General features: G+C 71.0%; 46 protein-coding genes and 1 pseudogene (1 of these 47 cut by a window edge). 24 read left to right on the forward strand and 23 right to left on the reverse strand.

Translation table 11 applies throughout. The features are described from left to right. The 5 genes in view from ABD297_RS17160 to ABD297_RS17180 are tightly spaced (at most 55 nt apart) and all read left to right on the forward strand, a layout consistent with a single transcriptional unit that may run on beyond the window. Positions 1 to 263, forward strand: the 3' portion of a protein-coding gene (locus ABD297_RS17160; RefSeq protein WP_344256273.1) for a DegT/DnrJ/EryC1/StrS family aminotransferase. Its footprint begins 823 nt before the window's first position; 263 of the gene's 1086 nt are visible here — the last part of the coding sequence; its start codon lies beyond the left edge, outside the window; the stop codon is at positions 261 to 263. Beyond that, complete coding sequence (locus tag ABD297_RS17165; RefSeq protein WP_344256274.1) at positions 263 to 1267, forward strand: Gfo/Idh/MocA family protein; 1005 nt, start codon at positions 263 to 265, stop codon at positions 1265 to 1267. Before ABD297_RS17160 ends, ABD297_RS17165 begins: the two co-directional genes overlap by 1 nt. 55 nt (positions 1268 to 1322) lie before the next feature. After that, the gene (locus ABD297_RS17170; RefSeq protein ID WP_344256275.1) at positions 1323 to 2438 is read left to right on the forward strand and encodes a glycosyltransferase; all 1116 of its coding nucleotides are present in this window, start codon (positions 1323 to 1325) and stop codon (positions 2436 to 2438) included. 6 nt (positions 2439 to 2444) lie between these two features. Continuing rightward, the gene (locus ABD297_RS17175) at positions 2445 to 3776 is read left to right on the forward strand and encodes a hypothetical protein (RefSeq protein WP_344256276.1); all 1332 of its coding nucleotides are present in this window, start codon (positions 2445 to 2447) and stop codon (positions 3774 to 3776) included. 42 nt (positions 3777 to 3818) lie between these two features. Further along, positions 3819 to 5867 (forward strand): glycosyltransferase family 4 protein, encoded by a 2049-nt coding sequence (locus tag ABD297_RS17180; RefSeq protein WP_344256277.1) that lies wholly within the window; start codon positions 3819 to 3821, stop codon positions 5865 to 5867. Positions 5868 to 5871: 4 nt separating this feature from the next. Here the strand turns inward: ABD297_RS17180 and ABD297_RS17185 are convergent, their stop codons facing one another. From ABD297_RS17185 to ABD297_RS17200, 4 genes are read right to left on the reverse strand one after another with little or no spacing between them, the layout of a single operon-like run. Then, positions 5872 to 7287 carry a lipopolysaccharide biosynthesis protein gene (locus ABD297_RS17185; protein WP_344256278.1) on the reverse strand — a complete coding sequence of 472 codons (1416 nt, stop codon included), beginning with the start codon at positions 7285 to 7287 and terminating at the stop codon, positions 5872 to 5874. 49 nt (positions 7288 to 7336) lie between these two features. After that, positions 7337 to 7960: a sugar transferase gene (locus ABD297_RS17190; RefSeq protein WP_344256319.1), complete on the reverse strand. Its 624-nt coding sequence runs from the start codon at positions 7958 to 7960 to the stop codon at positions 7337 to 7339. A 2-nt stretch (positions 7961 to 7962) separates the two neighbouring features. Then, positions 7963 to 9096 carry a DegT/DnrJ/EryC1/StrS family aminotransferase gene (locus tag ABD297_RS17195; RefSeq protein ID WP_344256279.1) on the reverse strand — a complete coding sequence of 378 codons (1134 nt, stop codon included), beginning with the start codon at positions 9094 to 9096 and terminating at the stop codon, positions 7963 to 7965. After that, positions 9093 to 10853: a polysaccharide biosynthesis protein gene (locus ABD297_RS17200; RefSeq protein ID WP_425581190.1), complete on the reverse strand. Its 1761-nt coding sequence runs from the start codon at positions 10851 to 10853 to the stop codon at positions 9093 to 9095. The genes ABD297_RS17195 and ABD297_RS17200 overlap by 4 nt, the downstream gene beginning before the upstream one ends. A gap of 364 nt (positions 10854 to 11217) precedes the next feature. Between ABD297_RS17200 and aqpZ the strand changes: the two genes are divergently transcribed. After that, complete coding sequence (aqpZ, locus tag ABD297_RS17205; RefSeq protein WP_344256280.1) at positions 11218 to 12042, forward strand: aquaporin Z; 825 nt, start codon at positions 11218 to 11220, stop codon at positions 12040 to 12042. Positions 12043 to 12049: 7 nt separating this feature from the next. On the opposite strand, the gene ABD297_RS17210 is transcribed toward aqpZ, so the two are convergent. Both ABD297_RS17210 and ABD297_RS17215 read right to left on the reverse strand, forming a co-directional pair. Further along, positions 12050 to 13378 carry a DUF1501 domain-containing protein gene (locus tag ABD297_RS17210; RefSeq protein WP_344256281.1) on the reverse strand — a complete coding sequence of 443 codons (1329 nt, stop codon included), beginning with the start codon at positions 13376 to 13378 and terminating at the stop codon, positions 12050 to 12052. An 8-nt stretch (positions 13379 to 13386) separates the two neighbouring features. Next, the gene (locus ABD297_RS17215) at positions 13387 to 15006 is read right to left on the reverse strand and encodes a DUF1800 domain-containing protein (RefSeq protein ID WP_344256283.1); all 1620 of its coding nucleotides are present in this window, start codon (positions 15004 to 15006) and stop codon (positions 13387 to 13389) included. 136 nt (positions 15007 to 15142) lie between these two features. Here ABD297_RS17215 and ABD297_RS17220 point away from each other — a divergent pair, with 136 nt between their 5' ends. The 3 genes from ABD297_RS17220 to ABD297_RS17230 all read left to right on the forward strand — a co-directional run bounded on the left by ABD297_RS17220 (position 15143) and on the right by ABD297_RS17230 (position 17793). Next, positions 15143 to 15793, forward strand: a complete 651-nt coding sequence (locus ABD297_RS17220; RefSeq protein WP_344256284.1) for a SatD family protein — start codon at positions 15143 to 15145, stop codon at positions 15791 to 15793. After that, entirely contained in the window at positions 15790 to 16635 is an 846-nt protein-coding gene (locus ABD297_RS17225) for a hypothetical protein (RefSeq protein ID WP_344256285.1), read from the forward strand. The genes ABD297_RS17220 and ABD297_RS17225 overlap by 4 nt, the downstream gene beginning before the upstream one ends. Positions 16636 to 16803: 168 nt before the next feature. Further along, positions 16804 to 17793 carry a malate dehydrogenase gene (locus ABD297_RS17230; RefSeq protein WP_344256286.1) on the forward strand — a complete coding sequence of 330 codons (990 nt, stop codon included), beginning with the start codon at positions 16804 to 16806 and terminating at the stop codon, positions 17791 to 17793. Positions 17794 to 17871: 78 nt separating this feature from the next. Here ABD297_RS17230 and ABD297_RS17235 read toward each other — a convergent pair whose 3' ends face one another. The 3 genes from ABD297_RS17235 to ABD297_RS17245 are packed head-to-tail and all read right to left on the reverse strand — an operon-like array spanning position 17872 to position 20029. After that, positions 17872 to 18825, reverse strand: coding sequence for a glycosyltransferase (locus tag ABD297_RS17235; protein WP_344256287.1), 954 nt, complete (start codon positions 18823 to 18825; stop codon positions 17872 to 17874). 10 nt (positions 18826 to 18835) lie between these two features. Continuing rightward, positions 18836 to 19156 (reverse strand): DUF3017 domain-containing protein, encoded by a 321-nt coding sequence (locus tag ABD297_RS17240; RefSeq protein WP_330476563.1) that lies wholly within the window; start codon positions 19154 to 19156, stop codon positions 18836 to 18838. A 9-nt stretch (positions 19157 to 19165) separates the two neighbouring features. Next, positions 19166 to 20029 carry a bifunctional methylenetetrahydrofolate dehydrogenase/methenyltetrahydrofolate cyclohydrolase gene (locus ABD297_RS17245; RefSeq protein WP_344256288.1) on the reverse strand — a complete coding sequence of 288 codons (864 nt, stop codon included), beginning with the start codon at positions 20027 to 20029 and terminating at the stop codon, positions 19166 to 19168. Between the two features lie 107 nt (positions 20030 to 20136). Between ABD297_RS17245 and ABD297_RS17250 the strand changes: the two genes are divergently transcribed. Next, a complete protein-coding gene (locus tag ABD297_RS17250; protein WP_344256289.1) occupies positions 20137 to 20919 on the forward strand; it encodes an FkbM family methyltransferase in 783 nt (260 codons plus the stop codon). Between the two features lie 60 nt (positions 20920 to 20979). On the opposite strand, the gene ABD297_RS17255 is transcribed toward ABD297_RS17250, so the two are convergent. The 6 genes from ABD297_RS17255 to ABD297_RS17280 form a co-directional block, all read right to left on the reverse strand. Then, a complete protein-coding gene (locus tag ABD297_RS17255) occupies positions 20980 to 22239 on the reverse strand; it encodes an NAD(P)/FAD-dependent oxidoreductase (protein ID WP_344256290.1) in 1260 nt (419 codons plus the stop codon). A 97-nt stretch (positions 22240 to 22336) separates the two neighbouring features. Next, positions 22337 to 24364: an ABC transporter ATP-binding protein gene (locus ABD297_RS17260; protein ID WP_344256291.1), complete on the reverse strand. Its 2028-nt coding sequence runs from the start codon at positions 24362 to 24364 to the stop codon at positions 22337 to 22339. Further along, positions 24361 to 26259, reverse strand: a complete 1899-nt coding sequence (locus tag ABD297_RS17265) for an ABC transporter transmembrane domain-containing protein (protein ID WP_344256292.1) — start codon at positions 26257 to 26259, stop codon at positions 24361 to 24363. The genes ABD297_RS17260 and ABD297_RS17265 overlap by 4 nt, the downstream gene beginning before the upstream one ends. Before the next feature lie 104 nt (positions 26260 to 26363). Beyond that, positions 26364 to 27995 carry a N,N-dimethylformamidase beta subunit family domain-containing protein gene (locus tag ABD297_RS17270; protein WP_344256293.1) on the reverse strand — a complete coding sequence of 544 codons (1632 nt, stop codon included), beginning with the start codon at positions 27993 to 27995 and terminating at the stop codon, positions 26364 to 26366. Positions 27996 to 28047: 52 nt separating this feature from the next. Then, on the reverse strand, positions 28048 to 31080 hold the full coding sequence (locus tag ABD297_RS17275) for a bifunctional FdrA/YlbE family protein (protein WP_344256295.1): 3033 nt from the start codon (positions 31078 to 31080) through the stop codon (positions 28048 to 28050). Further along, entirely contained in the window at positions 31073 to 32056 is a 984-nt protein-coding gene (locus ABD297_RS17280) for an oxamate carbamoyltransferase subunit AllH family protein (RefSeq protein ID WP_344256296.1), read from the reverse strand. The genes ABD297_RS17275 and ABD297_RS17280 overlap by 8 nt, the downstream gene beginning before the upstream one ends. A gap of 86 nt (positions 32057 to 32142) precedes the next feature. On the opposite strand from ABD297_RS17280, the gene ABD297_RS17285 reads away from it, so the two are divergent. From ABD297_RS17285 to ABD297_RS17325, 9 genes are all read left to right on the forward strand, one after another. Next, positions 32143 to 33870 (forward strand): helix-turn-helix domain-containing protein, encoded by a 1728-nt coding sequence (locus tag ABD297_RS17285; protein ID WP_344256297.1) that lies wholly within the window; start codon positions 32143 to 32145, stop codon positions 33868 to 33870. A 141-nt stretch (positions 33871 to 34011) separates the two neighbouring features. Then, a complete protein-coding gene (locus tag ABD297_RS17290; RefSeq protein ID WP_344256298.1) occupies positions 34012 to 34809 on the forward strand; it encodes a type IV toxin-antitoxin system AbiEi family antitoxin domain-containing protein in 798 nt (265 codons plus the stop codon). After that, complete coding sequence (locus ABD297_RS17295) at positions 34806 to 34970, forward strand: hypothetical protein (RefSeq protein WP_344256300.1); 165 nt, start codon at positions 34806 to 34808, stop codon at positions 34968 to 34970. The genes ABD297_RS17290 and ABD297_RS17295 overlap by 4 nt, the downstream gene beginning before the upstream one ends. 199 nt (positions 34971 to 35169) lie before the next feature. Continuing rightward, positions 35170 to 36666, forward strand: a complete 1497-nt coding sequence (locus ABD297_RS17300) for a uracil-xanthine permease family protein (protein ID WP_344256301.1) — start codon at positions 35170 to 35172, stop codon at positions 36664 to 36666. 148 nt (positions 36667 to 36814) lie between these two features. Then, positions 36815 to 37708 carry an FAD binding domain-containing protein gene (locus tag ABD297_RS17305; protein WP_344256302.1) on the forward strand — a complete coding sequence of 298 codons (894 nt, stop codon included), beginning with the start codon at positions 36815 to 36817 and terminating at the stop codon, positions 37706 to 37708. Then, positions 37701 to 38252 carry a (2Fe-2S)-binding protein gene (locus ABD297_RS17310; RefSeq protein ID WP_344256303.1) on the forward strand — a complete coding sequence of 184 codons (552 nt, stop codon included), beginning with the start codon at positions 37701 to 37703 and terminating at the stop codon, positions 38250 to 38252. The genes ABD297_RS17305 and ABD297_RS17310 overlap by 8 nt, the downstream gene beginning before the upstream one ends. After that, entirely contained in the window at positions 38249 to 40681 is a 2433-nt protein-coding gene (gene cutA, locus ABD297_RS17315) for an aerobic carbon-monoxide dehydrogenase large subunit (protein ID WP_344256304.1), read from the forward strand. Before ABD297_RS17310 ends, cutA begins: the two co-directional genes overlap by 4 nt. Continuing rightward, positions 40678 to 41337, forward strand: coding sequence for an SRPBCC family protein (locus ABD297_RS17320; protein ID WP_344256306.1), 660 nt, complete (start codon positions 40678 to 40680; stop codon positions 41335 to 41337). The genes cutA and ABD297_RS17320 overlap by 4 nt, the downstream gene beginning before the upstream one ends. 2 nt (positions 41338 to 41339) lie before the next feature. Further along, positions 41340 to 42263: a carbon-nitrogen hydrolase family protein gene (locus ABD297_RS17325; protein ID WP_344256307.1), complete on the forward strand. Its 924-nt coding sequence runs from the start codon at positions 41340 to 41342 to the stop codon at positions 42261 to 42263. Between the two features lie 58 nt (positions 42264 to 42321). Here ABD297_RS17325 and ABD297_RS17330 read toward each other — a convergent pair whose 3' ends face one another. From ABD297_RS17330 to ABD297_RS17355, 6 genes are all read right to left on the reverse strand, one after another. Beyond that, entirely contained in the window at positions 42322 to 42705 is a 384-nt protein-coding gene (locus ABD297_RS17330; RefSeq protein ID WP_344256308.1) for a winged helix-turn-helix domain-containing protein, read from the reverse strand. After that, on the reverse strand, positions 42702 to 43454 hold the full coding sequence (locus ABD297_RS17335; RefSeq protein WP_344256309.1) for a hypothetical protein: 753 nt from the start codon (positions 43452 to 43454) through the stop codon (positions 42702 to 42704). The genes ABD297_RS17330 and ABD297_RS17335 overlap by 4 nt, the downstream gene beginning before the upstream one ends. A gap of 106 nt (positions 43455 to 43560) precedes the next feature. After that, the gene (locus ABD297_RS17340) at positions 43561 to 44115 is read right to left on the reverse strand and encodes an RDD family protein (protein WP_344256310.1); all 555 of its coding nucleotides are present in this window, start codon (positions 44113 to 44115) and stop codon (positions 43561 to 43563) included. Positions 44116 to 44128: 13 nt separating this feature from the next. After that, positions 44129 to 45115 (reverse strand): hypothetical protein, encoded by a 987-nt coding sequence (locus ABD297_RS17345; protein WP_344256311.1) that lies wholly within the window; start codon positions 45113 to 45115, stop codon positions 44129 to 44131. Between the two features lie 155 nt (positions 45116 to 45270). Continuing rightward, positions 45271 to 46518, reverse strand: a complete 1248-nt coding sequence (locus ABD297_RS17350) for an RNA polymerase sigma factor (RefSeq protein WP_344256321.1) — start codon at positions 46516 to 46518, stop codon at positions 45271 to 45273. Then, positions 46515 to 46955, reverse strand: a complete 441-nt coding sequence (locus ABD297_RS17355) for a YciI family protein (RefSeq protein WP_344256312.1) — start codon at positions 46953 to 46955, stop codon at positions 46515 to 46517. The genes ABD297_RS17350 and ABD297_RS17355 overlap by 4 nt, the downstream gene beginning before the upstream one ends. A 184-nt stretch (positions 46956 to 47139) precedes the next feature. Between ABD297_RS17355 and ABD297_RS17360 the strand changes: the two genes are divergently transcribed. The 3 genes from ABD297_RS17360 to ABD297_RS17370 are packed head-to-tail and all read left to right on the forward strand — an operon-like array spanning position 47140 to position 52170. Then, entirely contained in the window at positions 47140 to 49299 is a 2160-nt protein-coding gene (locus tag ABD297_RS17360; RefSeq protein ID WP_344256313.1) for a hydantoinase/oxoprolinase family protein, read from the forward strand. Between the two features lies 1 nt (position 49300). Then, positions 49301 to 51331 (forward strand): hydantoinase B/oxoprolinase family protein, encoded by a 2031-nt coding sequence (locus ABD297_RS17365; RefSeq protein WP_344256314.1) that lies wholly within the window; start codon positions 49301 to 49303, stop codon positions 51329 to 51331. A 2-nt stretch (positions 51332 to 51333) separates the two neighbouring features. Next, the gene (locus ABD297_RS17370; protein WP_344256315.1) at positions 51334 to 52170 is read left to right on the forward strand and encodes an SDR family oxidoreductase; all 837 of its coding nucleotides are present in this window, start codon (positions 51334 to 51336) and stop codon (positions 52168 to 52170) included. Positions 52171 to 52229: 59 nt separating this feature from the next. On the opposite strand, the gene ABD297_RS17375 is transcribed toward ABD297_RS17370, so the two are convergent. Continuing rightward, positions 52230 to 52475, reverse strand: coding sequence for a hypothetical protein (locus tag ABD297_RS17375; RefSeq protein ID WP_344256316.1), 246 nt, complete (start codon positions 52473 to 52475; stop codon positions 52230 to 52232). A 224-nt stretch (positions 52476 to 52699) separates the two neighbouring features. Here ABD297_RS17375 and arcC point away from each other — a divergent pair, with 224 nt between their 5' ends. Together arcC and bar are read left to right on the forward strand one after the other, a co-directional pair. Continuing rightward, the gene (gene arcC, locus ABD297_RS17380) at positions 52700 to 53647 is read left to right on the forward strand and encodes a carbamate kinase (RefSeq protein ID WP_344256317.1); all 948 of its coding nucleotides are present in this window, start codon (positions 52700 to 52702) and stop codon (positions 53645 to 53647) included. 5 nt (positions 53648 to 53652) lie between these two features. Then, the gene (gene bar / locus ABD297_RS17385) at positions 53653 to 54789 is read left to right on the forward strand and encodes a barbiturase (RefSeq protein ID WP_344256318.1); all 1137 of its coding nucleotides are present in this window, start codon (positions 53653 to 53655) and stop codon (positions 54787 to 54789) included. Positions 54790 to 54845: 56 nt separating this feature from the next. Here bar and ABD297_RS23740 read toward each other — a convergent pair. Beyond that, a pseudogene (locus tag ABD297_RS23740) lies at positions 54846 to 54963 on the reverse strand (IS30 family transposase); the annotation flags it as partial.

Consider the following 54963-nt stretch of genomic DNA (forward strand, 5'->3'; position numbering starts at 1 on the left):
TCTTCCACCAGTACACGGTGCGTGTCCAGGACGACCGTGATGGCATGTCGCAGGCTCTGCGCGATGAGCACAACGTCGGCTCTGGCATGTTCTACCCGGTGCCGAACCACCGGCTCGCGCCGTTCAGTGTTGACGTGGACCTCCCGGAGACCGAGAAGGCTGCCGCCGAGTGCCTGTCGCTGCCCGTGCACCCGTCCCTCTCATCCGAGGACCTGGAGCGGATCGTGACCGGCGTCAACGCACTGGTGAAGGCGGGCGTCTGATGGCGAACCTCAGAGCAGGGCTCATCGGTCTCGGGATGATGGGACGCCACCACGCTCGTGTGCTCTCGTCACTCGAGGGGGTTGATCTCGTCGCGGTCGCAGACCCCGGTGGCGACCCTCACGGTGCGGCCGCAGGCCGGACCGTGCTCAACGGCGTCGAGGACCTCGTCCGAGCCGGCATCGACTACTGCGTCGTGGCCGTGCCGACCGTCTATCACCAGGAAGTCGGTCTGGCGCTCGCTGCGGCCGGCGTCCACGCCCTCATCGAGAAGCCCCTGGCGCCCGACGTCGCCTCCGCCCAGCTCCTCGCAGACGCCTTCGAGGCCGCTGGGCTGGTGGGCGCCGTCGGCCACATCGAGCGCTACAACCCTGCTCTCCAGAGTGCCCGTGCGCGCATCGAAGCGGGCGAGCTCGGACGCGTCTACCAGGTGACGACGAGGCGCCAGGGCCCGTTCCCGGCACGCATTGCAGACGTCGGCGTGGTCAAGGACCTCGCAACGCATGACATCGACCTCACCGCGTGGGTCACGCAGAAGCGCTACACGCGGATCAGCGCCAACACTGCCTTCCGTAGCGGACGCGAGCACGAGGACCTCGTGGCAGCGACGGGTCTGCTGGAGGACGGCACCGTGACCAACCACCTGGTCAACTGGCTCTCCCCCCTCAAGGAGCGGGTCACGACCATCACCGGCGAGCGAGGCGCCTTCGTGGCCGACACGCTCACGGCAGACCTCACCTTCTTTGCCAATGGGTCCGTCAAGGTCGTGCGTGATGACATCGCGCAGTTCCGCGGAGTCTCCGAAGGCGACATGATCCGATACGCCATCGCCAAGCCCGAACCGCTGCGGGTCGAGCATGAGCAGTTCCGGGACGCCGTCCTCGGCAACGACGGGGACATCGTCACCATGCGTCAAGGCCTGGAGACCGTCCGCGTTGCCGAAGCGTGCATTGCGTCAGCCCTCGGCGGTTCGATGGTCGCGCTGTCCCTCGATTCCGTTCTCTGACCGCATGCGACTCGGTAGGAGGCCTCGACGGGCGCTGATAGCCACGACGATCCCGTTGTCCGCCGACAAGTTCTTTCGTGAGCTGATCAGGCAGCTGCAGTCGGATGGATTCGATGTGTGCGTTGTGTCGTCTCCCGGCCAGGGCCTGGCGAACCTCAGTCACGACACAGGCGTTCGCACTCGCGAGCTGCGCATGGCGCGAGAGATCTCGCCCCTGGCCGACATCCGCGCGCTCGTCCAGTGGGTTCTTGTTTGCCTTCAGGAACGACCGCAGCTCGTCATCACAGCCACCCCGAAGGCAAGCCTTCTTGGCATGGTCGCGGCCAAGGCAACTCGGGTCCCCCGCCGCCTGTACTTTGCGGTCGGCCTCCGCTTGGAGGGCGCCCAAGGCAACCGGCGCCGGATCCTTGCGGCCGTTGAACGAGTCGCCACGGCAGCCTCGACCGAGGTGGTGGCCAACTCTCCTTCACTCGCTGCCCTGTATCGCGACTTGAATCTGGCGGCTGCCGCCAAGGTGAGGCAGACCGTTCCCGCGAGCAGTCATGGGGTTGACTGCGACTACTTTCAGCCATCCTCACGCGACGTGGACCTGGCAGCACGTTTGGGTCTCGAGCTGTCGACACCCGTCGTCGGCTTTGTGGGCCGGCTCACTCATGACAAGGGAATCGACACCCTGTTGAGCGCCATGCGAGAGCTTGCCGAGTCAGGACTGGTGGTCCAACTGCTCGTCGTAGGGCCACAGGACGAGCCTGACTCACACCGCTACCTCGAGAGGCTGAAGACAACTGGTGGACCCGTGGTGGTCGTGGGCGCGGTAGATGACGTGCGTCCCTACTTCTCGCTCATGGACGTACATGTCCTCCCCACGCTGCGGGAGGGATTTCCCAATGTGGTCCTTGAAGCCAGCGCCATGAGCATTCCGACCGTCACCACCGATGCTACGGGATCGGTTGACAGTGTCAGGCCGGGCAAGACAGGACTGATTGTGCAACGTGAGCAGCCAGCAGCGCTGGCGGCCGCCATGAAGAGTCTTCTTGATGATCCGTCGACGACAGTCCGCCTTGGGGAGGAAGCGCGGCTCTGGGTTGCGGACGCCTTCCGTCCTGCCGCAGTTGTGCGATCTCTTCTTGAGAGCCGGCCCTCTACGAGCTCTATCCCGGGAGAGGCCTGAGTAGTCATGCGTCTGATCCTGACTCGCGTCACCGCGGCCGCGTTCGCTCTTTACCTGTTGTTCGGACAACGGTTCACGGTGGACGCGGCAACGGGTGGTCGTGGAGCCGTGAGTCTGCCCGAGATGTTGTTCTTGGCCGCCTCATTGCTCCTCTGGTTCGGTCTGAAGGTCCGCATCGAGGGGCCGCATGCCAAAGGCCTCTTCGTCTCCACGGTTGGGCCTCTATTCACGCTCTTGATGGTGCTGCCTCTCATCGGGGTGCTCATCGGCGACTACGAACCCCGGGCTCTGTACAGCTTCGTCGTAGTTCTCGTGCCCATGGCCATCCTGACCCTCGGCGCAGCGGCGGCCCGATTCGATGTCGACCTCCGCACACCCGTCTTCGTCGCTGTTGTGGGACAGGGGCTATACGGTTTGGGCCAGCTCCTTGCACGCGTGGGGCTCATGCCCACTGGGCTCTGGAGCTGGGCCGTCAACTGGGACGCGCAGACTCAAGCCTCCTACAGCGAGTCCTACGTGATCTCGTCGAGAAGCACGGGTCTGTTCGTGAATCCGAACGAGTTCGGGCTGTGGAGCGTCCTGACCGTCATCTTCGGGGCCCTCTATCTGCGCGGCCGGCGTCGGGGTGTTGCTCTATTTCTCGGCATTCTCGGTGTCTTCGCCTCTCAGTCCAGGACCGCATGGCTCGCCTTGGCTCTTCTTCTCGCGGCACTGATGATCAGGAACCTGCTCAGGCCACAAACGGCAAAATCGAGCTTCGTCGCTGTCGCTTTGACCGCGGTGACCCTCGGACTGGTTGCCCTGTTCGGCGGCTTCTCTCGGTTTATCGAGGCAGGAGCCGTGAGTCGCTTCAACACCGGCCTGGGCGTCTTCACGGGCGGTGGAGCCAGCCAGGACGCGAACCTTCAAGGACGCTACGTCGGCTGGGAGCGAGCGAACGAGTTTGTCCAGGACTATGCATTTGGAACACTCGGCCCCCCTCAACTGAAGTTTGGCGGGTCGATCGACAACCAATTCGTCAGCTACTACTTGCAGGGTGGCGTGCTACTCGTATGCGTATACCTCTTGGCGCTGGCAGCACCGTTCATCGTGCTGCGTCGTCGTGTCCACCAGTCATGGAAGCTGATGGTCGTTGCCACCGTATTTGCGATCTTCTCGTACACCGCCAGTCCGATGGACAGTCCTGCAGCAAGCGCGCTCGCATGGGTCTGCGTCACCCTGAGCGTGCAAGCCTCCCTCAGGCCTGGCGTGTCACGCGTCGATCCCGCCGACACCACGGATGATCCCGAGCCGGCATTCGAGCCAGCACCCCGAGTTTCCAACGGAAGGCCGATGTAGAGCATGGCGCAGAAGTGCGTACTGATAGGGCAGGGCGGATGGGTGCAAAAGCTCGCTGCCGGCCTGAACGACGTAGGTTTCGAGGTCGATGGCGTGGCGATCGACTCGGCGCGTGCAGCTCTGAACCCGACGACTTGGACACGCGTGCGCTCGGCAGATCTGCTGGTGCGCGTCGGTTTCCGGCCGGGCGCTCGAACGTGGCGCGGTCGAGCCTTTGATGTCGCACTCGCCTTGTTCGGCAGCCGGGCGACAAAGGCCTGTTATTGGATCGGCACAGACGTCCTACATCTCACCGAGGACTTCGTTGAGGGGGCGCCAGTTGCCGCATGGCGGACTCCCGCCCTCGGCATCGACCACCACCTCGCCGGCTCAGAGCCCCTCCAGCTCGAACTTGCCCGGAACGGGGTTGCCTCCTCCCTTGTGGGGTTTCCCTGGCGGACGGTCCAGGCACCTGACCGTCTGCCCCCACTGCCTGAGCAGTTCACTGTGCTTACCTACATTCCTGATTCGCGTGCTGACTTCTACGGAGGCGCCAGTGTCCTCGCCGTAGCCCGCCAGCTACCTCATGTTCGTTTCGAGGTCATGGGAGGTGAAGGGACCTGGGCGAACAACCCTCCTCCGAACCTTCATTTCCTCGGTTGGGTCGATGATCCGGGCAACGCCTATTCCAGGGCCACCTGCGTCCTTCGCCTCGTTCGACACGATTCGATCGGCGGCACGGCTGTCGAGGGGTTGCTCTTTGGCCGGACAGTCCTGTATTCGCAGCATCTCGAACACACAATCCACGTGTCACCTGATCCCGACTCTGTGATGCAAGCACTCGCCCCACTGGTCGAAGCGTCGGAAGCGGGACAACTTGAGTTGAACGGGGACGGGGCCCAGTGGGCTCGAATCACGTTCGATCCGGTCAAGCGCTTTGAGCACCTGGCCGAGCATCTGACTCAGTTGGCGGACCAGCGCCCGGGTCTGCGGATCAGCTACCTGACTCTTCAGGCGACGACCGAGGGGCAGGCCGCGCACGCGCACGTCCACGAGATAGTGCGTGGGCTTGCCGATGGCGGAACGTCAGTGCGGGTCCTCAAACCCAGATATGCCGGGCAGACCCCATCTGTCGCAGCGCGGTTGGCGCAGTTCGGCCAGATTCAGGGTCGAGCGGTGACTGGACTGCGTCGCAGTGATGCCTTCTACATCCGTTCCCACTTCGCCGCCCTACCTGCGGCCCTCGGGGCGCGGCTGATGCGGACACCAGTTGTGCAAGAAGTGAACGGGCCTCACGACGACGCCTTGGTCGCGTGGCCCGCCCTGCAGAAGGTCCGATCGTTGGTCCTGAAGGCTGACAGGGTGCAGATGCGTCTCGCGGATGCAGTCATCACCGTCACACCACAGCTGGTGAAATGGTTGAAACTCGACGCTGGGGTGGACGAAGGACACCTCGTCTCCAACGGAGCGGACGTCGACCTCTTCTCTCCGCACGCTGAGCGCCCTCAAGGACTTCCGGAACGATACGTCGTCTTCTTCGGCGCCCTCGCGCCGTGGCAGGGCATCGAGATAGCACTGAAAGCGACCTCATCCCCCCACTGGCCCATGGATGTTGCACTGGTAGTTGTAGGCGACGGCCAGATGCGGGAGTCCGTTGAACGTCGGTCCGACGGACAAAGCGTCATCTACCTGGGCCGACGTCCGTACGCAGATATCCCCGGAATCGTCGCTGGGTCGATCGCGTCACTCATGCCCATGGCCGAATCCGCACAGGACAGCGGGCAGAAGAGCACGCGTGATCACACCGTCAGCGGGCTCGCGCCTTTGAAGATGTTCGAGTCCATGGCCTGCGGAGTGCCAGTGATCGCCTCCGACCTGCCAGGTATGGCTGAGACCATCAGGCGCGCTGACTGTGGACTCCTCGTCGAGGCTGGAAGCGTGACAGCGCTTGCCGAAGCTGTTCGAACGATTGCAGGCGACCCCGCTCTCGCGGCCACGATGGGTGCCAATGGTCGGAACAGCGCCGTCATGGAACACTCTTGGCGCAGCCGGGCAGAAGACACTGCTGACGTGCTCAGATCAGTGGTTGCCCGCCGACGTCGGCGAGGGTGAGGCGTTAGCTCGCGACCATTCCGGGGCTCCGAAGGCGCCGCAGGGCGCCCCACTGGTCTCGAAAGACGTACACGATGAGTGGCATCATCGCCGCCCATCCGACCGCGTACCACCGACCGGTCTCCGGCCCCCACACGACTGTCATCAGTGCGCCGGCGACAGACAACGCGGTGACCGCATACAGACGGCCGCGCGGGGATGGCCGCCAAGTGCGTACCGACGCCTCGGTGCGCCCTACGAAGAAGACGAAGTACGCGATGGTCGTCGCGATGACTGCACCCTTCGCGCCCAGATGCGGCACGAGGGCAACATTGAGCGCCCCACTTACGGCCAGCGCGCCAAGGGTGCACCAGACTGACCACACCGTGCGGCGTGTGATGTTGATTCCGATTCCTGTTGCTTCAGACAACGTGTACAGGAGCGGCTGCAGGATGCTCCCCACCACCAGGTACTTGACGTCGCTGTAGGCGGGCGGCAGCAGGATGTCGGTAACCCACGAGAACGAGCCGACCAGGACCAAGACGACAGTGACGACTGCAAGCACCTGTTGGGTGACAGTGTCCACTCGTGCGAGGTCGGACCGCTCAGCGACCCAGCGATAGACCACCGGTGCCCATACGACGGAGAAGATGGTCTGCACCACGACTGCTGCGCCCGCGAACGTCAGGGCAACTGAGTAGACACCCAGCTCGCTGAGGCTGGACAGGTATCTCAGGGCCATGGCGCTGGTCGCGGTCAGAGCCCAGTAGGCAAGCCCGGCGAAGATCAACGGTGCGCTGTACCGGATCAGGACGCGGACCAGGCCTCGATCTGTCCGAACCCGTAAAGCCCGTTGCCAATGCGCCCGGGTACTCCACCCCGTGATGACCGCAACGGCGACCCACGACGAGAGCAAGGCGTACGAGAGGCTGAGAAAGTCGCGGTCCACGGCCAGCAGCACCAGCAGGCCGATGGCCACCAGGAAGACTGCTTTGGGGATGAGCTGACTGGCCGAGAACGCGAGCGCGCGTTCCTCCATCCTCAGGATCAAGGACAGGAACCGCGAAACGATCGCGGCGGCGCAGCAAGCCAACGCCACGGGAAAGACCCGTGCGTCCGCCGTCCCGAAGAAGAGATTCGCAAGTGGTTCGGACACGATCATCGACGGCAGTGCCACTGCGATGAAGAGCAGGGCACTCGGGATGACGCAACTGCGCAGTAGGACCGCCCGGTCTGGCGCCTCATGGAAATGACGCACATACCCCTGGTCCAGTCCCAGAGTGGCAAACAGAACGCCGAACGAGACGAAGATCTGCAGCAGGTTGTATCTGGCTACGTCTTCTGGACTGAAAGCCCACGCGACGGCTGGAACGGCCACCAGGCTGATCAGAGCAGTAGCTACCGGGCCCACTGCGAACCCGATGACGGTGCGTGTCTTCACTCGTGATCCCTGCTTCTGCCAATGACGGCGAAGGCGTTGTCCGACGGAGTCACGCGTCAAACCTGCTCTCGGGCAGCGGTCGGGTGAGCAGGGGCATGGTGTCGTGGTCCGGTGCGCTGATGCCCTGCCGCCGGGTGACCGACGTCAGTGTCCGCCAGAGGATCTTGAGGTCGAGCGCGAGGCTCGAGCGTTCGACGTACTCCACGTCCAGTCGCAGCCGATCGTCCCACGAGATCGCATTCCGGCCGGAGACCTGAGCCAGGCCCGTGACGCCCGGACGGACGTCGTGGCGGCGAGCTTCCTCGGGCGTGTAGAGCGGAAGATAGGCCACCAACAGGGGGCGCGGACCCACCAAGGACATGTCGCCCCGGACCACGTTCCAGAGCGTGGGCAGCTCGTCCAGACTCGTGGACCGGAGCCAGCGCCCGAAATCAGTCATGCGCGCGCTGTCGTCGACCAGACCGAGTGCCGGGTTGACCGGCACCATCGTGCGGAACTTGCGCAAGATGAAGGGATGTCCTCCGAGCCCAGGTCTGGGCTGCTCGAAGAGCACTGGACGCCCCAGCCGGCGGGCCACCATCAGCGCCAACACGGCCTGAACCGGCAGGCTCAAGAGGAGAAGGAGCAGCGACACCACGAGGTCGAGCGCGCGTTTGACTACGCGCCAACGCATCGTCACCGCTCCAGCTGGGCCGTCAGGGCCGCGACGACGAACGCGATCTCCTCGTCCCGGAGCCCAGCCCCGCTGGGGAGCGTGACGCCGGTCCGGAAGAGGTCGTCCGAGGTACCTGTGACGAACGAGCGGTACTGGGCGTAGACAGGCTGGAGGTGCATCGGCTTCCACACGTGGCGGGCCTCGATGTCCTGCCCCCCGAGCGCGGAGATCACCTCGTCCGCCACTCCTGGGCCGTCCCGATCGATGACGATCGTGGTGAGCCAGCAGTTGTCGAACTCGTCGGTGTCCTCTCCCGAACGACCCAGGAGCCGGATGTCGCCGTAGGGTGCCAGCGCCTTTGCATACAGGTCACGGATCTCGCGCCGTCGGCCGATCATGTCGTCCAGCCGGTCGAGCTGCCCGCGGCCCAACGCCGCCAGGATGTTGGACATCCGGTAGTTGTAGCCCACGTCGGTGTGCTCGTACCACGGAACCGGCTGGCGCGCCTGCGTCGACAGATAGCGGGCTCGGGCCAGCAGCTCCAGATCGTCGCTGAGCAGCATGCCGCCACCCGACGTCGTCATGATCTTGTTGCCGTTGAAGGACAACGCCGCAGAGCGGCCGAAGGCGCCAGCAGCCCGTCCGGCGTGGGAGGCGCCGAGTGCCTCGGCCGCGTCCTCCACGACGACCACCCCACGCTCCTCGAGCAGCGGGAGCAGTCGCGAGTAGTCCACGCACCGCCCGAAGAGGTCGACCGGCACGACGGCCGGAACCGTCTTGCCCTCCTCACGAAGCGTGTCCACCGCGTGCACCATCAGGTCCACATCGACGTTGCCGTCGCTGAGCTGCGAGTCGACCAGCACGGGCTCGGCGCCCGTGTAGAGGATCGCGTTGATGGTCGCGGCGAACGTCAGGCTCGAGACGGGGACGTGCGTTCCCGGTCCGACGCCTGCGTCAAGAAGCGCCAGATGCAGTGCGGCCGTCCCTGACGAGAGAGCGAGAGCGCCGGCCACTCCGACCCTCTCGGCGACGGAGGCTTCGAAGGCGTCCACGTGCGGTCCGAGCGGCGCGATCCAGCCGGATCGGAGGGCATCGAGGACGTAGGCCTCCTCGACCTCGGTGACCTCGGCCTTGGAGAGGTAGATGCGGCTCATCGCTGGACCGCCTCCGCCCGGGTCGGCGCTGGGACCATGGACTCGCGCTGCATCCAGTCGCGTCCGTGCTCGGCGGACTCGAACGTGGTTTCCAGCACCGCCTCACCCGCCATCGACGGAACGTCGACGCTGTCCACGAGCGGATGGTCGGTGCTGCGTCGCTCCTCGTTCGGGGAGAAGAGCTCTTCACCGAGCTTCTCACCAGGGCGCAGCCCGGTGAAGACGACGTCGATGTCCCTGCGGCCGCTCATCCGGATGAGCGTCTGTGCCACCTCGAGGATCTTGACCTGCTCGCCCATCTCGAGCACCATGACCTCGCCGTCGACCCCGATGGACGCTGCTTCCAGCACGAGCTGACACGCCTCCGGGATGAGCATGAAGTAGCGGCGCACGTCCGGGTGGGTGACCGTGATCGGGCCGCCCATCTCGATCTGTGCGGTGAACGCGTGCACGACCGAACCTCGTGAGCCGAGCACGTTGCCGAAGCGGACCGACACGTAGCGGCCGCTGGCACGACGGGCGAAGTCTGCGGTCAGGCGCTCAGCGAGCCGCTTGCTGTAGCCGAGGACGCACGTCGGGTTGGCGGCCTTGTCGGTGGAGATGTTGACGAACGTCGAGACGCCCACCGCTTCGGCGGCGGTGAGGACGTTGAGCGTGCCGATGACGTTGCTCTTCCACGCCTCGAGGGGATGCGCCTCGAGCAGGGGAAGGTGCTTGAGCGCGGCTGCGTGGAAGACGACCTCCGGCCGGGCGCGCTCGAAGGCCTCTTCGAGCGCCTTCGGGTCACGGATGTCGGCCAGGATCAGGTCGTCCGAGTCGAGCAGCCCGTGGCCGGACAGGCTCATCTCAGTTCCCTGGAGTCCCGACTCGTCGCGGTCGAGCATGAAGAGGCGCGAGGGACCGAAGCGTGCGATCTGCCGGCACAGCTCGGACCCGATGGAGCCACCGGCTCCAGTGACCAGGACGCGCCGTCCGGAGATCTGCTCGGCGATCGCGGTCGTGTCGAGCTCGACGGGACGGCGCCCCAGCAGGTCGGCGACGTCCAGGTCGCGCAGGTCGTTGGGGGTCGGTCGTCCGCCCATGATGTCCTTGAGCGGAGGCAGGCTGACGACGTCGAGACCCGCATCGGCCGCTCGGGCGGCCAGGTCACGCAGCGTCGGCGCCTCGGCGTTGGGCAGGGCCAGCACGAGAGTGTCCGCCTCGAAGCGCTCCGCGACCGAGGCGATGTCGGCGCGCGTCCCGCGGACGCGCAGGCCCTCGAGCCGCAGGCGGTGCTTCGAGGGGTCGTCGTCGAGGAGAGCCACGGCGACGAAGGAGCCAGCGCCGTCGTACTTCATGCTGCGCAGGAGGCGACGACCGGCCTCACCCGCACCGAGCACGATGGCCCGCCGTTCGGCTGCCGTCTGCATGGCCTTGTGGGAGCGCACGGTACGCACGACGAACCGGACGGCGAACATCGTCGCGATCGCCAGTGCACCGGCAGTCAGCGGAACGCCCCGGGGGATGACAGGCGGACTCACCATCAGGGACCAGAGGAAGAGCACGACCGTGACGATGAGCGTCGTCGTGGTCAGCTCGACGACCTCCTCGAAGGAGCCGAGGACGTGGCTGATCGAGTAGGGCCCGACGAGATAGCCCACCAGCAGCTGGCCGACCATCGCCGCAAGGGCGAAGGTGGCGGCGCCGCGCAGGTAGGAGTCGTCCACGGTGAAGTCGAGCCGGATCCACAGCGCTGCGAACAGCATCACGAACCACATGAGGGCGTCGACTGCAGCCCAGCCGAGCCTGACCCAACGAGCCCTGCGTACCTGTGCTGTCACCCTGTACTCACCAAATTCCCTGACGTCCCTGACTTCGCGTACGCGTCGTGAGGTCGCGGCAACCGCGCAGACCCCAGCCCGACAACTCGGCCCAATGACACCCAAGGTGTCATTTCAGCCAAACCGCCCGCTTCTGAAGGATAGCCGTGAATGCGCATACCTCCTGACATGTTGGGTACGTGGACGGGTCGCGCGCGGCCTGGCGCCCGCTCCCGGGCCGCGACACGCGGTGTCCACTACGCTGCGAGCACCGGGGGACTCCCGGGTGGTTCGGCCTCGACGACCCCGCTGGAGGAGCCCGATGTACACCCCCAAGATGAGCTCGCGCCTCGCGGTCGAGGCCCTCGGGACCTTCTGGCTGGTCTTCATCGGCTGCGGGTCGGCCATCTTCAACGCGAAGTTCGCCGTGCAGGCCCTCGACGGCCAGTCGGTCCAGCTGGGCATCGGCCACCTCGGCGTCGCCATCGCCTTCGGCCTCGCCGTCACGACCATGGCGTATGCCGTGGGGCACGTCTCGGGAGCCCACTTCAACCCGGCCGTCACCATCGGCATCGCCGTCGCGAAGCGCTTCGAGTGGCGCGACGTCCCGGCCTACGTCGGCGCGCAGCTGGTCGGTGGCCTCCTGGCAGGAGGAGCGCTCGCGGGGCTGCTGTCCTCGACCGGCCGCCCCGTCACCGGCAACCTGGCGGCCGACGGCTTCGGCGACCACTCCCCCGGCGGCTTCGCGCTCGGTGGCGTGCTCATCGTCGAGGCCCTCGTGACCGCGTTCTTCGTCTACATCATCCTCGGCGCGACCAAGGACGACGCCCCCAAGGGCTTCGCGCCGCTCGCGATCGGCTTCGGCCTGCTCCTCGCCCACCTCGTCGCCATCCCGATCAGCAACGCCTCCATCAACCCGGCCCGCTCGACCGCTGTCGCCTTCTTCAACGGCAACGGCGCTCCCGGTCAGCTCTGGGCGTTCTGGGTGGCGCCGGTCGTCGGCGCCCTCATCGCCGGCACGACGTTCGCGTGGATCACCGGCGAGCGACGCGACGCCATGGACATCAGCGGCTCGACCGACATGGTCGAGAACGCCGCGGTCGACGCCGAGGGACGCCCGATCCTCGACGTGGACTCGACCGACTGAGCCGCGGTCAGGCCTTCGCGGCGAACATCCCGAGCCGGTCCGGTCCCAGCAGCGGGAACACCGTCGACGACGACAGCCTCGCCCGCTGCTCGAGCGCCTCGGCGAGGATCGTGCGGTAGTCGGTCGTGCCGGCGAGGTCACCGTTGTCGAGGTTGGCGGCCGCCAGTCCCGGCCACCGACCGTAGACCTTGCCCCCGCGCACGCCGCCACCCATGACGAGCGAGACGTTGCCGTGCCCGTGGTCGAGGCCGCCCGAGCCGTTCTGGGCGACGCGGCGCCCGAACTCGCTCAGCGTCACGAGCGTGACGTCGCCCATCTGCGCGCCGAGGTCCTGGTTGAAGGCCGCGAGCGCCTGCCCCAGCTCGGTGAGCTGGCGGAACATCCACCCGTTGTCGCTGGTGCCGAGCCCGGAGTGCATGTCCCAGTTGCCGACATCGATGGTGGCCGCCCGCAGCCCGACGCGGGCCTTGATGAGCCGCGCGAGGTCACGGAGCGCGTCGCCGACGGCGCCCTTGGGGTATGCCGCCCCGTTGGCCGGGGTGTAGCCCGCCGCCTTGAGCGGCGACATCGTCGAGAGCGCCCCGAGGGTCGCCTGGGCGGGGGCTGCCAGCGTGGCGGGCGCCCCGGCATACAAGGCGCTGAGGGCGGTGGTCCAGCGCGCCGCCTCCGCGGGCGTGCTCGCACCGCTGAGGGCGAAGCTATCGACGGTGCGCACCGCGACCTCGGGGTTGGGCCCGATCATCGACTGCGGCGTCGTCGCCGACCCGACGGCGGCGGACGCGAAGGTCGACACGGGCCCGCTGAGCCCGATCATGCGGTCGAGCCAGCCGGTGCGCACGGACGAGCCGGGAGCAGCGTTCTCCATCGTGGCCATGGCCTCGAAGTGCGACCGCGTCGGGTTGACCTGCCCGACCGCGTGCACGGCCGCCAGGCCGCCGGCGTCCCAGATCGGCTTGAGCGGGGCGAGGGCCGGGTGCAGCCCGAACATCCCGTCCAGCTTGATCGCCCGCGACGCGGGGATCGCGATGGTCGGCCGCGCAGCGGCGTAGGCCGGGTCCCCGACCGGCGCGACCGCCGACAGCCCGTCGAAGCCGCCGCGCAGGCTGAGGATGACGATCGTGTCACCGGTGTATGCCGTGCCGGCGAAGGCGAGCTGCGTGGCGGCACTCGGCCCGGCGACGCCCACGACGGCCCCGATCGCGCCGAGTGCCGACGCCCCGGCGAGCAGCGTGCGACGGGACACCTGGGAGGTGAGGGCCTGGCCCTGCGGGCAGCCGCAGCCCTCCGGAGGGGCGACGGAGTCCGCCGACGTCGCGTGGACGGGGTTGCTGGTCATGACGCTCCTCAGCGGGTCGCGAAGTTCGGGGAGTCGAGCAGGAGCGCGACGATCGAGGGCAGGCGCCACGTCACGGCGGCGGCCCCCGCCCTGAGCGCATCGCCCGGCGCGTGGTCGACGAAGCGGCAGATCGCGTCGCGCTGCGCGGTGCTCAACGTGACGAGCAGCCTGGCGGCGAGCGCGTCGACGAGCACGGCATACGTGCTCGGCAGGGGTGAGGGCACCAGCGTCGTCACGTCGGGACGCTTCATCGCCTTGAGAGCCCAGCCGCCCGCGAGACCGAGGTGGAAGTTCCAGCGGTTGAGCGTGCTCGAGGCGCCGTTCCACGCGGCCGCGACGTCGGGGTAGCCGTTCGGCGCGGGCCAGCCCATCGGCGCCTGCCCGAAGGTGCTCAGCTGCCACACGAAGCTGCGCAGGTCGCTGGTGACGCCGGCCGCGGGCACCGGCTCGGGCGTCAGCCCCAGGATGCGACACGACGCGAGCGCGTCCTCGTAGGGGGTGCGCACCTTCTGGCCTGCCGACGCCGCGAACTCGGGCGAGAGGAACAGCGCCCGCAGCACCGGCGCGATGGCCGTGCCGTTGGCGAGGTAGACCTGTGCGAGCTTGCTGACGAGCGTCGCCGGGGGCGTGTCCGAGACGTAGCGGATGACGAGCTTCGTCGCGAGGCGCTTGGCCGTCGCCGGGTGGTTCGCGAGGTAGTTGAGGTAGCTCGTCGCCACCGCGCTGCCGTTCTCGGCGACGAGGTTGGTGTCGCTCCAGCCCATCACCTTGACGGTCCCGACGAAGCGGCGCTGCGGCTTGTACGAGTAGAGCCCCGACTCCAGGTCCACGCTGAGACCGGTCAGCGCCAGGGCCGACATCTTCACGTCCGCCTCGGTGTAGCTGCCGATGCCGACCGTGTGCAGCTCGAGCAGCTCGCGGCCGTAGTTCTCGTTCGGCGCCTTCTTCGTGCTGTCGGCGTTGTCGAGGACCTTGAGCATCGACGGGTGCCGGGCCGCCGCATTGAGCATGTCGGAGTACTTCCCGAGCGCGTGCGCCCGGATGACGTCACGCTGGAAGAGGTGCGAGCTGTCCCAGACCTCGCTGCTCGGCACCGGGACGACGAGGTGGTTCGTCCAGAAGTCGACGACCGTCTCGAGCAGCTGACGGCGCGAGAAGAGGGCCCGCGCCACGTGCGACTCGAGCAGGTCGTTCATCACGGTCCACTGGTCGCCGCCGTCGAGACACTCTCGCACCTCCCACGTCTTCCAGCCCAGTCGCGTCCAGCGCTGGAGCACCGCGTCCATCGTCGCGTCCGGGACCTTGGTCAGGGGCGCCAGCTGGGCGTCGAGCCAGGCGGTCGTGCCCGTCGCGCGCACCTCCGCGACGAGAGCCGGCGTCGGACCGAAGGTGGCGCGTCGCAGCAGGTGCAGCACCGGGTCGGTCGTCGCAGCGGCCACCATCGCGGCCGGGGCCGAGGTGGTGGCCGAGGTGGAGGCCGAGGTGGTGGCTGACGCGGGTGCCGCCGAGGCGCTCGTCGCCGTGGCCATGGCGAGCGCGGCCGAGCCGCCGATCCCGGACAGGCCGGTGAGCACGCGTCGCCGCGCCGGCGACGCTCCGGGCAGGGAGTCGGGAAGGTGCGCGTCCATGCGCCTGACGGTACGGACCAGATCGCCCACCGGTGCGGGAATCGGACATTTCAGTCACGCCGAGAGCCACCCGACTTCCTTGCGAATTTCTGAAGCGAAGGGCTTCACTCGGCTCATGTGAAGTTATGATCTTCATATGCCTGAAGTCGAGACCATGTCTTCACCCGTGGCGCTTATCGGCGACATCGTCGAGTCGCGGACCCACCGACACCGCCAAGCGTTGCACGACGCCTTCGAGGCCGCCATCGCCCGCGCCAACACCGAGGTGCCCGTCGACGACCCGGCCGTCATCACCGTCGGTGACGAGTTCCAGGGCGTCTACCCCACGCTCGGCGAGGCGCTGCGTGCCAGCTTCGTCGTGCGCGCCGAGCTGCACCCCCTCGCCGACGTGCGCTTCGGCCTCGGGCGCGGTGACGTCTCGACCCTCGACCCGGTCCGCGGCATCCACGACGGCCCCGCCTACTGGGCCGCCCGGGAGGCTATCACCATCGCGGAGGACCGCGCCCAGCGAGCGCAGACGCGCACGTCGCGGACGGCATACGTGGCCCCCGACGAGGGTGAGGCCACCGTCGCCGCCGTGCGCGCCGCCCTCGACTGTCTGGACTTCATGGTTGGCTCCATGTCGACCACCTCACGCGAGATCCTCGGAGGACTCATGCACGGCCTCGCCCAGCACGACGTCGCAGACCGGCTCGGCATCAGCCCGTCCGCCGTGTCGCAGCGCGTGCGCCGCGACGGCATCGGCGTCGCCCTCGAGGCCATGGCGACGCTCGGGGTCCTGCCGTGACCTGGCTGTCGGTCGTCCTCGTCGGCATCGGGGTCGGCGACATCGTCCGGTCCACCTCGTGGCAGCGTGGCCGCATCGTCGGGCACGTCGCTGCGCCGGTCGTCATCCTCGCTCTCGCCCTGCTCGCCGGGCTGAGCTCCTGGGTCGACCTCCTCGCGCTCCTCCTTGCCGCCGCGGCGGGCGCCGCGTGGGCCGAGCTGTCCCGGCGCACCCAGATGACCGGGCGCGCAGCCCTCGCCGCCCTCGCCGTCTTCGCCGGCATCGTCGTCGGGCTCCTCGCCTTCTCCGGCGCGGCTTCCCCTGCCGGTGGCCCGCTCGCGACGTGGCTGAGCTGGGCCGACCTGCCCGGTCACGGTCCGCTGCCGGTGGCGCGCGTGCTGCTGCTCACCGGCCTCGCCGTCTTCAACGTCGCGACGGCCAACATCATCGTGCGACTCGTGCTGCTCACCATCGGCGCGCTGCGCCCCTCCGACGTCACCGACGCCCACGCGGCTGCTGCGGCCGCCGCCTCCCTCACCGGGCGCGCCGCTCCCCCGACGCAGGGCCAGCCCGCCGACCGGCTCAAGGGTGGCCGCCTGCTCGGGCCGATGGAGCGGCTCGTCATCCTCGGGCTCGGCGTCGCCGGCGAGTTCGGCGCGGCCGGCCTCGTCATCGCCGCCAAGGGGCTGCTGCGCTTCCCCGAGATCCAGGCCGCCGCCCGCGGCAACGCGGCCACCGGCACCGCCCCGGGCGGCTCCTACCCGGGTGGCCCGGCCGGCATCGACGACGTCACCGAGTACTTCCTCGTCGGCAGCTTCGTCAGCTGGCTCATCGCCCTCGGCTCCCTCGCCCTCACCGCCTGACACGCGACCACGCAGCGACCGCGCAGCGACCGCGCGTGATCGTCGTCACGCCCCACGGCATACGCACGCAGTGACCCTTCGACCAACCACAGACGCCCGTCCAGCCGAGCACACAGCCACTGATAGCGTCGGAACGTCCAGCGACACACCGATGTGAAGGGCCTACCTGTGAGCACTACCCCCGTCAAGGTCGCCGTCACCGGCGCCGCCGGCCAGATCGGCTACAGCCTCCTGTTCCGCATCGCGAGCGGTGCCCTGCTCGGGCCCGACACCCCGGTGGAGCTGCGCCTGCTCGAGATCACCCCGGCGCTCAAGGCGCTCGAGGGTGTCGTCATGGAGCTCGACGACTGCGCCTTCCCGACGCTCGCCGGCGTCCAGATCGGCGACGACGCGACGAAGGTCTTCGACGGCGTCAACCACGCGCTCCTCGTCGGCGCGCGCCCCCGCGGCCCGGGCATGGAGCGCGGTGACCTCCTCGAGGCCAACGGCGGCATCTTCGCCCCGCAGGGCAAGGCGCTCAACGAGGTCGCGGCCGACGACATCAAGGTCACGGTCACCGGCAACCCGGCCAACACCAACGCGCTCATCGCCATGAGCAACGCCCCCGACATCCCCACCGAGCGCTTCTCGGCCCTGACGCGCCTGGACCACAACCGCGCGATCAGCCAGCTCGCCGCCAAGCTCGGCGTGCCGGTCACCGAGATCAAGAAGATGACGATCTGGGGCAACCACTCCGCGACGCAGTACCCCGACCTCTTCCACGCCGAGGTCGGTGGCCGCAACGCCGCCGAGGCCGTGGGCGACCAGGACTGGCTCGCCGGCACGTTCATCCCGACCGTCGCCAAGCGCGGCGCCGCCATCATCGAGGCCCGCGGTGCGAGCTCGGCCGCGTCGGCCGCCTCCGCGACCATCGACCACGCCCGCACCTGGGTGCAGGGCACGGCCGACGGCGACTGGGTCTCGATGGCCGTCCGCTCCGACGGCTCCTACGGCGTGCAGGAGGGACTCATCTCCTCCTTCCCCGTGACCGTCAAGGACGGCGCCTGGAGCATCGTCCAGGGCCTCGACATCGACGACTTCTCGCGCGGCAAGATCGACGCGTCCGTCGCCGAGCTCGCCGAGGAGCGCGACGCCGTCAAGGGTCTCGGCCTCATCTGAGTCGTTTCACGCACGTCGAAGGGCGCCGTCCACCACGAGGTGAGCGGCGTCCTTCTTTGCGTATGCCGTGTGCCCGTGTCAGCGACGCCGGCGCAGTCGCGCGGCGCGCTCCTTGAGTGCATCGGTGAGCGGAGGCGTGTCACTGCGCGGGCGCACGTGCGTGCCGCGGATGCGCCAGTACTTCGCCTCGGCCCACTTCGTCGCCTCACCGGGGTGCTGCGCCCAGACTCGAGCCAGCCGCAACCGGTGGGCGACCTTCTGCCACAGCAGCTTCGGGCCTGACACGTCGCGGTCGTAGACGAGCTCGAGGTCGAACCGCTCGTTGACGACGCGGGGTGACACCCGGGCACCGACCGTCATGTTGAGCAGGTTGCCGCCGTGGATGACCTGCACCCACATCGGCGGCGCACTCACCTCCCGCACGGGACCCCACTGGCGCGCGCGGGCGTGCCGGGCGGCATACACCGTGCTCGGCACCGCGTCGGGTCGGCGCCGCTCCACGAGGGTGAGGAACGGGCTCGAGAGCTGGTCGTAGCGGTAGGTCGCGCCGCTCCGGTCGATCTGGATGCCGCGGGGGAAGTCGACGAAGAGCCCATCGGTCGGGGTGAACTCGCGCTGCACCGACGCCATGAAGTCCCGGGCGATGGCGTCGTCGCTGTCGAGGCGCGTCGTGAGCAGCCACGGCGCCGTGGCTGGGCCCGCCGCCTCGGCCGGTCGCGCCTCGGCGATGGCGCGGCCGAAGATCGACGGGCTCCACTGCTCGTGGGTCCAGATCGGCGTGAAGGTGCCCTGGGCGAGCGTCTCGACATCGGCCCGGAAGTCGTCGGGGCAGCGGTCGTCGAGGAGCACGAGCCACGTGAAGTCGGCCCCCTGCTGGCTGCGCACCGACGACCAGCAGGCGTCGACGAAGAAGCCGAGCCGGTAACGCAGCCAGTCCTCCTGTGGCGGCGCCCCCGGCCTGAACGCCGCGCTGAAGCGGGTCAGCAGGAAGTGCTCGAACGCCTCGGTCCTTGCTGGCCCCTGCGCCGGCACGACGGTCGCCTCAGCGGGAGGTGCGGCCGACGGGGGTGCGGTCGGACACGTCGGCGCGGAGGTTGACGGTCGCCGACGCGAGGAGCACACCGAGACCCAGGGCGAGCAGGATGACGACGTCGAGCGTGCGGGAGCGCACGTTGAGGCCACCGGCCTTGCGCGACGGGCGTGCCACGAGCCGGATCAGCGCCCCGATGAGGAAGGCCGCGGCGACGATGCGCCCGCCCCACCGCACGTCGACGAAGCCGATGACGAGCACGCCGGCGGCAGCGATGCCCGCGACGAGGTACCACCAGCTGAGGACGACGAAGCCGCTACCCCGCCACTGCATCGCGGCCGCTCAGGCGCCGGGCGTGGCCGGCGCGACCGAGGCCTCGGCTGCCTCGACGATGTTGGTGAGCAGCATGGCGCGCGTCATCGGGCCGACCCCGCCGGGGTTGGGGCTGACCCAGCCGGCCACCTCGGCGACGTCGAGCGCCACGTCGCCGGCGATCTTGCCGTCGACGCGGCTGACACCGACGTCGAGCACGGCAGCGCCGGGCTTGACCATGTCCTTGGTGACGATGCCGGGCACGCCGGCTGCCGCGATGACGATGTCGGCCTGGCGCACCTCTGCCGCGAGGTCCTTGGTGCCGGTGTGGCACAGCGTCACGGTGGCGTTCTCGCTCTTGCGCGTGAGGATGAGGCCGAGCGGACGGCCCACCGTCAGCCCACGGCCGATGACGACGACCTTGGCGCCGGCGATCGGGACCTCGTGGCGGCGGAGCAGCTCGATGCAGCCCATCGGCGTGCACGGCAGCGGCGCGTGCTTGCCGAGCGCGAGCCAGCCGAGGTTCATCGGGTGCAGCCCGTCGACGTCCTTGGACGGGTCGACGCGCGACAGCAGGGCCATCTCGTCGAGGCCGGTCGGCTGCTGCACGAGGAAGCCTGTGCACGCCGGGTCGGCGTTGAGCTCGTCGATCGCGGCCTCGACCTCGGCCTGCGTGGCCGTGGCCGGCAGGTCGCGGCGCAGGCTCGTGATGCCGAGCTCGGCGCAGTCCTTGTGCTTGGCGTTGACGTACCAGTGGCTGCCCGGGTCGTCCCCGACGAGGACGGTGCCGAGACCCGGCACGACCCCCTGCTCGCGCAGGCGGGCGACCCGCTGGGTCAGCTCCACCTTGATCGCCTTGAGGGTGGCCTTGCCGTCGAGGATCTGTGCCGTCACGGTGGACATCCTGCCACCCCGGCCCGGACCTCCGGGAACTCCGTCGCCGCACCGCCCCCGGCTGGTTCAATGGCTCGACGTTCGTCGACGCGAAGGAGCACGCGCCCATGACCCGCACACCGAGCCTCGCCCTCCAGGCGGCACGAGGCGACCGGACGGCACGGCGCGCGCTCGCGCAGCGGGCACTCGAGCCGGTCGGGCTGCGCGTCGAGCCGCTCTACCACTCCCTCGACGCGCACCGGTCGCGGCTCATCGCCCAGCTCGGGGTGGCCCGCATCGTCGACGTCGGCGCGAACGTCGGCCAGTACGCCACGCACGTGCGCTCCCTGGGCTACGCGGGTCAGATCGTCAGCTTCGAGCCCAACCCGGCCGCCTCCGACGAGCTGAAGCGTCGCGCCGCCGCGGACGACCGGTGGACCGTCGAGACCTGTGCCCTGGGCCCCGCCGCGGGCGACGCCAGGCTGCGGATCACCGTCGACGGGCTCAGCACCTCGCTCCTGCAGCCCGACGGCGGCGCCGACTACACCTTCATGGCCGAGGACACCGAGCAGCAGGTGGTCACCCCGGTCAGGACGCTCGACTCCTTCGCCCTCGCCGACGACGGAGTGCCCACGCTCGTCAAGCTCGACGTCCAGGGCTACGAGGGCGCCGTGCTCGACGGCGGCCCCGAGACGCTCGCCCGCGCGGTGGCCGTCGAGGCGGAGCTGAGCCTGATCCCGCTCTACACCGGCCAGATCCTCATCGAGGACATGCTGGCCCGGCTGCGCGCGAGCGGCTTCACCCCCGTGACCCTGACCCGCGGCTTCACCGACCCCGAGACCCACGAGATCGTCCAGATGGACGGGTTGTGGGTCCGGCGCTCCCCCGCGCAGGCCGGGACCGCCGGCTGACCCACGCCGCCGGGACCCTGACGGGGACCGAGGCGTCGCGGGCCGCCGGCAGGGCTCAGGTCACTTCAGGTCGCCGAGCGGGACCTTCGGGTCGGTGAGACGCTCGCGGTCCACGACCGTGCGGTCGCGCACCAGCCGCTGCACGTCGTCGATGGTGTCCCAGACGTTGACGTGCATGCCGGCCAGCACACGCACGCCGTCGCCCTCGGGCACGACCCAGAAGGCCATGAACTCGTTGCTCGACGGCTCGCCGCGCAGCAGCACCTCCGCGTCGCTCCCGCGAGGGACGTAGCCGGCGTACTCCAGCCCGATGTCGTACTGGTCCGAGAAGAAGAACGGGATCGGGTCGTAGGTGACGTCCTGGCCCGTCATCGAGCGGCCGGCCGCGAGACCACCGTCGTTGGCGTTGGCCCAGTGCTCGACCCGGACGTGGGTGTCGAGCGTGGTGCTGCGCCAGCTCGCCACGTCACCGGCGGCCCACACACCCTCGGCGGAGGTGCGCAGCGCCTCGTCGGTGGTGATGCCGTTGGCCGTGTCGATGCCGGCGCCCTCGGCGAGACCGGTGTTCGGGGTGATGCCGACGCCCACGACGACCGCGTCGGCCGGCAGGGTGTCGCCGGACTTGGTGACGACGCCGGTCACCGACGTCTCGCCCTCGATGCGCTCGACGCCCTCGCCGAACCGAAACTCGACGCCGTGGCCGCGGTGCAGCTCGGCGAACCAGCCGCCGACCTTTTCGCCCATGACCCCGAGCAGCGGGGCTGCCTGCGGCTCGATGACGGTGACGTCGCAACCGGCGTCGCGCGCCGCCGCCGCGACCTCGAGACCGATCCACCCGGCGCCGACGACGACGATGCGGGCGCCGCCCTTGAAGCGCGCCTTGAGCGCCTCGGACTCCTGCATCTCGCGGAGGTAGAGCACTCCGTCGAGGTCGGCGCCCGGCACGTCGAGGGCCCGCGCCGACGAACCGGTGGCGATGAGCAGCTTGTCGTAGGAGAGGGTCTGGCCGTCGGCCAAGGTCAGCGCGTGCTGCTCGGCGTCGAGGGACGTGGCCGGCGTGCCGAGGCGCAGGTCGACCTTCTGGTCGGAGTACCAGTCGCGGTCGTGGGTGAAGGCGGTCTCCACCTCGTCCTCTCCCTTGAGCACCGCCTTGGACAGCGGCGGCCGCTCGTAGGGCAGCCGGTCCTCCTCTGCGACGAGGACGATCGCGCCCTCCGTGTCGCTCTCGCGGATGCCCTCGACGGCCTTGGCCGCCGCCAGACCCCCGCCGACGATGACGTATGCCGTGCGCCCCTGCTGCCCGTCCGTGTCAGTGCTCATGTGCACACCTTCACACGCGAGCCCGTGCCCGTCGAGACCCGCCGCGCCCACTCACTCGAGTGGGTGCGGCGGGTTGCGACGGTGGTTCCCCGGAGGGTCAGGAGGTCCAGGCGCGCCAGAGGGCGGCATACTCCCCGTCGCGGACGACGAGCTCGTCGTGGCTCCCGAGCTCGGCGACCTGGCCGTCGATGACGACCGCGATGCGGTCGGCGTCGTGCGCCGTGTGCAGCCGGTGCGCGATCGCCACGACGGTGCGGCCCGTGAGCAGGGCGTTCATCGAGCCCTCGAGGTGACGGGCCGTGCGCGGGTCGATGAGGGAGGTCGCCTCGTCGAGGACGATCGTGTGCGGGTCGGCGAGGATGAGCCGGGCGAGCGCGATCTGCTGGGCGCGGCCCGGCGTCAGCACCTGGTGCCCCGAACCCAGCTTGGTGTCGAGCCCGTCGGGCAGGCGCTCGACCCAGTCGAGCGCGTCGACGGCCCGGAGCGCCTCGCGGACCTGCTCGTCCGAGGAACCCTCGCGTGCGAGCACGACGTTGTCGCGCACCGACCCGATGAATACGTGGTGCTCCTGCGTCACGAGGGCGACCTCGGTGCGCAGCGCGTCGAGGGGCAGGGACGTCAGCTCGACGCCGCCGACGGTCACCGACCCGGTGCGAGGACCGTGGATGCCCGAGAGCAGGCGGCCCAGGGTGGACTTGCCCGAGCCGCTCGGACCAACGATGGCGAGACGCTCGCCGGTGCTGAGGTCGACGTCGATCCCGTGCAGCACGTCGTGGCCTGCGCGGTAGGCATAGCGCAGGTCGGTGCCGACGAGCTCGGGCCCGGTCGGGCGGTCGTCGGCGGACTCGCGGTCGGGCGGGACGGTCGCGATGCCGAGCAGACGTGTCGTCGAGGCGATGCCGACCTGCACGCGGTCGACCGTGTGCACGAGCATGTCGAACGGGCCCCAGAGCGCCTCGGTGTAGAGGATCGCGGTGGTGATCTGTCCGAGCGTGGCCCAGCCCTCGGCATACCCGATGGCCCCGAGCAGGAGCACGAGCACGCGCGGGAGGCTGAAGGCGACGTCCATGACGACGAAGAGCAGGTTGCGCAGCGTCATCGTGTAGCGCTCGGCCTGCCCCGAGACCTCGATGTCCTCGTCGCCGCGGCGCAGCCGGTGCCCCGAAAGACCGAGCGCCTCGACGGTGCGCGCGCCCTCGACCGTCTCGGTGAGCGCGGTGTTGATGCGGGAGTAGGTGCCGCCCTCCGTGAGGTAGCCCTTAGGTGCCCGTGCGAGGTAGCGGCGGACCTGGAACAGCGCGAGCGACATGAGCACGATCGACGGGATCGACAGCAGCGCCGAGTTGCTCACCATGGCGACGAGCGTCAGGACGACCGTGATGCTGGCGACGATCGCCTCGGGAAGGGCCCAGCGCACGCTCTCGCTCATCGTGCCGACGTCACGGGTGACGCGCGTGACGAGGTCTCCGGAGCTCGCGCTCTCGACCCGGGACAGCGGCAGGCGCAGGATCGCCCGGACGATGTACTCGCGGGCCGTGGCGAGCACGCTCTGGCCCAGCACCGTCGACGAGAACTTAGCCGCGAGCGTGAAGGTGCTCTGGACGACGACGAGGCCGGCGACGAGGAGCGCCGCAGAGTTGGCGCCGGCGAGCGCAGCGTCGACGCGGCCCGCCTGGACGTCGGCGACGGTCGAGTCGACGAGCTCGCCGAGCAGGCGCGGGACGAGCAAGCCGGCGGTCGCGGCCAGCGCGTTGGCGACGATGACGGCGACAACGAGCATCCGCTCCTGCGACAGGAGGCCGCCGAGGAAGCGGACGACCCGACGGTTGTCGGCGATGGGCAGGCCGGTGCGGGCGTTCATCGTGTCGGCGACGAACTCCTGCGCCCGGCGCTCACGGAGCAGGTGACGACGGCGGAGGGCGGCGATGCGCTCGACGACCGACGCGGTCTCGGGCGGGTGCAGCTCCTCCGGCACCGCGGGGGCGGTCGTGGCGGCGTCCCACGTGCGCGCCGACTCGGCGGCCAGCTCCTCGGGCAGCGGCGAGACCCAGCCCGGGGAGGTCGACGGCGTGGGGTGGCCTGCTCCGGCGCCGGTCGTCTCGACCGTGCTGTCGGCGCGGCTCATGAGGACTCCTCCGAGGGGTGCGAGAGGGCGGACGGGTCGGCGTCGCCGCCGCGGACCACCACCGAGCGGTAGGCCGCCGAGTCCCTCAGCAGGTCGGCGTGGCGCCCGCGGGCGCTGGCCACCCCCGACTCGAGCAGGATGACCTCGTCCGCGTGGTGGAGCAGCAGCGGCGAGGCGGTCATGACGACCGTCGTGCGGCCGCTGCGGTGCTCGCCGAGGCGGGCGGCGATGCGGGCCTCGGTGTGGGCGTCGACGGCCGAGGTGGGCTCGACCAGGACGAGGATGTCGGAGTCGGCGGCCAGGGCGCGCATGAGCACGAGCCGCTGGCGCTGGCCACCGGAGAGTCCCCGACCGCGCTCCTCCAGCTCGCCCTGCCAGCCACCGGGCAGCGCGTCGAAGACGTCGTCGGCTGCCGCGGTGTGGAGGGCGCGCTCGGCCTGCTCGCGGGTCAGCCGGCCGAGCGGGTCGACGGCGGAGCGCAGCGTCCCGGCGAACACCTGCGGCGAGGTGTCACTGACGAGGATGTGACGACGCACGTCCTCGAGCTCGACCCGGGAGAGGTCGACCCCGCCGACGGTGACGCCCCACGGCTGCCGGGCACGCTCCTCGTCGCGGCGCGCCTGCTCCTCACGGGCCAGCGCGCGGGCGGAGCGCTCACGTCGCGCCGCCCGGCCCTTGAGGTCCTCGGGGATCTCGTCGCTGACGAGCGCCCCCTCCTCGCTGGGCAGGTAGCGGCCGAGCCGGTCGGCGAGCGCGGCCGAGTCGTCGGGCACGGCCGAGACGACCATGGTCAGGACGCCGGGGCGGATGCTCGCCCCGGACTCGGCGTCGACGATGACGGCGGCGGTGTCGAGCGTTGCCGGCTCGTCCGGGTGCACCCACGGCGGTCGCTGCGAGAAGACGGCGATCGCCTTGCGCGCAGAGACCACCGAGCGGGTCCACTTCTGGGCGAACTCCACGAAGGTGCGCATCGGCTGGATGAGGAAGAGGCCGTAGCCGAGGAAGCTGACGAGCTGCCCGACCGAGAGCCGGCCCTGGGCGACCTCGCGCGTGCCGAGCCACATCAGGGCCACGACGAACCCGCCGGAGAGCAGCACCCCGACCGACTCGACGGCGGCGAGCCACCGCCCCGCCGAGACGCCCGACTGGCGGACGCGCTGAGACTGCGCGGCGTAGTTGCCGCCGAACGTCTCCTCGCCGCCGATGCCTCGCAGGATGCGCAGGCCGCCCACGATGTCGGTCGCCATCGACGTCAGCTCCGAGTTGCGCGAGCGCTCGACGCCCTGCCAGCGCTGCATCGGCCGGAGCAGCGGCGTGCCGAGCAGGACGAGCAGCGGCGCCGACACGAGGACGAGCACCCCCATGCGCACCGAGGTGCTGAGCACGATCGCAGCCACGACGAGGTAGGCGGCCAGCTGCGAGAGCGCCCGCGTCGTGATCTCCATGAGCGCGCCGAACTGGTCGCCGTCGCTGCCCGAGACGGAGAGCACCTCGCCGGTCGGGGTGCGCCGGGTCAGGACGTGACCGAGCTGGAGCGCCTTGCGCGTGACGAGCTTGGTCGTGCCGTAGAGGGCGATGAGCCACTCGCGCACGATGACGGTGTGGAAGGCGATGCCGCTCGCCGCGCCGAACACCGTGACCGCCGCCAGGGCGAGCACCCAGCGCGTGGTCGCCGCCGAGTCGCCGGCGACGATGCCGGTGTCGATGGCGCGCCCGACCATCCAGGGCCCCACGGTCTGGGGCACCATCCAGATGAGCGCCACGAGCAGGCCGACCCAGAACAGGCCACCGTTCTGCCGCACCATCCACCAGAGGAAGGCCCGCGGCGAGCGGGTGTCGGGCGCGTCGGCGCCGCGGTCGGTGTAGGCCCGGGTCTCGGGCGGAAAGTCTCGCATGGCCTGTCCACCCTAGGTGGGTGCACCGACACGTCCCCACCCATTTTCCGGCGGTTCGCCCGGGGCGTACGGGCGCCCACGACGGGCCTCGAGACGCCTCCGACCTAGGCCGAGGCCACCGGTCCTCCGGTGCCGGTGCGCGTGCTCGGCGAGGCACCGATCGCGGCGAGGTTGCCGCGAGCGGGGTGCGCGCGCCCCATCGGCCCGTCGGCCATCGCGCGAAAGAGGTTGGTCGTCACCGTCCGGGCGAAGGTGGCGGCCCGCCCGTCGATGCGCGGCCTCGCGTGAGCACCGCGTAGTCCGGCCGTCCACGCCAGCGTCCCCACCGACAGGACCCCGGCGCCACCGGGAGCGGAGTAGTAGGTGAGGTCCGAGTGGGTGTCGGGCTTGCCGGCCTGGGGCACGGGCGAGTGCGCCACGACCTGCAGGTTGGTCGGGGTTCCGGCCACCGGGTAGGCGCGGTCGATCTCGGTGGCGACGAGGCCGGCATACGTGTCACCGCGGGCCGCGCCCGTGCCGGCGAGCAGGAAGAAGTCGGCGTCGTGGACGACGAGGTCGGCCTCGGCGGGGAACGCCTCGTAGAGCATGCCGGTCAGGGAGTTCTCGGGGTCGGGGTGCGGGGACTGCCGCCACTGCGCCGTGGTCTCGGCGCTGCCCTGCTGCGGGTCGGCCGTCGCGGACTTGTAGCAGGTGAGGAGCCGGCCGTCGCCGGAGAAGCGGGCGCGCCAGTAGACGGCGTTGGCGCCGAGGAAGCCGAGGTTCACCCCGGCGTCCCTCGCCGCCTCGACGTGCCGGCGCATGGGCAGCGTCCAGTACTCGTCGTGCCCGGGAGAGACCACGCCGCGGGCGCCGGCGAGCAGGTCCGGCTCGTGGTGCAGGTCCCACGAGGTGACGTAGGCGAGGTCGAGGTCGAGGCTCTCGGCCACGAGGACCACGCCCTGCTCGTAGGCGAGGACGAGCGGCGCGCCGTTGCGGTCGTAGGGGCGCTCGAACGACACGGCCGCGGCCCGCGTCGCGAAGCTCTGGTCAGGCCCCTTGTAGAGGGAGTGGCCGCCCCACTGGTTGTAGGCCTGGTGCGTGGCGACGGCCGAGACGAGCACGAGCCGGCCTGCCGTAGCGCGGGACCGGACGACCATCGGCACGTACCTCGCCCGGCCCCCCGCCTGCAGCCGCAGCAGGTAGCTGCCCTCGGGCCACCCCGTCGTCGGGACGCGGAGCGACTCGGGCCAGCTGCACCGCACCGTGTGCAGGGCGTCCGTGGTCGGGCTCGGCCGCTTGGTGGCGGCGACGGGGTCCGAGGCCCAGACCTCACGCGCCCCGGCACCGGCGTAGTGACCGAGCCGGTAGGCCCGGACCGTCACCGGGCCGAGGGCCGAGCTGAGGTGCAGCCCGAAGGAGTCGCCGGGCAGCACGCTCACCGTGTCGGTGTAGCCCGCCAGCTCGGTCTCCGAGGCGAGGTGTGCCTGGTCGATGCGCCACGCGGTCGTGCCGGGTCGGGCGTTCTCGGCGCGCACCCAGCCGGGGCCTCCGGAGATCGTCCCCGTCCGGGAGGGCGTCGTGCCCGCCGTGGTCGTCGCGTCGCCGGACGGCGAGGGGCTGGCCGTCCCCACTCCTGCAGTGGCGGACGGCGACGGGCTGCCGCTGGTGCAGGCTCCGAGCGCCAGGGCTCCCGCCCCGGCCAGGACCGTGCGCCGTGACGGCCCGTGGGGCCCCTGCGGCCCGCTCGTCTCCCCCATGACCCGAGAGCCTAGGAGGACTGTCTGAGCGAAAGCCGCAGGGACCGACGGGTCAGCGCGCCTGCCCGGAGCCGTTCTCGTCGGTCCGCGCGGCCAGTGCCGACAGAGCCTGGGTGAAGCACTCCGCCGGCGGCGTCACGAGCCCCGCGCCGACCTGGCCCGTGCCCGCGACGCGCCCCGCCATCCCGGTGTTGATCTGGGGCAGGATGCCGGTCCGCGCCACCGCCGTGACGTCGATGCCGGTCGGCGTCCCACGGAACTCGAGGATCGGGACCTGGTATGCCGTGTGCTCCCCCACCGTGATCTCGTACATCGTCTGCGTGGCCCGGAGCGCGAACGGCACGTCGCCGCCGACGAACTTCACGATCGCCGGTGCGGCCGCCATGGCGAAGCCGCCGATGCCGGCCGTCTCGGTGATCGCCGAGTCGCCGATGTCGGGGTTCGCGTCCTCGGGACCGTAGGAGCCGAGGAAGAGCCCCTCCGGCGTGTTGGCCGGCCCGGTGAACCAGGCGTCGCCCGTGCCCGACACGCGGATGCCGAAGTCGGTGCCGTTGCGAGCCATGGTCGTCACAACCGAGGAGCCCGGGATGCCATGGGCGGCAAGGGTGCTCAGCTTGCAGGCCGGCATTCCGAGGTTGAGGAAGAAGTGCTCGTTCGCGCCGGAGAAGCGCACCGCCTCGGCGATGTCGGTGGACGACGCGTCGGCCGTGATCATCGTCGGCAGCAGCTCGCGCAGCAGCATGAGCGAGCCGGCCCGGTTGCGGTTGTGGCCCTCGTCGCCCATCTGGAGCATCTGGGCGATGACCGCCTTGATGTCGATCGAGCCCTGCTGCTCGACCCGGGCGCGCACGGCCTGCTGGAGGATCGGCCCGAGCACGGTGTTCATCCACCGCAGCCGGTCGATGACCTCGGGACCGTAGGCGCCGTAGCGCAGCACCTTGCCGAGCCCCTCGTTGAGCGAGCACCACGACGTGTTGTCGTGGACCTCGTCGCGCAGCTCGTAGACCCACATCGAGGGGCTGATGACCCCGGCCATCGGACCGACGGCGTCGCGGTGGTGGCACGGCTCGAGGGTGATCCCGTCGCCCTTCTCGAGCTTCGCCTCGGCCTCCTCCGCCGTGTCGGCGAGACCCTCGAAGAGCATGGCGCCGATGAGCGCGCCCTTGAGCGGCCCTGAGGCACGGGAGAACTCGATGGGCGGGCCGGCGTGCAGGAAGGTGCCGCGCTCCAGACCGAGCGCCTCGTGGGCCGGGCGCACGTCGACGAGGTCGGCGCCGGCCGCCGTCATCCGACGCAGTGCCTCCGCGTTGGCGGCGTCGCGGCGGGAGTCGGCGAGCACCCGACCGAGGTCACCCGCAGTGCCTGCCATCGGGGGCTGCCACGCGGCCTCGGTGACCGAGACGGCCTGCGCGCGAAGGGCGTCCGAGAAGAGCGAGACCCCAGCCGCAGCGACTGAGACGTCGCGCGTGAGCAGCCCGTGGAGCGGCTCGCTGCCGGTGTCCGCGTGGCCCTGCCCGCTCGCGTGTGCCGTGTCGACCGTCGGGTGCGCAGGGGCGTTCACGTCGTGGCCGAGCAGGAGGAGTGCCTCGCGCGTGGCCGCGGCGTTGGACAGCCCGACGAGGGCGCCGGCCTGGACGAGCCGTGCGGCACTGGCCTCGAGGCCCTGGGGGTCGCCCTCCGAGCCGGTCAGTGACACGACGACGTCGAGGTGGCGACCGTCTGCGGCCGCAGTCGCGCGGGCCGCGCTGATCGCGTCGGCGAGCTCGGGGGCCGGGTCGGCGTGCGCGCCGTGGCCGAGCACGAGGTCGAGCAGCAGCACGCCACAGGTCGGGTCGGCGGCCTCCGCCGCGATGCGCTCGAGCCGCAGGGACGGGTCGATCATCGGGTGGGCGCGGCCCTGGGTCAGGGCGTCGTCACCGAAGTCGATGACGACGTGCCCGGGGTCACGCAGGTCGGCACCGAGAGCGAGCTCGGGCCGCAGCGGGATGTTGGACCTGATGTCACCGAGCACCTCGCGCGCGACGAGCATCGCCTCGTCGGCAAGCGTCCCGCCGCAGAAGAGGCCACGCAGCGAGCCGCCCTGCGCCGCAGGGTCCCCCGCGGTCGGGGCAGCCGCCGACGCCGCGGAGTCGGAGTCCGCGGGGCCCCACAAGCGCCACTGCTCGGGCACGTCGTGTCCGGTGCCTGCGAGGACGGACTCGACAGCAGCCGTGAGGTCGGGGCGACCCGCCCCGAGTGTCGCCCAGTGGACCGGCTTGCGCAGCGACGCGGCATACGACTCGAGGTCGGCAAGCACCTCCGGGGCCGGGGGCTTGGACACGACGACGACCGACGTCGTCTCCGGGTCGGCGGCGAGGGCGGCGAGCGCCTGCCTGGTCGAGCGGGCGGCGACGGCGGACGACAGGTCCCGGCCACCGACGCCGAGGCAGTGGCTGATGCCGACGCCGGCGGCGTCGAGCAGGCACATGACCTGCTGCGCACCCGTGCCCGACGCGGCGACGAGACCTACGGACCCCGGCCGGACGACGTTGGCGAAGCCGAGCGCCACACCGCCGACGACGGCGGTGCCGCAGTCCGGGCCCATGACGAGCACGTCCGCCGCGGCGGCGGCGTCCTTGAGCCGGACCTCGTCCTCGACCGGGACGTTGTCGGAGAAGACCATGACCGACACCCCGGCCCGCACGGCGTCGAGCGCCTCGGTCACAGCGTGCTCGCCGGGCACCGACACGAGCGCCAGGTCCGCGCCCGAGAGGCGGATCGCGCCGCCCAGGGTCCGGGCGGCAGGCGCCTCGCCCAGACCGCCGGAACCGCCGGCAGCAGAACGGTTCTGGCTGAGCGCCGCTTCCAGCGCCGCCTGTCCCGCCGCGATGCCGGCCTCGTCGCCACGGATCGCGACCACGAGGTCGTTGGGCGCCGACGGCGGCACCTCGAAGCCCATCCCGCGGATGACCTCGAGATTCAGCTCCGTCGCCATCGCCACCTGGGCGGCCTCGACGCCGGGGGCGGCGGCGACGGTGCGCGAGACCTGCATCAGGGTCACGGAGTCGAGGTAGGCACCGGTTCTCAGCTCGACGTGGTCAGCCACGGTGGGCTCCTTCGTGGGGTTGTGGTCGGGGTTGCGGTCGGGGTTGCGTTGGGGGGTTGCGGACGTGGTCGTCGTCGGGTCGCGGTCGCGCGGTCGACAGGTGGGCGTCAGCGGCACGCAGCGCGCCGCTGACGCCGGACAGCAGGTCGCGGCCGGAGGAGTGCCCGATGGCGAGCACCCGGTCCACGAGACGCAGGATCGTCCCGTCCGGCGGGTCGACCGGCCGGACCGAACCGGCCGAACCGCCCGGAAAGCCGGCTTCCGGCTCCTCGTGCCGGTTGGTCGACCCGGCCCCGGCGACGAGGGTGACGAGGCGCGCGACGTCCGGGACGGCATACCCCGTCCCGGCGGCGACGAGAAGGGCGGCCGACAGGCTCGTCGTCGACGGCAGCACGCCGCGCACGGCGGTGCGCACCGACGACAGGGCAGCGCGCGACTCGGCCAGGTCGACGGCGGCGAGGGTGAGCAGCACGCCGCAGAGCGCGTCGTCACCGCTGGGCGTCAGGCCGCGCCCAACGCCGACGAGGCCGCGGACGCCCTGGTCGACGGCGCGGCCCGCGAGCGCCGCGGCCGTCAGGTCGTGGGCCAGCTCGCCGAGGACCCCGGGCTCCGGGAGGGCGTCGTCACCGTGGGAGCCGCGCGGCGCCGGACGCACCCGCGCCGGTCGCTGCAGGCGAGCGGCGACGACGTCGGCCCGCGGGAGGTGCACCCGCCCCTCCCCCACGACGACGTGGTCACCTGCCTCGACGCCCCAGCGGACGTCGGTCGACGGCCGGGCGAGACGGATCCCGATGGGCAGCGCGACGGCGTCGGAGGCGAGCACCGCGAGCACCCGCTCGTGCGCGCCGAGCTCGAGGTAGAGGCACGTCGGGAAGGCCGCGAGCACCCGGCGGCGGCGGGGCTCACCCGCCACCTCGGCGGCGACGAGCGGCGACACGGCGCCGGGCAGCAGCGTCACGTCGAGACCCTCGCCCATCCGCACCTCCGCCGGCTCGGCACGCCCACCCGCCCGCAGACGCGGACCGTTGCGGTGACGCTATCGACGCTGGGTATGGTGCGCTCATGGTGAAAGTTGCCAACGATCCGCCTCTGCCCGAGGGTGACTTGCCAGCCGCGGGGCGGCTCGGCGACCCCGAGCCCGAGGTGTCCGGCATCTCCCTGCGGCTCATCGCGGGTCTCGCCGCCACCGCCCACGGCGTCGTCCGCGCGGAGGCCCGGCGCCTCGACGTCAGCGTCGACAGCACGACCCAGCTCCGGTCGGCGGTCCGCGACGCCGGCGGCGGTGCACGGCTGACCCACCGGCTCGTCCTCGCCGACGCGGCGGCCCTCGCGGACCAGGACGGCGACCGCGCCACCCTCGGCGAGGTCGTCGCGGCCCTCGATGCAGCCGGGGCGGCCGGGCTCGTCGTGTCGGGGCTCAGCGGCACAGCGCTGGCGGCCCTCGTCGAGGCGGCCGAGTCGACCGGGCTCCCGCTCATCGACGTGCCCCTCGACCACATCGCCACCTTCACCACCGAGGTGCTGAGCGCGATCCTCGAGCACCAGACGGCGATCCTGCGCCGCCTCGAGGACGCCGACCGGGCCCTCGTGCAGATCGTCCTCGCCGGCGGCTCCCTCGACGACCTCTGCGAGCAGGTCGTCGGCTTCCTCGACGGCGCGGCCATGGTGACGACGACCGACGGCCGCGTCATCGCCCGCGCCGGGTCGCAGCGCGAGCTCGAGCACGCCCTGTCGCTCGAGTGCTTCGACCGCACCGGCCGCCTGCTCACCGAGGCCGAGCCGATGGGCCCGCGCCCCGACGGGCCGACCGCCAACCGGTCCGCCGTGCGCATCGTCGCCGGCCACCTCGACCACGGCGTGCTCATGGCCTTCTGCAGCCACCGGCACCTGACGGTCGACGACGTGCGCCTGCTCGAGCGTGCGGCCACGGTCGCCGCCCTCGCCATCACCAAGGACCAGGCCGTCTCGGCGGTGGAGAGCAAGTACCGCGCCGAGTTCCTCCGCGACGCCCTCGCCGGACGCGCTGGGTCCCCCGTCGACGCGGTCGCCCACGCGAGCTCGCTCGGCTGGGACATCGACCGCCCCATGGTCGTCGTCGTCGCCGAGACCGACGAGGACGACGACCGCTCCACCCGCGACGCCGACGAGGTGCGCTTCCTCCAGCAGCGCTTCGCCCGCGCCTGGACCCACGCTGTCGCGGTGCGCGACGCCCGTTCTCCCGTCATGGGATTCAGCCGCGAGGTCGTCGCGCTCATCGGCGTCCCTGCCGAGGCCGAGACCGAGCAGGTCATGCGGATCGTCGGCGAGTACGTCCGGGTCGTGCGTGGCGACGGCGGCGGCGGCCGGCGGTCGTTCTCGGCCGGGGTCTCGCGGCCGATCTCCTCCCCAGCCGGCCTCCCGCACGCCTACGACGAGGCCCTCTCGGCCGTCACGGTCGGGCGCCAGATGCACGGCGACGGCGCCCTGACCCACGTCGACGGGCTCGGCATCTACCGCCTGCTGGCCCTGATCCCCGACGGCGCCGACCTGCGCCGGTTCGTCCACGAGTCGCTGCGCGAGCTCGCCACCGACGACTCGCCCGAGTACGCCGGGCTGCGCCAGACCCTCAGCATCCTCATCGACACGAACATGAACGTCGCCGAGACCGCGCGCCTGCTCTTCTTCCACTACAACACGCTGCGCTACCGCATCGGCAAGCTCGAGAAGATCCTCGGGCCCTTCACGACCGACGCCGACCTGCGCCTGACGCTCGCCCTCGCACTCAAGATCCACCAGATGCGCGGCATCTGACCCAGCCCCCACGCGAGGGCCACGTATGCCGTGTCGCGGCCGTGGAACATCGCACGCCTTCCCGGGGTCGTGACCTTCCACAGGGCCCGCCCCTGTGGAAGGTCCACCCGGGCATGTCCCTGACCCGGCGACGATACGACGATGGACGCTTTGCTTCGGGCCCGGGCCGCCGGTCAGTCCGGCCTCCTCAGCCGTGCCCAGGCCCTGGCGGGAGGCCTCAGCCCCAAGGCGGTCCAATGGCGACTCGGCAGAGGTCAGTGGCAGGTCGTGCATCCGGGTGTCTACCAGACGATGCCGGGCCGCGATGGTTGGGAGACACGTGCGGTGGCCGCCCTGCTCCACGCCGGGGACGGCTCGGCCCTGTGCCACAGCAGTGCCGCTTACGCCTGGGGCCTGCTCCGACAGGCTCCCGACCCGATTCGTGTCGTCGTACCAGCCGAGCGGCGCGTGCGACCCGCGACCGGTGTCGTCGTCACCCGCAGTCGTCATGCCTCCGAGCGGATCGATGCCGCCGCCTGGCCGCACCGCTTGACGGTCGAGCACACGGTGCTCGACCTCGGCACGGCGGCCGGTACGGACCGCACCATGTCTCTCGCCGCCAAGGCCGTCGAGCTCGGGCTGACAACTCCCGAACAGCTCCGGGGCACCGTGCTGCTGCGGCCACGCCAGCGTGACCGGAGCCTGCTCCTCGAGGTCCTCACCGACGTCGCGGATGGGTGCGAGAGCCCCGCCGAACGTCGCTACGTCCGGGACGTCGAACGGGCCCACGGTCTACCTCGCGGGCGCCGGCAGACGCCCTACGGACGGGCCGGCCGGCGTGATGTCGAGTACCAGTGGGGCGTGGTCGTGGAGGTCGACGGAAGACTGGCCACTCGGCGTGGGCCGACGTCCAGCGTGACGGCCGCCGTGACCGGCGCACCCTGGGTTCCGGGCGGGTGACGGTCCGGTGCTACTGGACCGACCTCCTGCCGACCGCGTGCGCCCTCGCCGGCGAGGTGTCCCAGGTGCTGCGCGACCGCGGCTGGGCCGGTCGTCCACGCCGCTGCGGCCCGGAGTGCACGCTTGCTGCCGGGTCGACGTGGAACTTCACACCCCCGTGACGGGGTGCGAACATCCACGACGGCCGCTGAACGGCCACTCCGCCCCGGGCACACGGCATACGTCATCTCCTGCCAGTGGGCCTCCGGCGGCGTGTATCAACGTTTGACGAACGCAATCCCCTGAGGGGGTAGTAGTTTTCGGCCATCCCGGAGTGGGACGTGACCCACATCACCGCATGGGGCAACCATAGGAGTCGGAATGGCTTTGGGCTTGGGCTGGAAACTGCACGGGGACGGCAAGACGATGGGCCCCGACGACGTCGTCGCCCCTGACGAACGACTGTCGTGGGGCAAGACGATCGGCCTCGGAGCGCAGCACGTCGTCGCGATGTTCGGTGCGACGTTCGTCTTCCCGCTGATCATGGGCCTCAACGCCCAGCTCGCGATCATGATGAGCGGCATCGCCACGATCTGCTTCCTGCTGATCGTGAACGGCAAGGTCCCCAGCTACCTCGGCACGTCGGCGAGCTTCGTCGGTGCCGTCGCGGCCATCCGCGCCCAGGGTGGCACGTCCCAGCAGGTGACCGGTGCGATCCTCGTCGCCGGCGTCGTGCTCGCGCTCGTCGGTGTGGCGATCCACTTCCTCGGCTCGTCGGTGCTGCACAAGGTGCTGCCGCCGGTCGTGACGGGCGCGGTCGTCATGCTCATCGGCTTCAACCTCGCGCCGGTCGTGGCCAGCATCTACTGGCCCCAGGACCAGTGGGTGGCGCTACTCGTCATGACGTTCACCATCATCTGTGCCGTCGCCTTCAAGGGCTTCGTCAGCCGCATCGCGGTCTTCCTCGCGCTGGTCTTCGGCTACATCATCTCGTGGCTCTTCGACAAGATGTTCGGCCAGATCACCTCGTTCGACGCGGGCGCCGGCAAGATCACGACGCACTTCCGCACGAACTTCGACAACCTCGCCGCCCAGCCCTGGTTCGGCCTCCCGCCGTCGACGGGCACGCCCGGTCCTGACGGCAAGGCCATGGTCGGCATCCACGCCCCGTCGTTCTCCATCGCGGCGATCCTGCTCGTGCTCCCGGCCGTCATCGCGCTGATCGCCGAGAACACCGGCCACGTCAAGGCAGTCGCCGAGATGACCAAGACGAACCTCGACCCCTACATGGGCCGCGCCATCGCCGCCGACGGCATCGGCACCGTCATCGCCAGCTCCGTCGGTGGCTCGCCCACGACGACGTATGCCGAGAACATCGGCGTCATGGCGGCCACCCGTGTCTACTCGACGGCGGCCTACTACGTCGCCGCGGTGGTCGCGATCATCTTCGGCCTCTCGCCGAAGTTCGGCGCCCTCGTCGCCTCGGTGCCCGGCGGCGTCCTCGGCGGCATCACGGTCGTGCTCTACGGCATGATCGGCCTGCTCGGCGCGAAGATCTGGAAGGAGAACGGGGTCGACTTCGGCAACCCGATCAACCTCGTCCCGGTCGCGGCGGGCATCGTCATCGGCATCGGCAACGTGTCGCTCGTCTTCAGCTCGGACTTCTCGCTCGGCGGCATCGCCCTCGGCACGATCGTGGCCGTCGTGGCCTTCCACGTCGCCCGTGCCCTGGCTCCGGCCGACCTGCGTGAACGCGCCGACGCCGCACGAGGCACGATGATCTCGCTGGGTGAACGGGAAGGGGACTACGGCGACGCCGACGGCATCGACGACCTCTACCAGGACCAGCCGGGCGGACCGGACCTGCGCCGCCGCTGAACCAGCACACCTGAGCACCGGCCCGTGGGCCTCCGATCTCGGATCGGGGGCCCACGGTCGTTCACGGCATAAGTTGCCAAAAGCCCACGTGCAGCGATGCACAACGATCACTAGTCCCCACCCGGGGTCGGAAGGCAGGATCGGTTCGGTGAAGCCCGCCCCCTTCGAGCACCACGCACCGCTCACCGTCGAGCAGGCCGTCGCCGTCCTCACCGAGGTCGGACACGACGGCAAGGTCCTCGCCGGCGGTCAGAGCCTCATCCCGATCCTCAACATGCGCCTGGCCTCGCCGGCGCACCTCGTCGACATCAACCGCGTCGCCGAGCTCGACACCGTCGAGGTGACGCCCGAGGCCGTCCGCGTGGGCGCCCTCGTGCGCCACGCCGGCCTCGAGCGATCCGAGAGCGCGTATGCCGCCCTCCCCCTCCTGCGCCAGGCGCTCGTCAACGTCGCCCACCCCGCGATCCGCAACCGTGGCACGACGGTCGGCTCCATCGCGCACGCCGACGCGGCCGGTGAGATGCCGGCGATCCTGGCCCTGACCGACGGCGTCGTCGAGGTCGCGGGCCCGGCCGGGTCGCGCGAGATCGCGTGGTCCGACTTCTTCCTCGGTGCGCTCGAGACCTCGCTCGCCGCCGAGGAGCTCGCCGTGGCGGTGCGTTTCGGCCGCTTCCCCGCCGGCACCGGGACCGCGTTCACCGAGGCGGCGCGCCGGCACGGCGACTACGCCATGGCCGGCGTAGGGGTCGCGGTCACCGTCTCCGACGGCGTCGTGTCGGGTGCGCGCGCCTCGTTCGTCTCCGTCACCGACGTGCCCTCGGTGCTCGACCTGGGGCCGGCGCTCGGTGGCGTCGAACCGGGGTCGGGCGCGTGGGTCGCTGCCCTCGACGACGCCGCCGAGGCGGTGCGTGACCACGTCGAGCCCGAGGGCGACATCCACGCCGGCGCCGACTACCGGCGCATGCTCGTCACGGAGCTGACCCGCCGGGTCCTCCCCCAGGCCGCCGACCGCGCCACGACCGCAGGAGCCAGCGATGACTGAGACGACGAGCGAGACCCTCCACGACGTGACGGTCACGGTCAACGGGGTGCGCCACTCGGCCGCCGTGCCGGCGCGGCGCCTGCTGTCGGACTTCCTCCGCCACGACCTCGAGCTCACCGGCACCCACGTCGGCTGCGAGCACGGCGTCTGCGGCGCCTGCACCGTCCTCGTCGACGGCCAGCCGATGCGCTCGTGCCTCATGTTCGCCGTGACCGCCCAGGACCACGCCATCACCACCGTCGAGGGGCTCTGCTCGAGGCCGGACGCCCGCGTGGCCCCGACCGGAGAGTCGATGAACCCGGTCCAGCAGGCCTTCGCCGAGTGCCACGGCCTCCAGTGCGGCTTCTGCACCCCGGGCTTCCTCACGACCGTCACGGCCTACCTCGAGGAGAACCCGTCGCCGACGAGCGAGCAGGCGCGAGAAGCGATCTCGGGCAACCTGTGCCGCTGCACCGGCTACCAGAACATCGTCAAGAGCGTGCTGCGTGCCGCCGAGATCAGGGCCGAGCGCGCCGAGGGCGCGTCGGGCGAGGAGCAGGCATGACGACGCAGATGTTCGGCGCGCCGATCAGGCGCAAGGAGGACCCGCGCCTCGTCACCGGCGGTGGCCGCTACCTCGACGACCTCGGCCACGACGCCCTGGCCGCCGCCTTCGTGCGCAGCCCGCACGCCCACGCCCGCATCGTCGACATCGACGCGTCCGACGCCATCGAGGTCGAGGGCGTCGTCGGCATCTACGTCCACGAGGACCTGCCCACCAGCGTCGGCGAGCCGATGCCGCTGCTCATCCCGCACCCCACCCTGACCCACGGCCGCACGGGCTACGCGCTCGCCAAGGACGAGGTCAACCACGTCGGCGAGGCCGTCGTCATGGTCGTCGCGACCGACCGCTACGTCGCCGAGGACGCCTGCCAGCGCATCCGCGTCAGCTACGAGACGCTGCCCGTGGTCGTCGGCATCGAGCACGCCCGGGACGGCGACCTGCTCGTGCACGACGACGTGCCCGGCAACGTCGCGGCCCACATGGTGCAGGAGGTCGGCGACGTCGACGCGGCCATGGCGGCCGCGCCGCACACGCTGACCCTCGACCTCGACATCGAGCGCAGCGCCTGCATGCCGATGGAGGGCAAGGGCGTCTACGCCCGCTGGGACACCGAGCGCGGCGAGCTGCGGATGTACTCCTCGACGCAGACGTCCACCGGCGTCCGGGCCGCCGTGGCCGCCCGGCTCGAGCTGCCGCTGGCCAAGGTGGAGTGCATCGCGCCCGACGTGGGCGGCGGCTTCGGCGTCAAGATCATGCACCCCTGGCCCGAGGAGGTGCTCGTCCCCTGGGCGGCCCGCCTGCTCGGCCGGCCGGTCAAGTGGGCCGAGGACCGCCGCGAGCACTTCATCTCCTCGGCCCACGAGCGCGGCCAGCTCCAGCGCGTCACCGTCGGGTTCGACGACGAGGGCCACCTGCTCGCGCTCGACGTGAAGTTCTGGCACGACAACGGCGCCTACACCCCCTACGGGATCATCGTCCCGATCATCACGAGCACCCAGCTGCTCGGCCCCTACAAGCCGGGCACCTACCGCTGCGAGTTCTGGTCGCTCTACACCAACACCGTCCTCGTGACGCCGTACCGCGGCGCCGGCCGCCCGCAGGGCGTCTTCGCCATGGAGCGCACCATGGACGCGATCGCCGACGAGCTCGGTCTCGACCGCGCCGAGGTGCGTTCCCGGAACTTCATCCTCCCGACCGAGATGCCCTGGGACCACGGCCTGCTCTTCCAGGACGGCCGCCCGCTCAAGTACGACTCGGGCGACTTCCCGGCGAGCCTCGACAAGCTGAGGAAGCTGGTCGGCTGGGACGACTTCGCCGACTACCGTCGCGACGCCGAGGCGGAGGGCCGCAAGGTGGGCCTCGGGATCGGCTGCTACGTCGAGGGGACCGGCGTCGGCCCCTACGAGGGCGGCCACATCCAGGTCGAGACGAGCGGCCGGGTCAACGTCTCGACCGGCCTGACCTCCCAGGGCCAGGGTCACGAGACGGTCTTCGCGCAGATCGTCGCCCAGGAGCTCGGCGTGCGCATGGAGGACGTCCACGTCACGACGGGCGACACCCGCAAGATGCCGTATGCCGTGGGCACCTTCGCGTCGCGCGCCGCGGTCATGAGCGGCAGCGCCATCGCCCTCGGCGCCCGCAAGGTCCGCGAGAAGGCCCTGCGGATCGCCGCCGACGCGCTGGAGGTCTCGCCCGAGGACCTCGAGATCGTCGAGGGCGAGGTGCGCGTCAAGGGCGCGCCCGCGACGTCGATGAGCCTCGGCACGGTCTCGGTCCTGTCCAACCCGCTGCGCTACGCGTTCGACGAGGCGGCGAAGGCCGCGACCCAGTTCGCCGGCACCTTCGACCCCGACAAGCCGCCGGTCGCCGAGGGCGAGGAGCCGGGCCTCGAGGGGAAGGGCTTCTACTCGCCCACCCAGGCCACCTTCGCCAACGGCATGCACGCAGCGATCGTCGAGACGGACCCGGTGACGGCCGAGATCAAGATCCTGCGCTACTGCGTCATCCACGACTGCGGCACGATGATCAACCCGATGATCGTCGAGGGGCAGGTGCACGGCGGCGTCGCGCAGGGCGTCGGTGGCGCGCTCTACGAGCGGATGGCCTACGACGAGTCCGGACAGCTGCTCAACGCGAGCTTCATGGACTTCCTCATGCCCTACGCGTCCGAGGTGCCGACCATCGAGGCCGACCACCTCGAGACGCCCAGCCCGCTGAACCCCTTGGGCATCAAGGGCGCCGGCGAGGCGGGCTGCATCCCCGTGTCGGCCGTCATCGCCTCGGCGATCGAGGACGCCGAGGGCTTCCCGATCACCCGGATGCCGATCTCGCCCTACGACCTCTGGCAGCTGCGCCGCCGCCACGCCGACGGCGAGATCCCGTCACTGCACCGCCTCTCACGCACGTCATCGAAGGAGCCGACCGCATGAAGATCACCGGATCCGCCACCCTCGCGGCCGACCCGCAGCAGGTGTGGGACGCCTTCCACGACCCGGCCGTGCTCGCGCGCTGCCTGCCGGGCTGCGAGCGCCTGACCGAGCTCGGTCCCGACCACTACGCCATGACCGTCACGGCCGGCGTCGCCGCGATCAAGGGCACCTACGACGGCGAGGTCTCGCTGCGCGACCCGCAGCACCCGGGCTCCTTCACGATGAAGGCCTCGGGCGCCGGCGCACCGGGCACCGTCGACGCCGACGTCGTCGTGCGCCTCGCCCCGTCCAACGGCGGCGGCACGGACCTCACCTACGACGCCGACGCCTCCGTCGGCGGCGTCATCGGCGGCGTCGGCCAGCGGATGCTCGCCGGCGTGACGAAGAAGATGGCCGGTCAGTTCTTCTCGGCCGTCGACGCCGACATCTCCGGCGTCCGTGTCGCAGCCCCGAGCGCTCCCGCGGCCGTCCCGGCGACCGCGGCACCCGGCATACCTGCCGTACCGAGCGGTGAGGGTGCCCCGGTGTCGTATGCCGGGCGGCCCACTCCCACAGGCGCGTTCGCCGGACGCGAGTACGCCCTCGGCGTCGTCACCGGCGGCGTGGTCGCCCTCGTGGGCGTCGTCGTCGGCTGGGCCATCGGACGGAAGGGCTGACGATGCGCGCGTTCACTGCGGCGGCCGTGCAGGTCGCTCCCGTCCCGGCTCCGCTCTCCCCCGAGACGATCCGCGCCAACGTCGAGGCGTGCGTCGAGATGACGCGTCGCTGCGTCGAGGCCACGGGCGCCGAGCTCGTCGTGCTGCCCGAGACGGCGAGCACGGGCTTCACCCCCGGCTGCTCCAAGGAGGAGCTCTGGGACCTCGTCACCGAGCTGCCGGGGGCGATGATCGAGCCGATCCAGGCCGTGGCCCGCGAGCTCGGCGTGCACGTCTGCTTCGGCACCTACGAGCGCGGGCCCGAGCGGGGCGTCGTCTACAACTCGTCGGTGCTCGTCGGACCGTCGGGCGACCTGCTCGGCACGTACCGCAAGACGCACCCCTTCTGCTCCGAGATCGTCTCGGGCGGCGGGTGGGTCACGCCGGGCGACACGGTCACGGTGTGCGACACCGAGCTCGGACGCATCGGCATGATCATCTGCTTCGACGGCGACTACCCCGAGCTCTCCCGCATCCAGGCGGTGCAGGGCGCCGAGGTCATCTGCCGGCCCTCGGCGCTGCTGCGCTCGGCCGACATCTGGGACCTCACGTCGCGGGCCCGCGCGTACGACAACCACGTCTACGTCATCGGCGCCAACGCCGTCGGGACCGACCCGGCCGGGGTGCTCTACTTCGGCAACTCCCACATCGTCACGCCGATCGGGCACGTCGTCGCCAAGGCCGCGACGCACCCCGGGTGGGTGACGGCGCGGCTCGACCCGGCCGACGCGCTCGCGTCGCTGACCCCCGGGTCCAACGTCGGCCAGGCCTTCGACCACCTGCGCGACCGCAACCTCGACCTCATCCGCAACCACCGGGCCGAGCTCGAGGGGGCGGCAGAGACGTCGTTCCCGCACGCCCCGATCCACCGCGGCGACGCCGGCTAGCCACTCACCGACGCCGGCTGAGCCACGCACCGATGCCGGCTGAGCCACGCACTGTCGCTCAGCCGGCGCCGCCGGACTCGAAGCGCCGCAGCAGCTCTCGGATCGCGGCCATCTCCTCGTCGAGGGCTCGTCGCCCCGCCCTGGTGATGGTGACCCACGTGCGCGGCCGCTTGCCCGCGTAGCCCTTCTCGACGTGCACGAGACCGCTGCCGGCGAGGACCTCGATGTGGCGGCCGAGGTTGCCGTCGGTGAGCTGGAGCAGCTTCTTGAGATAGGTGAAGTCGGCCTTCTCCGTCTCGGCGAGCACGGCGAGGATGCCGAGGCGAGCCTTCTGGTGCACGACGTCGTCGAGCCCGCTCGTCGGGTGCGGCCTGTCATCCTCGGGCACCTCGTCAGGCACGTTGCCGTTCGCCTCGGCGGGTGGTGCGTCGCCAGCGCTCACGGCGTGACCGACGCGTGCTGGTCCGCTCGGCGCGCCCGCAGCCCCGTGACGACCATGGCGACACCGAGGGCGACCTGGGCGACCAGGTCTCCCCAGCCACCCACCGCCAGGACGACGTCGGTCGGCAGCCGCACCAGGGTCAGCAGGTCGTAGAGCCGGTTGTCGAAGAAGCCGAGCGAGGCCAGCACCGTGACCACCCCGAAAGCCAGGGCCCACGCGGCAAGGCGCCCGTTGTGCCGGCGCCAGGCAACGAGCAGCAGCGCCAACGCGATGACCGCGCTGGGCGCGAGCACCGACACCATCGTCAGCGGCAGCAGGAACGGGACCCACACGAAGATGCCGTTGTAGGCCACCAGGACGAAGACCGCCACGGCCGCCGCGACCCAGGCCCCGGGTCCGGCGCCGGCACCGAGCCGCCTGCTGCGCACGGCGAACCAGAGCCCGATGGCGAGCAACCCGAGGGCGCCGACCGTGCCCCAGTACGTGTCGACGACGTTCGTGAAGGCCATCTCGCCCTCGGTCGCGCTGCGGCTCTCCCCCGGGCCGAGGTCTCGGACCGTCCACCACAGCCAGAGACGTTGCAGCGCAGCGGCGGCCACGGTGAGCGGGCCCAGGACGAGCAGCGGGATGGCGAGTCCTTGCGTGTCGCGCCGGGCGACGCGGCGCAGCAGCTCGGTGCTCGCGAGGGCGTCCTCGGCGGCAGCCACCTCAGCGGCTCGCGCCGGCGGGGTGGGTCTGGTCTCGTTCATCGGAGCGTCCTTCCGTCACAGGAGCGCCCCTGTGCGCTCGATGCGTTAACTCTGCATTGCAGAGTAGTCGGGCGTCAAGAGTTCTCGGCGACGTCGACCTCGCTCGTCACTCGTCGTGGGGCAGCACGATAGGCGGCGGGGTCGTGGTCGGCTCGGGGCCGCGTCGCCCTGCCGACGTCCAGTCGTAGACCACCGAGGTGCGCAGCAGCACGTCCGGCAGCGACCGGTTCTCCGCGCTGACGAGCACCCAGAAGAGCAGGACCGGGAACGCCACGCACAGCAGCGCCCGGAGCAGGGCCCGCACGAACCCCACACCGCCCGTTCCGTCGCCCACGACCCGCAGCCCGAGCAGCCGGTTGCCCACCGTGCGCCCCGTGGTCGCCCACGCCGCCGTGAGGTATGCCGTGAGCACCCCGAGCACGCAGAGGAGCAGTCGCAGGCCGCCGGGGTCGGGGAAGCGGAACGACGCGGGTCCGAGCACGAAGACGGCGCCGGACCACACGGCATACCCCACGCCCACGGCGGCGAAGGCGACGACGAGGTCGACCGCGCCCGCCGTGGCCCGCGTGACGATGCCGGCGCGGTGACCCTGGACCGAGCGCGCGGGGCCGGGCAGCACGATGCGGGAGACCGGGCCGCGTCCGGGCGAGGGTGAGGTCATGGCGGGGGGCCGCTCAGACCGTCGTGCCGGGGATCACCGGGCGGACCGGGACCTCGGTGCTCGGCAGGGCGGGTCCCGGCGTGCGGGGCCGGCGACGGAGCATCCGGTCGACGACGTGGGCGACCCGCTCGTCGGCGCCCACCCCCTGCCACCGCACCTCGCGCAGGCTCTCCGAGGCCATCGCCCCGGACGAGCTCTGGATGATGCCGGGGAGGTCGATCCCCTCGACGACGTACTCGGCGAGGGCCACGAGGTCGAGGCGCGCGACGACGGCGTCGAGGTCCAGGCGGCGCGCGATCGCGTCGACGTCGACGCGGTCGAGGATCGCATCGATGTCGACCCTGGCCACCACGGCGTCCACGTCGACCCGGTCGAGGATCGCATCGATGTCGACCCTGGCCACCACGGCGTCCACGTCGACCCGGTCGAGGATCGCCCCGATGTCGACCCGCGCGACCGCACGGTCCAGGTCCGCCCGCGCCACCACCGCATCCACGTCGACCCGCTCGAGGATCGCCCCGATGTCGACCTTCCGCACGACGGCGTCGACGTCGACCCGCTCGACGGCGCGGTCGAGGTCCACCGCACGCACCACTGCGTCGAGGTCGACATGGTCGATGACGACGTCGGTCACGTCGACGAGGTCGAGGGCGACCTCGACGACGGCCGCAGCCAGGCGCCGGGCCAGGTCAAGGGTGCGGTGGTCGAGGTCGCGGCGTCGCGAGCGGCCGAGGCGGAGCAGCTCCTGCGACCAGTCGGACCGACGCGCGCTGGACTCCAGCCGCTCCAGCACCGCTGTCACCGGTCGGGTCACGAGCCCGGTGACGACGCCGAACCCGACGGCCGTCGGCCGGACGCGGTCGGCGACGCGTCCGGCGAGCCCGGCCCCGACGGATGCCAGACCGAGGGCCAGGTCGGCCATGTCGGCAGGCGTCAGGGGCTCGTGGCGCACAACGGCCGCGCCCCTGCCGGCCTCGTGCGCCGCCGTGGTCTCGTCCATGCATCGTCCTCATCGTCTGCGGCGCGCCCGGGCACGCCAGTTGCGCCCATGACTCGTCTGGCTCGTCGTCCCTCCAGCATGCGTCGGCCTCCCTGGTCGGGGCATCACCCTCGGCGAGTGAAGCCACCCACACGCGCTCGACCCTCCCGCTCGGCTCAGGACCCCGACGACCCCGACGACCCCGACGACCCCGACGACCGCAGTCGCGCGGCTCGAGCCGTGAGGTGGCGCTGCTCGACCTCGTTCGTCGCGGTCGCGGCAGCCCGGTCGAGCAGCTCGACAGCCGCGGCGGTGTCCCCAGCCATCTCGAGCAACTGCCCGCGGACGGCGAGCCACCGGTGCGTCGTGCCCAGTCGTTCCTCGACCTCGTCGACCACCTCGAGGCCGGCCCGCGGGCCGCGCGCCATCGCGACGGCCACGGCCCGGTTCAGGGTCACCACGGGGTTGCCGGTGACCTCCTCGAGCAGGCCGTAGAGGGCCAGGATCTCCTCCCAGTCCGTGTCGGCGGCCGTCGGAGCCCGGTCGTGCACCGCGGCGATGGCCGCCTGCAGCTGGTAGTCCCCCACCACCCCGAGCGCCATGGCCCGACCGAGCAGCTCGAGGCCCTCGGCGACGAGCGACCGGTCCCATTGGGAGCGGTCCTGCTCGGGCAGCGGCACGAGCGCGCCCGTGTCATCGCTCCGGGCCGGTGCGCGAGCCTCGAGCAGCAGCATCAGGGCCAGCAGGCCGAGCGCCTCGGCATGGTCGGGCACGCCGGCCACGAGGAGGCGGCTCAGGCGAATCGCCTCGCGGGAGAGCTCGACCCGCTGCACGGTGTCGCCGTGGGTGCTCGCGTAGCCCTCGTTGAAGATCAGGTAGAGGACGTGCAGGACGGAGCGCACACGGGCGTCACGGTCGTCACCGGACGGCATACGGAAGGGCTCGCCGGAGGCGCGCACGGTCGCCTTGGCACGGCTGATCCGCTGGGCCATGGTGGCCTCGGGCACGATGAAGGCCCGTGCGATCTCGGCCGTCGTGAGACCGCCCACGGCGCGCAGCGTGAGCGCGATCGCCGACGCCGGTGTGAGCGACGGGTGGCAGCACATGAGCAGGACGGTGAGGCTGTCGTCGTGACCGACCGGGTCACGTGCCGGCACCTCCCAGGCGATGACGCGGGCCTCGCGCTCGCGCCGGGCGGCGTCGCTGCGCCAGACGTCCACGAGGCGGCGGGAAGCCGCGGTCACGAGCCACGCGCGCGGCTCGTCGGGCAGCCCGTCGACCGGCCACCGGCGCGAAGCCGTGAGCAGTGCCTCCTGCACGGCGTCCTCGGCCGAGTCGAAGTCGCCGAACCTGCGGCTGACGATGCCGACGACCTGCGGCGCCAGGGTGCGCAGCAGGTCGTCGACGGCCGGGTCTGCGGTCAGGGCGTCGAGCCCGCCGTGCGGAGAAAGGCGTCCATCTCCTCGGGGTTCGACGGCGTCTGCTCCATCACCTGGCGCACGTGGATCGGCTGGCGGGTCGGCACGCCACCGCGCCCGGGCACGGCCGACATGCGCGACGCGATCTCGAGGGCACGCTCCTCCGAGTCGACCTCGACGACCTGGAAGCCGGCGAGCCACTCCTTGAACTCCTGGAACGGCCCGTCGGTCACCACCGGCGCCGCGCCGTCCGAGCGAACGATCTTCGCGAGGTCGGGGCCGGTGAGGATGGTCGAGGAGACGAGCTCGCCGTTGGCCTCGAGCTCCCCGAGGAGCTCGCCGTAGTAGTCGAGGTGCGCCTGGACCTCCTCGGGGGTCCAGTCAGACATCGGGGCCTCGTCGTCCCCCGGCTGGAAGTCGACACCGATCAGGTACTGCGTCATGGCCTGCTCCTTCGTCACGTCGTGCCAGCGTGGCACGCTCACCCCGGGGACGGAGCAGACGACGCGCCCTCGACGTCGCACCGCGCCCCGGACACGGTTCTGGCGAGGATTGGCCCAGATCGGGGCAGGTGTTGGCACGATGTGCCAACGCCCGCCGACCGCCCGCGCCGGTTGAATCCTCACCATGACAGCGAGCACCTCCCCCGGCCGCCGGATCCGCATCGGCATCGACACCGGCGGCACGTTCACCGACGTCGTCGCCCTCGACGAGGACTCGGGCGAGCTCGTCACGACGAAGACCCCCTCCACCCCGAGCAACCCCGCCGACGGCTTCCTCACGGGCGTCCGCAAGGTCCTCGACCTCATGGGCGCGAGCGGCGACGACATCAGCGCCGTCTCGCACGGCACGACCGTGGCGACGAACAAGCTGCTCGAGGGCAAGGTCGAGGCGCTCGGCTTCGTCACGACCGAGGGCTACGAGTTCATCCTCGAGATCGCCCGCCAGGCGGTGCCCGACGGCTACGGCAACTCCTACTTCTGGGTCAAGCCCCCGCGCATCGTCCCGGCCGACTACGTCAAGACCGTCGGCGGCCGGATGGACTTCGAGGGCAACGAGGTCCGTCCCTTCGACGAGGAGCGGGCCGTCGCCGTCGCGCGCTGGTTCAAGGAGCGCGGCATCACCACCATCGCCGTCTGCTTCCTGCACTCCTACGCCGACGACAGCCACGAGCTGGCGATGCGCGAGGTGCTGCGCCGCGAGCACCCCGAGGCCATCGTCTCGATCAGCTCCGAGGTGCTGCGTGAGTACCGCGAGTACGAGCGGTCCATGACGACCCTCGTCGACGCCGCAGTCAAGCCCAACGTCTCGCGCTACGTCGCCAACATCCACCACCGGCTCGACGAGTTCGTCGGCAGCAGCGAGAAGCTGCCCTTCTACATCATGAAGTCCAACGGCGGCGTGCTCTCGGCCGACGAGGTCGTGCACCAGCCGATCACGACCGTCCTGTCGGGACCGGCCGCCGGGGCGCTCGGCGCCGGGCTCATCGCCGGTCGCGCCGGCTTCGACAAGGTGCTCACCTGCGACGGCGGAGGCACGTCGACCGATGTGTCCGTCGTCCTCGCCGGTGAGCCGACGCTGACGACCGAGGGCACCGTCGGCGCCTACCCGAGCAAGATCCCGATGATCGACGTCGTCACCGTGGGTGCCGGCGGCGGTTCCATCGCGTGGATCTCCCCCGAGGGCTCGCTCAAGGTCGGCCCGCAGTCGGCCGGCGCCGACCCCGGCCCGCTCTGCTACGCCAAGGGCGGCACCGAGCCGACGATCACCGACGCCCACGTGACGCTCGGACGCATCCCCCCGCACCTCCTGGGTGGCGAGATCCCCCTGGACGTCGAGGCCGCGCGAGGCGGGATCACCGAGCTCGCAGCGCGACTCGGCCTCGACTTCGAGCGCTGCGCCACCGGCATCCTCGAGATCTCCGCGTGGAACCAGGCCAACGCGCTGCGCCAGGTCAGCGTCAAGCGCGGACTCGACGTGCGCGACTTCATGCTCGCCACCTTCGGCGGGTCGGGCTCGCTCCTGGCCTGCCGCCTCGTCGACATCCTCGGGCTCGCCGGGGTCGTCGTGCCGCAGAACCCCGGCAACGTCTCCGCCTTCGGCCTGCTCACCGTCGACGTCAAGAACGACTACGTCCAGACGTCCGTCGCGCGCCACCACGCGCTCGACCACGCCGCCGTGCAGAAGACGTTCGACGACCTGACGGCCAAGGCCGCGAGCGCCCTCGACGCCGAGGGCTTCCCGCGCGAGGCGCACCGCTACACGCGCACCGTCGACCTGCGCTACTTCGGCCAGGCCTACGAGGTCCGCGTCGCCGCTCCCGAGGGTGACGTCGACGAGGCGTATGCCGCAGGTGTCGCCTCGCGCTTCCACGACGAGCACCGCGCTCTCTACGGCTACGACTTCCGGGACGACCCGACCCAGCAGGTCGAGTGGGTCAACCTCCGGGTCACCGGGGTCGGTCCCATCACGCGCCCGGAGCTGCGCGACCTCGCGCCGTCCGACGGGGCCGCGGACGTGCGCGAACGCGCGCACCGCTCGGTCCGACCGGTCTGCTTCGACGCCGAGGTCGGCTACGTCGACACCGACGTCTGGTGGCGGCCCGAGCTCCTGGCCGGCGACGCGATCGAGGGCCCGGCGGTCATCGAGGAGTTCGGCTCCACGGTGCCGGTCCACCCCGGCTTCGTCGTCCGCGTCGACACGCTCGGCAACCTCGTCATCACCAAGAGCGCCGACGCCGACACCGCCCGGACCGTCACCGCTCAGACCAACACCACGGAGGCCTGACATGTGCTTCTCCTGCCAGACCGCAGCGACCCGCCTCGCCCCCGTCGACGCCGCCACCGGCTCGCAGCACCCTGACGCCTCGGCCACCCACGACGGCGCCGCGGTGAACCCGGCTGGGCTCCCCACGGCATACGAGCACGGCAACCGCCTCACGCCCGAGGGCAGCTCGGTCGACCCGATCCTCGTCGAGATCGTCGAGGGCACGCTCGCCAGCGTCGAGATGGAGGTCGAGACGGCCATCGCGCGCACGTCCCGGTCCCCCATGATCCGCGACGCGCACGACTTCCGGGCCGGCATCCACGACCGTCAGCTGCGCAAGCTCACCGGCCGCTCCTACAGCGCGCTCGTGCACCCCATCGCGCGCGACTTCCCGCTGTCGGAGATGAGCGTGGGCGACGTCTTCTTCCACAACGACGTCTACGAGTCCGAGGGCGGCATCGGCCACCTGCCCGACCTCTGCGTCACCGTCCCCGTCTTCTCCGGCGGCGAGGTCGTCGCATTCGTCCAGGCGTTCGGCCACCACGACGACATCGGTGGCGCCGTGCCCGGCTCGATGCCGAGCAACGCGCAGACGGTGTTCGAGGAGGGGCTCTCGGTCCCGCCGATCAAGCTGTGGGACAAGGGAGTCCCCAACCAGGCGGCCCTGCGCATCATGACGCGCAACAGCCGGATGCCCGACAGCCTCGCCGCCGACCTCGACGCCGAGTGCTCGGCCTGCCTCATGGGCGCCCGCCGGCTCGGCGAGCTCTTCGAGCGCTACGGCCGCGACACCATCGAGGCCGCCTTCGACGCCATCCTCGACAAGACCACCGAGACCTACCGCCGCGAGATCCTCAGCAAGATCCCCGACGGCACCTACGTCTGGGAGGACTACGCCGAGCACGACGGCGTCGACGAGCCGATGCTGCACACGCAGCGGATCACCCTGACGAAGGTCTCGACCGGAGGCCCCGGCCCCGGCGACGGCGGTCCGAAGCTCATCATCGACTTCACCGGCACCGCCAAGCAGGCCAAGGGCCCGATCAACCACTGCGGCGACTACGTCGGCGGCAACTTCCTCAAGAAGTGGCTCGCGCCGATCCTGCGCAACCTCGCCGACACCCCCGAGCGGATGGCCGAGCTCGACGTCAACGAGGGCATCGTGCCCCTCATCGAGATGAAGTTCCCCGAGAAGGGCACGCTGCTCACGCCGATCTACCCGGCGCCGACCAACGCCCGCACCTTCGTCATCCTGCGACTGCTCGGTGTGCTCGCCGGCGTCGTCGCCAAGGCGGTCGACGGCAAGATGCCCGCCGACCAGGAGACGATCCGCTACACCGGCGTCTACGGCAAGGACCGCGACGGCAACGACTACCTCATGCGCGAGGTGCTCGGTGGCGGCTCGGGCGGCCGCTACTACGCCGACGGCGAGGACACGATCCACGTCGTGCCCGACAGCCGCAATCTGCCGACCGAGTTCACCGAGAGCCGCTTCCCGTTCATCGTCGAGCGGCTCGGCCTCGCCGTCGACTCGGGCGGCGCGGGTCGCCACCGCGGCGGTCTCGGCTACGAGAAGCACATCCGCATGCTCAAGGACGCGCACTTCATGTCCATCGCCGACCGCTCGATCCTCGCCTGCTGGGGCGTCAAGGGCGGCAAGGCCGGTCGCCCCTTCGAGGTGACCGTCGACGTGGGGGGACCCGAGGAGCGCACCGTCGACGCCCTCGCCGACGCCGAGGTCGTCAAGGCCGGCCAGGTGATCCGCATCCGCACGACCGGTGGTGGCGGCTGGGGCGACCCCCTCGACCGCCCGTACGACGAGGTCGAGCGCGACCTCCGCTGGGGCAAGGTGTCGTTCGACGGCGCACGCCGCGACTACGGCGTCGTGGCCACCGGTGACCTCGAGAGCCCCGTCATCGACACGGCCGCGTCCGACGCGCTGCGGGAGCGGCTGTGGGCCGACCGGGCCGACGAGCAGCCGTTCTTCGACCGTGGCCCCGGCTACGCGACGCTCGCCGCCGGACAGACGGCGGCGGATGTCGACTGGGTCTGACCATGACGACGGTCCTCGTGATCGGCGCGGCCGGCAAGACCGGTCGCGCCGTCACGGCCGCCCTCACCTCGCGCGGCGTCGACGTGCGCGCTGCCGTGCGGTCGGCGCGACGCGCCGAGACAGCGTATGCCGTTGGGGCCCGGTCGATCTCGGTCGTTGACCTCGAGACGGGGTCGGGTCTCGACGAGGCCGTCGTGGGTGTCGACGCGATCTACCACCTGGCGCCGAACGTGCACCCCGACGAGGTCGGCATCGCGGACCGCGTCGCCGGTGCCGCCGCACGGGCAGGCCTGTCCCGCTTCGTCTTCCATTCGGTGCTGCACCCGGACGACGCCTCGATGCCGCACCACCTGCGCAAGGCGGCAGCCGAGAAGGTCGTGCGCGCCCACCTGCCCGGGGCCACGGCGCTGCGCCCCGCGGCATACCACCAGAACCTCGTCGACGCGGTTCTCGCAGGGCGACTCTCGGTGCCCTACTCGCTCGACTCACCGTTCACGAACGTCGACCTCGGGGACGTCGCCGAGGTCGCGGCAACCGTCCTCACCCGCCCCGGTCACGAGGGCCTCACCTACGAGCTCGCCGGCCCGGAGGTGCTCTCCGTGCGCGACCAGGCCCACGTCGCGACGGACCTGCTCGGACGTCGCGTCGAGGTCAGCCACGTCGCGCTCGACGACTGGGTCGCCGGGCCCGGCACCTCCCTCACCGCGCAGGCCCGCGACGACCTGCTGGCGATGTTCGCGGCCTACGACCGCGCCGGCCTCGTCGGCGACCCGGCGACGCTGCGACGCCTGCTGGGCCGCGAGCCGCGGACGTGGGCGCAGGCACTCGTCGCCTCCTGAGGAAGCGCCTCGCAGCCCAGGTGCCCCGGTCGGCCCGGATCGACCGGCACCGGCCCGGGTCAGTCGATGTCGCGTTCCTCGATGGTCTGACGGACCGTGCTCGTGGGCGTGCTCGCGCCGCTCGGACGCTCCTCGCGCGTGATGATGCGCTGGCGCTGCGTGCCCTTGCGGGCGTGCCAGATGATGCCGGCCCCCGCGACCATGAGGATGATCCCGACGATGGGCAGGCTGATGACCGACGTGTTGGCCCGGACCGCGAAGGTCAGGATGGCCCCCACGACGGCGAGCAGGACTCCGACACCCACGTGGGCCCACCTCTCGGCTCGAGCGAAGCGCACCGGACGGCGCCTCCCGACATTATGTCCCCGTACCCGGCCGGCCTCTACGGGGCACCACCGGCGAGGCCGGCCCGACGGCATACATCTGCCAATGTCGGGGCCCGCGTTGGGCAGGAGGTGACAACGCGCCCGCTCCGCCACGCTCCCTAGGCTCACGCCATGACGACCGCCGGAACAGGCAAGGACGCACCGTGAGGGTGCTCGTGGCGCTGGGTGGCAATGCCATGATCGGACCCGACGGCAGCGCGACCCCACAGGCCCAGCTCGATGCCATCGCCGGCGCGAGCCGTCATCTCGCCGAGCTGGTCGCGGCCGGCCACGAGGTCGTCGTGACGCACGGCAACGGACCCCAGGTGGGCAACCTGCTCGTCAAGAACGAGCTCGCCGCGCACGTCGTGCCGCCGGTGCCGCTCGACTGGTGCGGCGCCCAGACGCAGGGGACGATCGGGTTCACCCTGCTCGACACGCTCGAGACCGCCCTCGCCGCCCGCGGCGTCGAGCGCCCCGTGGCCGCCATCATCACGCGCACGCTCGTCGACGCCGACGACCCCGGCTTCACGCACCCGACGAAGCCGATCGGGCGCTTCCTCCCCCGCGAGCAGGCCCAGACGCTCATCGACCACGGCGAGCGCTGGGAGGACCGTGGCGACAAGGGCTGGCGTCGCGTCGTCGCCTCCCCCGAGCCCGTCGAGGTCCTCGAGACGCACACGCTCCACACACTCCTCGCCGCCGGTTACGTCGTCGTCACGGCCGGCGGCGGGGGCATCCCCGTCGTGCGCGACGGCGACGGCGCGGTCCACGGCGTCGAGGCCGTCATCGACAAGGACCTCACGGCAGCCCTGCTCGCCCGGGCCGTCCACGCCGACGTGCTCGTCATCGCCACCGACGTCGCCCACGCCGTCGCCGCCTGGGGCACGCCCGAGGCCCACGACATCGGCCGGGTCACGCTCGCGGAGATGGAGGCGTATGCCGCCGACGGCCACTTCGCGTCGGGCTCCATGGGCCCGAAGGTCGAGGCGGCGCTCCGCTTCGTCCGCTCGGGAGGCTCGCGCTCGATCATCACAGCCCTCGACCAGCTCGCCCCGGCCATCGACGGCCATGTGGGGACCGTTATCGAAAACCCTGAAAGAGAAAGGTGATTCACGTGCCCGAAGCCATTGAGGTGCGCAAGGTCCCCATCCACTCGGTCGCCGACGCGTCGGAGCTCGCGAAGCTCATCGACGACGGCGTCATGGAGGCGAGCCGCGTCATCGCCATCATCGGCAAGACGGAGGGCAACGGCGGCGTCAACGACTACACCCGGATCATCGCCGACCGCGCCTTCCGTGAGGTCCTCGTCGAGAAGGGCGCCCCGGCCGAGCAGGTCAAGCAGGTCCCGATCGTCTGGTCCGGCGGCACCGACGGCATCATCAGCCCTCACGCCACGATCTTCGCGACCGTCCCGGCCGACAAGGCCGAGCAGTCAGACGAGCCGCGCCTCACCGTCGGCTTCGCGATGAGCGAGCCGATCAAGCCCGAGGAGATCGGCTACGTCGCCATGGTCACCAAGGTGGCCGACGCGGTGAAGGTCGCCATGGAGCGCGCCGGCATCACCGACCCGGCGGACGTGCACTACGTCCAGACGAAGACCCCGCTGCTGACGATCCACACGATCCGCGACGCGAAGTCCCGCGGCCACGAGGTCTGGACCGAGCACACGCACGAGTCGATGGACCTCTCCAACGGCACGACCGGTCTCGGCATCGCCGTGGCCCTCGGCGAGATCGAGATGCCGACCGACGCGGACATCATGCACAACCGCTCGCTCTTCTCCTCCGTCGCGTCGTGCAGCTCGGGCGTCGAGCTCGACCAGGCGCAGGTCGTCGTGGTCGGCAACGCCAAGGGCGTCGGTGGCCGCTACCGGATCGGGCACTCCGTCATGCAGGACGCCCTCGACGCCGACGGCGTGTGGGGCGCCATCAAGGACGCGGGCCTCGACCTGCCCGAGCGTCCGCACACCAGCGACATCCAGGGCCGCCTCGTCAACGTCTTCCTCAAGTGCGAGGTGAGCCAGGACGGCACCGTCCACGGGCGGCGCAACGCCATGCTCGACGACTCCGACGTGCACTGGCACCGCCAGATCAAGTCGGCCGTCGGCGGCGTCACGGCGTCGGTGACGGGCGACCCGGCCGTCTTCGTGTCGGTGTCGGCCGCGCACCAGGGCCCCGACGGCGGCGGCCCGGTCGCCGCGATCGTCGACCTCGGCGAGGGCGAGCCCACCGGCTACCGCTGGACCCGCTGACCCGATACCCTCAACCGTCGAGAGGCCGTGTTCGGCCCACCCGAGCGAGGGCGGTTTCAAAGAGCTGTTGCAACGAGGTGGTGGTTGAGGGCTTCGGCGGGGTTTCTCCAGTTCAGGGTTTCACGGGGGCGCCCGTTGAGCTCGCGGGCGACCTCGTCGAGGTCGGCTTGGCTA

Origin of the sequence: Terrabacter carboxydivorans (assembly GCF_039532035.1) — a bacterium.
Taxonomy (GTDB): Bacteria; Actinomycetota; Actinomycetes; order Actinomycetales; family Dermatophilaceae; genus Terrabacter; species Terrabacter carboxydivorans.

What these genes read in the sequence shown, in the direction of transcription:
- ABD297_RS17365 (WP_344256314.1), top strand. Translation starts at nt 49,301, where the DNA reads ATGTGCTTCTCCTGCCAGACCGCAGCGACCCGCCTCGCCCCCGTCGAC.
- ABD297_RS17280 (WP_344256296.1), bottom strand. Translation starts at nt 32,056, where the DNA reads ATGGGCGAGGGTCTCGACGTGACGCTGCTGCCCGGCGCCGTGTCGCCG.
- aqpZ (WP_344256280.1), top strand. Translation starts at nt 11,218, where the DNA reads ATGTACACCCCCAAGATGAGCTCGCGCCTCGCGGTCGAGGCCCTCGGG.
- ABD297_RS17210 (WP_344256281.1), bottom strand. Translation starts at nt 13,378, where the DNA reads ATGACCAGCAACCCCGTCCACGCGACGTCGGCGGACTCCGTCGCCCCT.
- ABD297_RS17325 (WP_344256307.1), top strand. Translation starts at nt 41,340, where the DNA reads ATGCGCGCGTTCACTGCGGCGGCCGTGCAGGTCGCTCCCGTCCCGGCT.
- ABD297_RS17290 (WP_344256298.1), top strand. Translation starts at nt 34,012, where the DNA reads ATGGACGCTTTGCTTCGGGCCCGGGCCGCCGGTCAGTCCGGCCTCCTC.
- ABD297_RS17300 (WP_344256301.1), top strand. Translation starts at nt 35,170, where the DNA reads ATGGCTTTGGGCTTGGGCTGGAAACTGCACGGGGACGGCAAGACGATG.
- ABD297_RS17265 (WP_344256292.1), bottom strand. Translation starts at nt 26,259, where the DNA reads ATGCGAGACTTTCCGCCCGAGACCCGGGCCTACACCGACCGCGGCGCC.
- ABD297_RS17345 (WP_344256311.1), bottom strand. Translation starts at nt 45,115, where the DNA reads ATGGACGAGACCACGGCGGCGCACGAGGCCGGCAGGGGCGCGGCCGTT.
- ABD297_RS17200 (WP_425581190.1), bottom strand. Translation starts at nt 10,853, where the DNA reads ATGTGGTTCGTGATGCTGTTCGCAGCGCTGTGGATCCGGCTCGACTTC.
- ABD297_RS17165 (WP_344256274.1), top strand. Translation starts at nt 263, where the DNA reads ATGGCGAACCTCAGAGCAGGGCTCATCGGTCTCGGGATGATGGGACGC.
- ABD297_RS17340 (WP_344256310.1), bottom strand. Translation starts at nt 44,115, where the DNA reads ATGACCTCACCCTCGCCCGGACGCGGCCCGGTCTCCCGCATCGTGCTG.
- ABD297_RS17215 (WP_344256283.1), bottom strand. Translation starts at nt 15,006, where the DNA reads ATGGACGCGCACCTTCCCGACTCCCTGCCCGGAGCGTCGCCGGCGCGG.
- ABD297_RS17310 (WP_344256303.1), top strand. Translation starts at nt 37,701, where the DNA reads ATGACTGAGACGACGAGCGAGACCCTCCACGACGTGACGGTCACGGTC.
- ABD297_RS17190 (WP_344256319.1), bottom strand. Translation starts at nt 7,960, where the DNA reads ATGCGTTGGCGCGTAGTCAAACGCGCGCTCGACCTCGTGGTGTCGCTG.
- ABD297_RS17320 (WP_344256306.1), top strand. Translation starts at nt 40,678, where the DNA reads ATGAAGATCACCGGATCCGCCACCCTCGCGGCCGACCCGCAGCAGGTG.
- ABD297_RS17335 (WP_344256309.1), bottom strand. Translation starts at nt 43,454, where the DNA reads ATGAACGAGACCAGACCCACCCCGCCGGCGCGAGCCGCTGAGGTGGCT.
- cutA (WP_344256304.1), top strand. Translation starts at nt 38,249, where the DNA reads ATGACGACGCAGATGTTCGGCGCGCCGATCAGGCGCAAGGAGGACCCG.
- ABD297_RS17355 (WP_344256312.1), bottom strand. Translation starts at nt 46,955, where the DNA reads ATGACGCAGTACCTGATCGGTGTCGACTTCCAGCCGGGGGACGACGAG.
- ABD297_RS17240 (WP_330476563.1), bottom strand. Translation starts at nt 19,156, where the DNA reads ATGCAGTGGCGGGGTAGCGGCTTCGTCGTCCTCAGCTGGTGGTACCTC.
- ABD297_RS17270 (WP_344256293.1), bottom strand. Translation starts at nt 27,995, where the DNA reads ATGGGGGAGACGAGCGGGCCGCAGGGGCCCCACGGGCCGTCACGGCGC.
- ABD297_RS17370 (WP_344256315.1), top strand. Translation starts at nt 51,334, where the DNA reads ATGACGACGGTCCTCGTGATCGGCGCGGCCGGCAAGACCGGTCGCGCC.
- ABD297_RS17255 (WP_344256290.1), bottom strand. Translation starts at nt 22,239, where the DNA reads ATGAGCACTGACACGGACGGGCAGCAGGGGCGCACGGCATACGTCATC.
- ABD297_RS17220 (WP_344256284.1), top strand. Translation starts at nt 15,143, where the DNA reads ATGCCTGAAGTCGAGACCATGTCTTCACCCGTGGCGCTTATCGGCGAC.
- ABD297_RS17175 (WP_344256276.1), top strand. Translation starts at nt 2,445, where the DNA reads ATGCGTCTGATCCTGACTCGCGTCACCGCGGCCGCGTTCGCTCTTTAC.
- ABD297_RS17285 (WP_344256297.1), top strand. Translation starts at nt 32,143, where the DNA reads ATGGTGAAAGTTGCCAACGATCCGCCTCTGCCCGAGGGTGACTTGCCA.
- ABD297_RS17360 (WP_344256313.1), top strand. Translation starts at nt 47,140, where the DNA reads ATGACAGCGAGCACCTCCCCCGGCCGCCGGATCCGCATCGGCATCGAC.
- ABD297_RS17260 (WP_344256291.1), bottom strand. Translation starts at nt 24,364, where the DNA reads ATGAGCCGCGCCGACAGCACGGTCGAGACGACCGGCGCCGGAGCAGGC.
- ABD297_RS17195 (WP_344256279.1), bottom strand. Translation starts at nt 9,096, where the DNA reads ATGAGCCGCATCTACCTCTCCAAGGCCGAGGTCACCGAGGTCGAGGAG.
- ABD297_RS17250 (WP_344256289.1), top strand. Translation starts at nt 20,137, where the DNA reads ATGACCCGCACACCGAGCCTCGCCCTCCAGGCGGCACGAGGCGACCGG.